Below are 57,671 nucleotides of genomic sequence, written 5' to 3'. Positions count from 1 at the left end.
CCGCCGTGCGATCGCGAGCGTCACCGCGCCGGTGCCGCAGCCGACGTCGAGCACGCTGCGCGCGGATGCCGCGGCCGCCGCGTCCGCGAGCAGCGTCTCGAACGGCTCGAACATCCGGTCGAGCGAGCACTGCGCGTCGACCCATGCCAGCCCCGACGGACCATTCCACAGCGCAGACTGCGCTTCGTTTGCCCGGCTGTCTTTCATCGTCGATTCTCCTGTTTTGTCCGTATCGTTGACCGTGATCCGGACTATGCTGCTTCAAGCCGGCTTGAGGTCAAGGCCGCGACCGCGGCACGACTCGCGCGCCGGCCGGCCGTCGGACTCCGCCCTTCACATTTCTTACACTCGCGCTGCGTATCGTTGACGACTTTCCTACGGTGCCTCTCATGCGACGACTCTTCCCGCGCGCACTGCTCGCGCGCTGCGCTCCGCTTGTTGCCCTCGCGGCGCTGTCCGCGTGCTCGAATCACATCGATACGCCCGCCGACCCGGCCAGCGCCGCGATCAACCTCCAGGCCGCGTGGGTCGAGATCGGCGACGCGAACCAGGCGATCGCACGTGTGATCACGAGCTACAGCCCCGCATCCGCGAGCGATCCGCTGTGCCCGCAACTGTCCGTCGACGGCAAGCTGTCGCGCATGACGTTGCGCGCCGGCGCCGCGACCGTCGCGCAGCGTCCGACGGCGAGCGCCGCGGCCGACTCGAAACCGTCGAGCTTCCCGGTGTCGGTCTGCGAAGCGGCGCTGCCGGCCGATGCGCAAACGGCGAGCGTCGCAGGCCGCGCACTGCCGCTGCCGAAAGCGCAGCCGCAGCGCATCGCGATCATCGCCGACACCGGCTGCCGGATGAAGAAGGCCGACAACGCATGGCAGGCGTGCAACGACGCAACGGTCTGGCCGTTCGACACGATCGCGTCGAGCGTCGCGAAGCTGTCGCCGGACCTCGTGCTGCACGTCGGTGACTATCACTACCGCGAAAACGCGTGCCCGCCCGACATCGCCGGCTGCAAGGACAGCCCGTGGGGCTATGGCTGGGATGCGTGGCAGGCCGACCTGTTCCGCCCGGCCGCACCGCTGTTCGCGAAGGCGCCGTGGGTCGTCGTGCGCGGCAACCACGAGGAATGCGCACGGGCCGGCCAGGGCTGGTACCGCTTCCTCGATCCGCGCCCGTATTCGGCGGCCCGTTCGTGCGACGATCCGGCCAACGACGACGACGCGAACTACTCGGATCCCTATGCGGTGTCGCTCGGCGGCGGCACGCAGGTGATCGTGTTCGACACCGCGAAGGTCGGCCGCAATCCGCTGAAGACGACCGACGCGCAATTCCGCATCTACCAGAAGCAGTTCCAGACGGTCGCGTCGCTCGCGTCGAAGGCCGGCATGTCGACGACGATCTTCACGAACCATCATCCGATCCTCGCGTTCGCGCCGATCGCCGGCAGCACGCCCGCGCCGGGCAACCTCGCGCTGCAGTCGGTGATGGCGAGCCTGAACGCGCAGGCGTACTACCCGCCCGGCATCCACGTCGCGCTGCACGGGCACGTGCACGACTTCCAGGCGATCAACTTCTCGTCCGGGCATCCGGCGACGATCGTGTCCGGCAACGGCGGCGACAACCTCGACGTCGCGCTGCCCGACCCGTTCCCCGCCGGCCTGACGCCGGCGCCGGGCGCCGTGATCGAACGGCTGTCGCACAACAACAGCTTCGGTTTCCTGATCATGGAGCGACGCGCGGCGCCGGCGACGGGCTGGGTGTTCCATGCGTATTCGGCGGCGGGCAAGCTGCTCGCGTCGTGCGACCAGGCGGGTAACACGCTCGCATGCGACAAGACGGGGTTCATCGCGCCGTGAGTGACGAAGTTCGATTGCACGGCGGTTTGATGGATTCGGCGTGTTCGGCGGATTCGGTGGATTCTGCGTATTCGGCGTGTTCGACGTGTTCGACGTGTTCGACGTGTTCGACGTGTTCGACGTGTTCGACGTGTTCGACGTGTTCGACGTGTTCGACGTGTTCGACGTGTTCGACGTGTTCGACGTGTTCGGCGTGTTCGGCGTGTTCGGCGGATGCGGCCGGCTGCCGGGAAGGACTGGCTGGATCGCGAAGGCAGCCGATTCCTTCGGTCGCCCTCGCCGGGCGTTCGGCGTTCGCCGCGGTTCCGGCCGCCGGCGGACGGGCGGTACGCGCCCTTGCCGCCGCCGCGCTCGCCGGAGCGGCGCTCGCGGCCCACGGCGCACCTGCCGAAACGACCCTGCTCCCCGGCGCGCCGCCGGCGCGTGTCGTCGGCACGATCGGCACCGGCACGCCGCAGGTGACCGGCAAGGTCGACGCGGCCACCGCCCGTTTCGCACCCGACCCGACGCTCGTTGCGCTGGGCCGCCGGATCTTCTTCGATCCGCGGCTGTCCGAGCCGCGCGGCATGTCGTGCGCGGGCTGCCACGATCCGGGGCGCGCGTTCGCGCCGACCTTGTCGGCCGCTTCGCTCGCGGGGCCGGGCGTGCCGGAAGGCAGCCGCCGCGGGCGCTTCAGCCAGCGCAACGCGCCATCGCTGCTCTACGTGCGCTACGTGCCGCGCCGCCACTTCTACCAGGACGACGACGCGCCTGCGCCGTCGCCGTTCGGCGGCCTGTTCAGCGACGGCCGCGCGGACACGCTCGCCGAACAGATCCGCGGGCCGTTGTTCAACCCGAACGAGATGAACAACCGGTCGCCGGCCGCGCTGCTGCGCAAGGTCGACGGCACCGAACTGGCGGACGATCTCGCCGCGCGCTTCGGCACGTCGGTGCGGCGCGATCCCGAGCGACTGGTGCGGGCGCTTGGCTCGGCCGTCGAGGCCTATCTGCAGAGCGACGAGATGGCGCCGTTCACGTCGCGCTTCGACGCGTTCCTGCGCACGCGCAAGCCGCTCGCGCCGGCCGAGATGCACGGCCTGGCGCTGTTCCGCAATCCCGACAAGGGCAATTGCATGAGCTGCCATACGCTGTCGGAAACGTCGAGCCGGCCGGAGCGCTCGCTCTTCACCGATTTCGGCTACGACGCGATCGCGGTGCCGCGCAACCCCGCGCTGCCCGCGAACCGCGATCCGCGCCATTTCGACAACGGTCTGTGCGATACGGCTGCGCGGCTGCGCTGGCCCGAGCCGACGCAATGGTGCGGCTACCTGCGCACGCCGGGACTGCGCAACGTCGCGGTCAAGCAGACGTTCATGCACAACGGCGTGTTCACGACGCTGCGCGACGCGGTCGCGTTCTACAACACGCGCTCGACCGACCCAGGCCGCTGGTATCACGGCGCCCGGACGTTCGACGACGTCCCGGCCGCCTATCGCGGCAACATCAACGTCAATTCGACGCCGATGAACCGCCGGCCCGGCACGCCGCCCGCGCTGACCGATGCGGAAATCGACGACATCGTCGCGTTCCTCGGCACGCTGACCGACGCACGCTACGCGAATCCCGTCCCGCCCGCCGCCCGGATCGCCCGGATCGCCCGCACCGCCGCGCCGGCGCGTTGACCCTGGCCGAACGGCCAGACGCGTGCGCATCCGCTTGCGGCCGCCGCAAACACTGGTTATATTTACAGTACTGTATTTATGAACAGTGAGGTGCGCGATGGAACATCTGGTCCGTATCGTCAACGACACCGATCGCCAAGTGCTGGCATGGCTGCGTGCGCAGGTGGGCGACGCCCGCGTCGAGCGTGCGGCGCGCCAGCTCGGGCATACGCGAAAGCCCTTTCCGTCGGCGGTATGCCGGTACCTGGGCATGAGCGCGCCGGCCACGCTGCGCCAGACGGAGCGGCCGCGTGCCGCACGCGACTTCTCGGTCGGGGATCGCTATCTGTCGCTGATCCGTCAGCACCTCGCCGCGCATGCGGTCAGCCGATGAAATCGCCGAAATCGTATCGTCGGCGCGTCGCCGCACGGCGGCCGGCTGGGGAGAACACGGCGAGCCGGATCGGCCGGCCCGTGCCCTCGTCACGACCGCCGAGCCCGGTAGCCAACGCGCCGGCCCGATCGACACCCGCCCTGCTCACGCAGCGGCCGCCGCGTCGCGTATCAACTGGCCGAGCGTTTCGATTGCCGCTTCATGTGCCGTGTCGAACACCCGCGTGCAGGCAAGCCGGATATACGCGTCGAAGCGGTCGGAATTCGAGAAGATCGCGCCTGGCGCGATCCTTACCCCGCGTGCGAGCGCTGCATCGAACAAGGCTTCGGAACGCACGCCGTCCGGCAGCGCGATCCACAGCAGCATGCCGCCGGGCGGCCGGTTCATCCGCGTGCCGGCGGGAAAATGGCGCGCGATCGCATCGATCGTCACATCGCGCTGCACGCGAAGCTGTTCGCGAAACCGGTGCAGGTGGCGGTCGAACGCACCCGAGCCGACGAATTCGGCCGCGACGGCCTGCAGCAACGCGGCGTTGTGCCGGCTTTGCGCGAACTTGAGCATCTTCACGCGCGCGTGCCAGCGGCCCGCGCTCATCCAGCCGAGCCGCATTCCGGGCGCCAGCACCTTGTTGAGCGACGGGCAATAGATCACCGTGCCGTCACGGTCCCATGCCTTCACGGGTTTCACCGCGTGCGGCGCTTCCACGAGTTCGCGATACGGCTCGTCCTCGATCACGGCCACGCCGTGACGCGAGCACAGCGCGACCAGCGCGGCCTTGCGTTCGTCGGGCATCACGCTGCCGAGCGGGTTCTGCAGATTCGGCACGACGACCACGGCCCGAATATCCGGGTACGCGGACAGCGCCACGTCGAGCGCTTCGATCGACAACCCGGTCGTCGGGCTGGCCGGAATCTCGAGCGCGCGCAGGCCGAGGCTTTCGAGCAGCTGGATCAAGCCGAAAAAGGCCGGCGATTCGATCGCGATCGTGTCGCCGGGGCGCGCCACCGCGCGCAACGCGAGATTCACGGCATCGACGCCGCCGCTCGTCGACATCACGTCGTCCGGCGACACGGTCACGCCGTACGACAGCGCGCGTTTGGCCATCGTCTGCCGGAATTCGGCCGAGCCGCCAACCGGCCCCGCGTCGGTCAGCAGCGTAGGCTTGCGCCGCAGCAGCCGGATCGCCAGCGCCTGCAAGCGCTCGGCCGGGTACACCGTCGCCAGCGCGGATGCGCCACCGAGATTCAGCGCGTCGGGCATCGCGTTCGCACGATCGATCACGCGCGACACGCGTTCGTGCAGCCCCGCGAACGGCGGCTCGACGCTCAGCGGCTGCCCGTCGCCTTCCGGCAGCGTGTCGAGTGCGGCCGCCGCGCGCCGGCGCACGAAGTAGCCCGAGCGCGGCCTGGCTTCGCACCAGCCCGTATCCTCGAGCCGCCGGAAGGCCTGGGTCGCGGTCGACAGGCTCACGCCGTGCTGCGCCATGAACGCACGCACGGACGGCATCCGGTCGCCGGGCGACAGCGTGCCGGCCGCAATGATGCGGCGGTAATGCTCGGCGAGCCGTTCGTAAAGCGGCTCGCCGGCCATCGGCAAAGTCATGCGGGATGGATCGGTGATGGGCGTCATGCGGGCCATCCTGCCCGCGCGCCCGGGCGCACGCCAGATACAGATTCCGGGGAAACCCACCGATACAGCAGCATGAAATCGCCGTCTGCACCGTAACAGATACCCGTCCCCTGAATCTGTCCTGCCCGCACGCGTTTCCTTAACCTGATTGCACGCTGTCGCCCTGCCATCGCCGGGCCGCGCAACCGGGAAAAGGACACGCCATGCGGACGCACGACATCCGGCTCGACGCCGGGCAAAGCCACTTTGCGTGGTTCGACAAGGGCAGCCGCGTCATCGTGCTCGACGGCGCGCTCGCGGTGACGTTACGTCACGGCGGGCTCGACTGGCTGCCCGATGCGCCGCAATACGTTCGCCGCGTGCTCGACGAGGGCGAATGCCTGACGATCGAGACGGCCGGTCACGTGGCATTGTCCGCCGGCGATGCCGGGCCGGTTGCCGCGACCGTCGCGGCGCCCGTGGCCAGGCCCGACGTGTTCGCGGTGTGGCGTGCGTGGCTGCATCGGGCATCCGCGCGGCTGCTCGGCGAGCGGCATGTGCGCGAGCAGTCCTGACGCAGCGGCTACACGCCGTCGCCGGTGTCGCCACGCGATCACCGTGTCGCTCCACCCGGCGACGAACTCGTGCCCGGCCGCGCGACGGCTACACACCGTCGCCGTTGTCGCCGCACGATCACCGTGTCGCTCCCCCGGCGACGCGTTCGAACCCGGCCGGCGCCCTCGCTGAGCCGGGCCGATTCGGCCACGCCGACAACCTCGGCCGCAGCAGCCGCGCGTTGCTACCGCACCTTCCGCGCGCGCTCGATCCATTCGAACAATGCCATCCCGGCCAGCATCGCGCCGACGAACGCGATGCCCTTCACCGACCCGAGCCCGATCGACACGATCGCCGGCCCCGGGCAGAACCCGGCAAGCCCCCAGCCGATGCCGAACACGGCGCTGCCGGCGACGAGGCGCACGGTAATCGTCCGCACGGCCGGCCACTGGATCGGCAGGCCGAGCAACGACCGCGTCCGGTGCTTCGCCCATGCGAACGCGAACACGGTGACGCCGATCGCGCCGGCCATCACGAATGCGAGCGACGGATCCCAGCGGCCAGCCAGGTCGAGAAAGCCGAGCACCTTCTGCGGGTTGGCCAGCCCCGACACGATGAGGCCGACGCCGAACACCAGCCCCGCCAGAAACGCGAATCCTGCCTGCATGTCAGCCCCCGAGCACGTGCCGTTGCACGAATACGGTCGCGAAGCCCGCGACCATGAACACCGCCGTCGCGACGATCGAGCGCGTCGCGCCGCGCGACAGCCCACAGACGCCGTGACCGCTCGTGCATCCGCCCGCATAGCGCGTGCCGATGCCGACCAGCAGGCCGGCCGCCAGCAACTCGCCCCAGCCTGCATCGACCTGCGGCGTCACGGCGGCACCGGCGACACGCATCAGCAGCGGCGCGGCGATCAGCCCGGCGACGAACGCGGCACGCCAGCCGCGCTCCGCCGCACCGGCCGTGAACAGGCTGCCGACGATGCCGCTGATTCCGGCGATCCGCCCGTTGAACGCCATGAGCCACGCGGCTGCAAGCCCGATCAGCACGCCGCCGGCAAGCGACAGCCACGGCGTGAAATGAAGCGCATCAAGCTGCATCGCGCGCCCCCTTCGCGGCCGGGCCGCAGAACTGTTCGTACAGCACGCCCATCACCGCGATCGCAGCCGGGCTGTCGAGCGAGTAGTGGATGTTCTTGCCTTCGCGGCGCGTGCGGACGAGCGCGTTGTCCCGCAACACGCCGAGCTGCTGCGACAGTGTCGGCTGGCGAATATCGAGCCGCGCCTCGAGATCGCTCACGCACCGTTCGCCCTGCGACAGTTCGCACAGCAGCAGCAACCGGTCGGGATTGGACAGCACCTTGAGCAGCGCGCACGCCGATTCAGCGGCGGCGCGCATCTGATCGGGCTCGGGCAGCCCAGTGGAAGGGTCGGCGTTCATGAGGGCGATCGCATTCGATTAACGAATCGATATTATATACATTTATATATCGTTGGTTCGTACTTTCGGTCGGCAACATCATAAAAAGGGAAGGCGCCGTCTGCGACGCCAGCCCCTGCCTCCGCTACGCCTGCTCGCCGGCAAGCGCATCGGCTGCCGCCGCGCGCTTCTCGCCGGCCCGTACCGCGCCCAGCACCAGCACCGCGATCCCGGCGATCACGCACGGCACCGCGACGAATGCGAAGGCGATCGGCAACGGCAGCCCCGTCGCGAGCATCGCCCCGCCCGCCATCGAGCCGACGACCGACCCGCCGCGGCCGATCCCGTTCGCCCAGCTCACGCCCGTGGTCCGGCACTCGGTCGGGTAGAACGCGGCCGACAGCGCGTTCGCGCCGACCTGCGAGCCCGACACGCAGAAGCCCGCGGCGAACACGACCAGCGCGGCGCCCGCCGGCGACGCGGCCAGCACGCCGATCGCCGCGACGAACACGCCGGCCGCCGCATAGCTGCATGCGAGCACGCGATGCGGATCGAAGCGGTCCATCAGCCCGCCGAGCACGATCGCGCCGAGCGTGCCGCCGACCTGGAACATCGCGGTCACGCGCGCGGCCGTCTGCAACGTCGCGCCGGTCGTGCGCAACAGCGTCGGCAGCCAGCTCGACAACAGGTAGATGACGAGCAGGCTCATGAAGAACGTGAGCCACAGCAGCAGCGTGCCGCGCAGCAGGTCGGCGCCGAACAGGCGGCCGAGCGGCGAACCGGCCGGCTTGCCGCGTGGTGCGATGAACGACGCGTGCGCGAGATGCGGGTCCGGTGCGATGCGTGCGAGCATCGCCGCGATCCGTTCGCGCGCCGCGCCGGTGTTGACGAGGTAGCGCACCGATTCGGGCAAGCGCCATGCGAGCACCGGCAGAAGCAGCAGCGGCGCGGCACCGCCGACGACGAGCACGGCGCGCCAGCCGTCGCGTTCGATCAGCGACGCGGCCGCGAGTCCGCCGAGCGCGGAGCCGATCGTGAAGCCGCAGAACATCGTCGTCACGAGCAGCGAGCGCCGCCGCGCGGGGCAATACTCGGACGTCAGCGTGATCGCGTTCGGCATCGCGCCGCCGAGCCCGAGGCCCGTCACGAAGCGCCACGCGATCAGTTCGGTCAGACCGGCCGCGCTCGCCGACGCCGCACTCGCGATGCCGAAACACGCGACACAGGCAAGCAGCAGGCGCTTGCGGCCGAACCGGTCGCCGAACGGCCCGAACACGAGCGCACCGGCCATCAGCCCGGCGAGCCCGGCGCCGAACACCGGCGCGAGCTGCGCGGGCGACAGGCCCCATTCCGCGCGAATGACGGGGGCGATGAACCCGATCGATGCCGTGTCGAAACCGTCGATCGCGACGATCAGGAAGCACAACACGACGATCGCGGCCTGAAACGGCGCAACGCGATGCCGGTCGATCCATTCGCTGACGTCGATGGACAGCGTATCGGCCATGATGATGTCTCCTCCATGAAGGCGGTCGCGCGCGATGTCGTTGAAATGCGCGCCGCCGGATGCAAACCGAAATGCGTCAGGCAACGGATTTCAGGCAATCCTGCGCGCGCCAGCCGTGCAGCCAGTCGAGCGAATCGTAGAACTGCGCCTGCGTGCGTCCGACCCACAGCGCGTTGCGCACCTGCCGCTCGACGCCCTTCGCGTGATAGATCCGCCCCATCTCGCGCGCCGAATACAGCACGCGCGCGGTTCGCGGAATCCGCACGCGCTCGTACAGCGCGAACGCGGCCGCGAAGTCGCCATCGGTCTGCGCGACGGCCGCGCCGAGCGTCACCGCATCCTCGAGCGCCTGGCACGCGCCCTGCGCGAGGTATTGCGTCATCGGATGGGCAGCGTCGCCGAGCACCGTCGCGCGGCCCGCGCTCCAGCGCTCGACCGGGTCGCGGTCGGCGGTCGCCCAGCGCTTCCACGACGTCGGCCGGTCGAGCATCTGCTTCGGCAGCGGATGGATGCCGTCGAAGTACGACAGCACTTCCTCCTTGCTGCCGTCGCGCACGCCCCAGGTTTCCTGCTCGCGGCTGTGGAACGTGACGACGAGGTTGTACTGCCGGCCGCCGCGCAGCGGATAGTGGACGAGATGGCAATGCGGGCCGGCCCAGACGACCGGCGCATTGATCTGCAGATCCTTCGGCATGTTGTCGACGTCGACGACTGCGCGATACACGACGTGCCCCGTCACGCGATGCGCGTCGCCGATCAGCGCGTGACGGATCGCGGACTTCACGCCGTCGCAGCCGATCACCGCATCGGCGCGATAGCGCTCGCCGTGCTGATCGGTCACGGTCACGCCGTGGCCGTCCTGCTCGAACCCGCACACCTGCGTGCTGGTGCGGAACTCGATCAGCGGATGATCCTTGACCGCCTCGTAGATCGACAGGTGGATGTCCGCGCGATGGATCACCGCGTACGGGTTACCGAAGCGCTCGCGATACGCGGCGCCCGTATCGATGCACGCGACTTCCCGCGCATCGACCGCATCCATCAGTTGCAGCCGGTCGGTAAACACCGCCCGGCCGCGCGCGGCCTCGCCGACGCCCAGCGCGTCGAGCGCGTTGAACGCGTTCGCGGCGAGCTGGATGCCCGCGCCGATCTCGCCGATTTGCGCGGCCTGCTCGAGCAGCTTCACGCGAATGCCCTGGCGCGCGAGCGCCAGCGCCGTCGCGAGCCCGCCGATGCCGCCGCCGATCACGAGTACGCGTCGGCCTGTGTTGTGTGTCTCGCCCATGTCTGTCTCCTGCTTCGTGTTACGCGATGTAGTCCGGTTGCCGCTGCGGCTGCGCTGCGTCGAATGCCGGCTCGCGCCGCGCGTGTTCGTGAATCGCCAGGCTGCGTGGATACGCGCTCAGGTCGCAATCCATCCGCAGCGCGTTCGCGACCTGCGGCACGAGGCATACGTCGGCGAGCGTCGGCGCCTCGCCGAAACACCACGGGCCCGTGTCCGCGCGCGCGAGCAGACGCTCGACGCCGGCCATCCCTTCCGCGACCCAGTGCCGGTACCACGCACTCTTCTGCTGCGGCGTGACCTGCAGTTCGCTGTCGAGGTAGCGCAGCACCCGCAGGTTGTTGACCGGGTGGATATCGCATGCGATCAGCGTCGCGAGTTCCAGCACGCGTGCGCGCTGCCGCGGTTCAAGCGGAATCAGCCGCGGCGCCGGATGAATCCGGTCGAGGTAGTCGATGATCGCGAGCGACTGGCCGAGACGAAAATCGCCGTCGACCAGCGCCGGCACCGACGCCGACGGATTCACCTGCGCGACGTAGCCGGCGTCGCGGTGCTCGCCCGTGCGGATGTTCACGGGCAGCGTGTCGTACGGCAGTCCTTTCAGCGCGAGCGCGATGCGCACCCGATAGGACGTCGAACTGTTGAAGAAGCTATGCAGTTGCACGATGTGACCTTTCGAGGAAAGCGATGAACGCGCGTCAGACGACGCGCACGGCCAGTTCGCCGAGCCGCTCGACGCCGACCTTCATCACGTCGCCCGGCACCACCGCCCCGACGCCTTCCGGCGTGCCGGTGAAGATCACGTCGCCCGGTTCGAGGCGGAAGAACTTCGACAAGTCGGCGACCGTTTCCGCGACCGACCAGATCAGGTGCGACACGTCGCTCTTCTGCTTCGTCGCGCCGTTGACCGTCAGCCACAGGCCGGCCTGCTCGACATGCCCGACTTCGCTCGCCGGATGCACGGGGCCGATCGGCGCGGAACGGTCGAACGCCTTGCCGATTTCCCACGGCCGGCCCATCTCGCGCATCTTCATCTGCAGGTCGCGGCGCGTCATGTCGAGACCGACCGCATAACCCCACACGTGCTCGAGCGCACGCTCGAGCGGAATGTCGGCGCCGCCCTTGCCGATCACCGCGACGAGCTCGGCTTCGTAGTGATAGTTCTGCGTCTGCGACGGATACGCGAGATCGAGCGTTTCGCCGTAGGCGACCGGCACGATCGAATCGGCCGGCTTGCAGAAGAAGAACGGCGGTTCGCGATCGGGATCGAAGCCCATTTCGCGCGCATGCGCCGCGTAGTTGCGGCCGACGCAGTACACGCGGCGCACCGCGAAGCGGGCGTCGCTGCCGGCGACGGGAAGCGCCACCGGCGCTTCGGGCGGGAAAACGTAAGTCATGAACGGCTCCAGCGTAGGCATGAAGGAAGGAACGCGCGCCGCGTCGGCGACGCACGCAACGAAGCGGGGAAAACCGGCGTCAGTCGCGCGCTTCGCGCAGCAGGTTCAGCGCGGACAGCACCGGCCGGTCGGAATAGCTGAACAGCACGCTGTCGGACGACGCCGACAGCCGCACCGGCGCCCACGACGGCGCGACGAAGATGTCGTGCGGCTCGAACGCGAACGCGTCGCCGCCGATGTGCGCGGTGCCGCTGCCTTCGACGACGCAGTAGATCGTCGCGTCGGTGCTGCGATACGTGCGGCCGTCGAAGCCGGCCGGCAGGAACTGCATGAAGGTCGCGATCGTCGGCATCGGCCAGCCGCCCGTCGCGGGGTTCACGTAGCGCAGCTTCACGCCGTCCCACGCGTCGAGCTCGCCGTTGCGGTACAGCGCGTCGAGCGCGTCGCGGGTACGCGCATACGGATAGCTGAACACCGGCGATGTCGGATCGCTCGCGCGATGCCGCACCGGCGCCATGTTGTGGCCGAAGCGCGCGAAGCTGTCGCCTTCCGCGCGGCTCACCGGCTGCTGGGCCGTCGGATGGTTTTCGGCGAAACCCGCGTCGAGGTTCGCGACGAGCGGAATGTCGAGCCCGTCGAGCCACACGACCGGCTCGCCGCCGTCTTCCACCGCCGGGTTGCCGTGGTCGTGCCACGCCCACGACGGCGTGATGATGAAGTCGCCCGGATGCATCGTCGTGCGCTCGCCGTTCACCGCGGTCCATGCGCCCTTGCCTTCGACGATGAAGCGCAGCGCCGACTGCGTATGCCGGTGACTCGGCGCGATCTCGCCGGGCAGGATCAGCTGCAGGCCCGCGTACAGGGTCGGCGTCATGCTCGACTTGCCGGGCAGGCCCGGGTTCTCCAGCACCAGCACGCGGCGCACGGCTTCTTCCGCGCTGATCACGCTGCCGGCCTGCATCACCAGGTCGCGCACCCGCGCGTACTTCCAGATCGCGGCCTGCGCGGCCGGCTGCGGCGTCTTCGGCACGAGGTTGTGCAGCGATTCCCACAACGGCGCGAGGCGCTGCTCGGCGATCCGGGCGTAGTAATCGGCGTGCGACGTGTCCGGGTGTCGGCTGGTCATGATGTCTCCTTGGGGCGGCCGATCGCGGTCGGCGCTGTGTTGGGTCGGGGACCGCGTGCCGCAGTCCGTTAGCGCATTTATATTCGACGCAGACATACCCGGTAAAATGGTGAAATCATCTAATCCATATTGATTCGGATATACCTTCCGATACGGAGCGTGCGATGGACTGGACCCACCGGCTGCGATTACGGCACCTGCAGGTCCTGCTGAGCCTGGCCAGCACGGGCAACCTGAGCCAGTCGGCGGCTGCGCTCGCGACCACCCAGCCGGCGCTGTCGAAATGGCTGAAGGAACTCGAGGAGGATGTCGGCCTGCCGCTGTTCGAGCGGCATGCGCGCGGCTTGCGGCCGACGGCCTACGGCGACGCGCTGATCGAGCATGCGCGCCGCGTGGAGGCGCAGCTCGACGTCGCGCGCGACGACATGGCCGCGCTGCGCGAAGGCGGCAGCGGCCTGGTCACGATCGGCACGTCGGGCGTCGCGGCCGCCGATACGGTGCCGCTCGCGGTATCGCAGTTGCTGAAGCGGATGCCGCGCGCGCAGGTGCGGCTCGCGGAGAGCACGATGAACCAGCTGATGCCGCAGCTCGCGCGCGGCGAGCTGGACATCGTCGTCGGCCGTTCCGGGTCCGCGTCCGTCGATCCGCATCTGCACGCCGAAGCGCTGTATGTCGATCCCGTGGTGTTCGTCGCGCGGCCCGATCACCCGCTCGTCGGCGCGCCATCCGTCGGCTGGGACGAGGTGCTGGCCTGCGCGTGGATCGTCTGGCCGCCCGGCACCCCCGTGCACAACGCGCTACAGGTCGCGCTGACGGCCGCCGGGCGCGTGCAGCCGCCGCATTGCGTCGAATCGAATTCGTCGATCCTGAACCTCACGCTGCTGAACAACACCGACCTGCTCGGCGTCGCATCGCATCGTGCCGCGCGGCGCTTCGAGCAATTGAACGCGATCCGCATCCTGCCGATGCGGCTCGAGGGCCAGGGCGCGGTGTCGATCTACTGGCATCCGGACAGCGCGAAGCGCGCGGCCGTGGCCGCCGCGATCGAGTGCCTGCGTGCCTGTGCGGCGCCGCAGGTGGGCGGATGGGAGAAAGTGAAAGCGGAGTGAGCGACGCAGCGACCCGGCGCGAACCGGGCGCTGCGCCGTGGCGCATCAGGCGCCGTCGCAGGACGCGATGGCGTCCAGCATCAGCGTGCCGACCCGCGCGGGCACGAGCGGCGTGCGCGGCACCGGTGGCGTCCAGCCGAACAGCGCCTGCGCGGCCGCGCCGCACACGCGGCCCTGGCATGCGCCCATCCCGCAGCGCGTCTGCAGCTTCGCGGCCGTCCAGCCCGGCGCAGGCGCGACCACGTCTGCGACCGCGTCGAAGCGCACGTCCTCGCAACGGCACAGCAGCGTGTCGGGCCGCGCGAGCTTGCGGATCGGCTCGCGAATCGCGAAGCGCTCGCGCACCGCATCCGCGAACGCCTGCCAGTGCGCGCGTTGCGCAATCCGCTCGGCCAGCGGCGCCGTCTGCCCGGTGGCCGCGTAGCCGGCGATTTCGCCTTCGACCATCGCCAGTTCGCTGCCGCCGACACCCGTGCATTCGCCCGCCGCGAAACAGCCGTCGCGGCTCGTGCGCTGATGCGCGTCAACCACGACCGCGCCGTTTTCTATCCGGCAGCCGAGGTGGCTCGGCAGCACGGTGTTCGGCACGAGGCCGAAGCCGCACGCGAGCCTGTCGCAGTCGACCTCGAACTCTCGCTCGCCCTGCCGGATCCGCACGCGTTCGAGCCGCTTGTCGCCGAACGCCTCGACGACGCAGGCATTGGGCCGGTAGGCGGCCGTGACGAGCTTCGCGGCCTGCGCGAGTTTCGACGGCCAGCGCCACAGCCCCGCGCCGAAACCGGCCACGTCGCTCCACGCCGCCTGTTCGAGCACGTGCGACACCTGCGCGCCGGCCTGACGGGCCGTCGCCGCGCTCGCGAGCAGCAGCGGGCCGCTGCCGGCGATCACCGTGCGCTGCCCGCGCACGTCGAGGCCATACTTGATCAGGGCCTGCAGGCCGCCCGCGCCGGTCACGCCCGGCAGCGTCCAGCCCGGGAACGGCAGCAGCAGCTCGCGCGCACCGCAACACACGATCAGCGTGTGGAATTCGAGCAGGAAGCCGCGCTCGTCGTCCTCGAGCAGCAGCGTGCCCGGCTGCGTTTCGGCCACGATGCGCGTGGCCGCGAGATGCGTGATGTTCGGCTGACGCAGCACGGCCAGACGTTCCGCCGCGGCCGGCACCGGCGTCGCGGCAGCCGCCTGGCGCCAGATCTGCCCGCCCGCGCGCGGATTGTCGTCGACGATCGCGACCGTCGCGCCGCTTCGTGCGGCGGCCCGCGCCGCCGACAGCCCGGCCGGGCCCGCGCCGACGATCGCGACGTCGACGCTCAGTCGTTCCTGTTTCGCCGTGCTCATCGCGTGCGCTCCACCCGCATCCCGTCGCGGCACAGCGTCTGGCAAGCCAGACGGCGGCGGCCGTCGATCGTCATCCTGCACTCCTGGCAGATGCCCATACCGCAAAACGGCGCGCGCGCCGCACCCGTGCACGACACGCGCGTCGTGTCGTCGCCGCTCGCCGCGACGGCGGCCGCGACGGTCGCACCGTCGGCCACCGTCAGCGCGCGGCCGTCCAGATGAATGATCATGTGAGCCTCCGGCCGGCCGCCCCCGCGGGGGGCGCCTTGCATGGGACCGGGGTAAGCGCTGAAGCGCCAACTCCGGTCGACGGCGAACGAAGTGTGCGTGGGGGTCGTTTCATGTCAGCGCTCCAGCTACGGGGGACGTCGTCAGGAAACGTCCCGGCAAATACGGTTCGATGTCGATGGGCGGCCGCTCGCCGGTCATCAATGCGGCGACGAGCCGCGCACTGCCTGGCGCGGTCGTCACGCCCAGCCCTTCGTGCCCGACCGCGAGCCATACGCCCGGCCGCGCCGGATGTTCGCCGAGCAGCGGCAGGCCGTCGGGGCTCGCGGAACGGAAACCCGTCCATGCGCGAATCCCGTTCAGATCGGCCAGATCGGGCAAATAGCCGGCCGCGCGGCGCAGCATCCGCGCGAGCACCGGCGGCTCGATGCGCGCGTCCTCGGTATCGAACTGGCGCGACGAGCCGATCAGCAGCTGGCCGGTCGGCCGCGGCTGCACGTTGAACGCGACCGACGTGCCGTCGCTCGCATGCGCGCTCGCCGCATAGCCGAGTTCGACGAGCTGGTGCGACACCTGGCCCGGGTAACGATCGGTGATCAGCAGATGCCCCTTCTTCGGGCGCAGCGGCAGCTCGGGCAACAGCGTGCGCGCGGCGACGCCGTTCGCGACGACCACGCGTTCCGCGCGCAGCGTGTCGCCGCTCGCGAGCGTCACGCTCGGACCATCGACCGCCACCGCGCGCTCGCGCCGCAACGTGATGCCCGGCGCGCGCTGCAGCAGCCAGCTCGCGGCGACGGGCGCATAGAGAATCGCGTCGCCGGGGATCTTCAGCGCGCCGCCGAGGCCCGCGCGCAGCATCGGCTCGAGTTGCGCGAGCGTCGCTGCGTCGATCAGTTCGCCCGCGACGCCATGTGCGGCGAGCGTCGCCTGCTTGGTGCGCGCGAGGTCCATCTCGCTGGAATCGGCCGCGAGCCACAGCGTGCCGCAGTTGCGGTACGCGCAGCCTTCCGGCATCTCGCCGGCGAGCGCGCGCCACAGCTCGATCGAGTAATGGCTCAGCGCGAGCTCCGCCGCGTTGTCGTCCATCGCGACGAGGTGCCCCATGCCGGCGCCGGTTGCGCCGCCGCTCGCGTCATCGACGACGAGCACGCGCAGCCCGCGCTGCGCGAGTTCGTGCGCGCACGCCGCGCCGACGATGCCGGCGCCGATCACGACGACGTCGGTCCTGATTTCGCTCACGACACGATGCCCCAGCCGAACGGATCGTCTTCCTCGATCAGCAGCGTCGCTTCCGCGCTCAGGTGCGCGCTGCCGCGGATCGTCGGCACGATGCCGCCGTCGGCCTGCGCATAGCTCGCCTGGAACACGCTGCCGATCACGCTCGCCTGCCGCCACACGACACCCGGCTCGAGCTTGCCGTCGGCCGCGAGGCACGCGAGCTTCGCGCTCGTGCCGGTGCCGCACGGCGAACGGTCGTACGCGTGGCCCGGGCACAGCACGAAGCTGCGGCTGTCGTGCTCGGGATCGTCAGCGAACAGTTCGATATGGTCGATCTCGCCGCCGTTCGCGCCGGTGATGCCCGCGCGCTCGAGCCCCGCGCGCACCGCGGACGAATAGGCGGTAAGCGCCGCAACGTTGTCGCCGGCCACGCGCTGGCCGTGATCGCTGATCAGGAAGAACCAGTTGCCGCCCCACGCGATGTCGCCCTTCACGGGGCCGTAGCCCGGCACGTCGACATCGACGGCCTTCGCGTGGCGATACGCGAGCACGTTGCGCACGCTGACCGACAGGTCGTCGTGCAGCGTCGCCTCCACGGTGCCGACCGGCGTTTCGATCCGGTGCACGCCCGGCTCGATGCGGCCCATGTGATGCAGCGTGCGCACGACGCCGATCGTGCCGTGCCCGCACATCCCGAGATAGCCGCTGTTGTTGAAGAAGATCACGCCGGCCGCCGCTTCCGGCGACACGGGCTCGCACAGCAGCGCGCCGACCAGCACGTCGCTGCCGCGCGGCTCGAGAATGCACGCGGTGCGATAGCGATCATGCTCGCGCGCGAGCACGTCGCGGCGCTCGGCCATCGTGCCGTTGCCGAGCGAGGGGAAACCGGACACGACGAGCCGCGTGGGTTCGCCGCCCGTGTGCGAATCGATGATCTGGATGCGCTTCATCATGAGCCGTCCGATGTGGGGAAAAGAGCATAGCTTCCTCCGTCGCGCGTCCGTCCGCTTGTGGCTTTTCGATAAGGACGGCGACGAAATCGGCACAGTGCGAAGCGCCCTTCGCGGCCCTTCCGGCCACTGTGCCGATTTCGTCATTTTGCTCCGCGATCCGGCTCAAGCGTGATGGGTGTTTGCACGGCGATACTGGTTGCACGTCGACACGCCTGTCGTCGACCGATACGAAGCAGGAGATTGCAGTGAGCCGAAACGCCATCCAGCGGACCGGAGTTTTCCCCGCCCTCAGCAACCGGTTCGCACCGGGCGCTTCCACCGCTTTCGACGCCGCGCACCGCGCCGAACGGAACCGGGCGAACCGCTGACCGCGCTACCGATTTCCCCCCCGGCGGTGCGACGACATCCCCCGTCGCATCGCCGCTTCCGGTCCGGCTTGGCTCGCGCGGGCCGTTCGCTGCAGCGCCAACCCGCGCCGCGCAGGAACGGTCCCCGGCCCGCGCCGGTCGCTCGAACCGGTCGCACGCCGGCCGGCAGGTGTTGCGCCGCTGCTCCGTCGGAGCGCGGCGCAAGCCACACCTGCACCGATATTTCCCAGGAGACAAACCCATGCCAGGCCAAGGCAACACACACCCGTCCGTCCCGCTTTCCCGTTCCGTGCCCGCCGACGGCGGTCACGGCAAATTCAAGAAGCAGCTGTCGCTGACCGACCTGACGTTCATCGGCCTCGGTGCGATTTTCGGTTCGGGGTGGCTGTTCGCCGCGAGTCACGTGTCGACGATCGCCGGCCCGGCCGGCATCTTCTCGTGGCTGCTCGGCGGCTTCGCGGTGCTGCTGCTCGGCATCGTCTACTGCGAGCTCGGCGCCGCGCTGCCGCGCGCGGGCGGCGTGGTCCGCTACCCGGTGTTCTCGCACGGCCCGCTGCTCGGCTACCTGATGGGCTTCATCACGCTGATCGCGTTCTCGAGCCTGATCGCGATCGAAGTGGTCGCCGCGCGCCAATATGCGGCCGCGTGGTTTCCCGGTCTCACCAAGGCCGGATCGAGCGACCCGACGACGCTCGGCTGGCTCGTGCAGGCCGCGCTGCTGTGCTTGTTCTTTTACCTGAACTATTCGAGCGTGAAGACGTTCGCGAAGGCGAACAACATCATCAGCATCTTCAAGTTCATCGTGCCGCTGTCGGTGATCGCGGTGCTGTTCACGTTCTTCAAGCCCGCCAACCTGACCATGCACGGCTTCGCGCCGTTCGGCATGCCGGGCATCGAGATGGCCGTATCGGCCGGCGGCATCATCTTCGCGTACCTCGGCCTCACGCCGATCGTGTCGGTCGCGAGCGAAGTGCGCAATCCGCAGCGCACGATCCCGATCGCGCTGATCCTGTCGATCCTGCTGTCCACGCTGATCTACGTGCTGCTGCAGCTCGCCTTCATCGGCAGCATCCCAACCGACATGCTCGCCGCCGGCTGGCACGACGTGAGCAAGGCGTTCTCGCTGCCGTACCGCGACATCGCGCTCGCACTCGGCGTAGGCTGGCTCGCGGTGATGGTGGTGGCCGACGCGATGATCTCGCCGAGCGGCTGCGGCAACATCTACATGAACGCGACGCCGCGCGTCGTCTACGGCTGGGCGAAGACGGGCACGTTCTTCAAGGTGTTCACGCGTGTCGACGAGGCATCGGGCATCCCGCGCGCAGGCCTGTGGCTCACGTTCGGCCTCGCGATCTTCTGGACCATGCCGTTCCCGTCGTGGGAAGCGCTGATCAATATCGTGTCGGCCGCGCTCGTGCTGAGCTATGCGGTCGCGCCCGTGTCGGTCGCCGCGCTGCGCCGCACCGCGCCCGGCCTGCCGCGGCCGTTCCGCGCGGTGGCGTTCGGCATCACCGGCCCCGCGTCGTTCGTGATCGCCGCGCTGATCGTCTACTGGTCGGGCTGGAGCACGGTGTCCTGGCTGCTCGGCCTGCAGATCGTGATGTTCGTGATCTATCTCGCGTGCCGCCGCTGGGTGCCGACCGCGCATCTGAGCCTCGCCGAACAGGTGCGCTCGTCCGCGTGGCTGATCGCGTTCTACGCGGCGATGATCGTGCTGTCGTACTTCGGCGGCTTCGGCGGCACGGGCCAGCTCGCTCATCCGTACGACACGGTCGTCGTCGCGGCCGTCGCGCTCGTGATCTTCTACTGGGGCGCCAACACCGGCATCCGTTCCGACAAGCTGCAGCTCGAAGACGACGAAGACTGACGCACCCGCTTTCCCCTTTCCACTCCGGCCGGGCGCATCACGTCCGGCCCCGCATTTTCCGAGGAAGAACCATGCAACTCACAGGTCAGCTCCTGATCGGCCAGTCGGCCGTCGCCGGACAGAACGGCACCCTTCACGCGATCGCCGCCGCGACCGGCGAACCGCTCGAACCTGCGTTCGGCGGCACGAGCCTGCACGACCTGGAGACGGCCTGCGCGCTCGCCGACGAAGCCTTCGACACGTATCGCGAAACGGGACCCGAGCAACGCGCCGCGTTTCTCGACGCGATCGGCCGCAACATCATGGCGCTCGGCGACGACCTGATCGAGCGCTGCGTCACCGAAACGGGGCTGCCGCGTGCACGCATCGAAGGCGAACGCGGCCGCACGGTCGGCCAGCTCGCGCTGTTCGCGTCGCTCGTGCGCGACGGCGGCTACGTCGATGCGCGCATCGACCCGGCCCGCCCCGACCGCAAGCCGCTGCCGCGCGTCGACCTGCGGCTGCGCAACGTCGCGATCGGGCCGGTCGCCGTGTTCGGCGCGTCGAACTTCCCGCTCGCGTTCTCGGTCGCGGGCGGCGATACGGCATCGGCACTCGCGGCCGGCTGCCCGGTGATCGTCAAGGCGCACTCCGCGCACCCTGGCACGTCCGAGCTCGTCGGCCGTGCGATCCAGCAGGCCGTGCGCGAATGCGGGCTGCCGGCCGGCGTGTTCTCGCTGCTGTTCGACGCGTCGCGTGAAATCGGCCAGGCGCTCGTCGCCGATCCGCGCATCAAGGCCGTCGGCTTCACCGGCTCGCGCCGCGGCGGCGTCGCGCTGATGAACATCGCGGCCGCGCGCCACGAGCCGATTCCGGTCTATGCGGAAATGAGCTCGATCAACCCGGTGCTGCTGTTCCCGGCCGCGCTCGACGCGCGCCACGACACGATCGCGCCGCAGTTCGTCGCGTCGCTCGCCCTCGGCGCCGGCCAGTTCTGCACGAACCCGGGCCTCGTGCTCGCGGTCGACGGCCCCGCGCTGCGCGCGTTCGAAGCCGCGGCGGCCACCGCCGTGCAGGCAACCGCCGCGCAGACGATGCTGACGCCGCACATCCACGCGAGCTATGCACAAGGCGTGGCCACCCTGCGCGCGCACGACGCGGTCGAGTTGCTCGCGGAAGGCGTGGAAGGCGGCCGCTACCAGGCGCGCGCGGCGCTGTTCGCGACGTCGGCGGACGCGTTCATCGCCCACCCCGAACTGCGCGACGAAGTGTTCGGCCCCGCGTCGCTGATCGTGCGCTGCCCGGATGCCGACACGCTGCACCGCGTGCTGAAGTCGCTCGAAGGCCAGCTGACCATCGCCGCGCATCTCGCCGACGGCGACGCCGCGCTGTTCGCCGCGCTGCGCCCGACGCTCGAGCGCAAGGCCGGCCGCATTCTCGTCAACGGCTTCGGCACGGGCGTCGAGGTCGGTCATGCGATGGTGCACGGCGGCCCGTTCCCGGCCACGTCCGACACGCGCACGACGTCGGTCGGCGCACGCGCGATCGAGCGCTTCCTGCGCCCTGTGTCGTACCAGGACGTGCCGGACGCGCTGCTGCCCGACGCCATCCGCAACGGCAACCCGTTGAACGTGCCGCAACGCATCGACGGCGTGCCCGCGCCGCGGGAAGCGCGCGATGTCTGAGCCGCTCGCCGACGTCGTCCTGTCGCTCGACGAGGTGCACGCACTCGCGCTGCGGGTGCTGACGCACCACGGGATGTCCGATGCGCACGCGCAGGCGATCGCCAGCGTGATCACGCAGGGCCAGCGCGACGAGTGCCACTCGCACGGCGTGTACCGGCTGCTCGTGTGCGTGCGCTCGCTGAAGAAGGGCAAGGTCGATCCACAGGCCGTGCCGACGCTGCGCCGGCTGTCGTCGTCGATCGTCTCGGTCGACGCGCATCGCGGCTTCTCGCTGCTGAGCTTCGAGACCGGCCTGCCGGTGCTCGTCGAGATGGCGAAGCAGCACGGAATCGCCGCGATGACGATCAACCGCTGCTACCACTTCTCGGCGCTGTGGCCCGAGGTCGAGGCGATCGCCGCCGAGGGGCTGGCCGGCATCGCGATGAACCCGAGCCACAGCTGGGTCGCGCCGGAAGGCGGCCGCGAACCGGTGTTCGGCACGAACCCGATCGCATTCGCGTGGCCGCGCCCGGACGGCGTGCCGTTCGTGTTCGATTTCGCGACCAGCGCGATCGCGCGCGGCGACATCGAGCTGCATGCGAAACAGGGCAAGGCGATCCCGCCGCACTGGGCGATCGACGCCGATGGCCAGCCGACCACCGACCCGAAGGCCGCGCTGCAGGGTGCGATGCGCACCTTCGGCGGGCACAAGGGTTCGGCGCTCGCGGCGATGGTCGAACTGCTCGGCGGCGCGCTGATCGGCGACATGACGAGCCAGGAGTCGATGGAATTCGACGAAGGCGTCGGCGCGACGCCGTGCCACGGCGAACTCGTGATCGCGTTCGACCCGAAGGTGTTCCTCGGCGACGAGCTCGACGCGGGCCTCGCGCGCGGCGAGCGGATGTTCGCGTCGATCACCGGGCAAGGCGCGCGGCTGCCGTCGCAACGGCGCTTCGATGCCCGCGCGCGCAGCATCGCGCACGGCGTGCGGATTCCGAAGGCGCTGTACGACGAAATCCTGGCGCTGCTCGACTGACGCGCGATCGACGGGTACGGCGCACGGCTTCATCGTCGGCAGAACGGGCGATGAAGCCGCCGCCCGGCTCCGCCGGCGATGGCCGGCGTCCGCCTTCGTGCCCGGTGCGCCCGGTTCGCCTTCACGCTCGGCGCACCGAGGCGCAGTCCGGCGCACCACGCCACCCGCGCCCGCGCCCGCGCCCTCGCCCTCGCCCTCGCCCGCGCCCGCGCCCGCGGGCGCCGCACGTCCGGCGGCTGTGGGATAATCGTCCGGTTTGCCCAGGGCGCAGCTCAAGAGGTTGTTCGCACGGGCGCGCGAGAGGCCTTTATTCCCGTGCCTCCACCCTTTTCCGCGATATTTCTTCAGCCATCACCATGCCCACATACCGTTCCAAAACCTCCACCGCCGGCCGCAACATGGCAGGTGCGCGCTCGCTGTGGCGCGCCACCGGCATGAAAGACGACGATTTCTCGAAGCCGATCATCGCGGTCGTCAACTCGTTCACGCAGTTCGTGCCCGGGCACGTGCACCTGAAGGATCTCGGCCAGCTCGTCGCGCGCGAGATCGAGGCCGCCGGCGGCGTCGCGAAGGAATTCAACACGATCGCGGTCGACGACGGCATCGCGATGGGCCATGACGGCATGCTCTACTCGCTGCCGAGCCGCGACATCATCGCCGACTCGGTCGAGTACATGGTGAACGCGCACTGCGCGGACGCGATGGTGTGCATCTCGAACTGCGACAAGATCACGCCGGGGATGCTGATGGCCGCGATGCGCCTGAACATCCCGGTGATCTTCGTGTCGGGCGGCCCGATGGAAGCCGGCAAGACGCGCCTCGCGAACCCGGTCACCAAGACCGTCGAGCTGAAGAAGCTCGACCTCGTCGACGCGATGGTGATCGCGGCCGACCAGTCGTATTCGGATGCCGACGTCGCCGAAGTCGAACGCTCGGCGTGCCCGACCTGCGGTTCGTGCTCGGGCATGTTCACCGCGAACTCGATGAACTGCCTGACCGAAGCGCTCGGCCTGTCGCTGCCCGGCAACGGCACGGTCGTCGCGACGCACGCCGATCGCGAGCAGCTGTTCAAGCGCGCCGGCCGCCGCATCGTCGAACTCACGCGCCAGCACTACGAGCAGGACGACCTGAGCGCGCTGCCGCGCTCGGTCGGCTTCAAGGCGTTCGAGAACGCGATGACGCTCGACATCGCGATGGGCGGTTCGACCAACACGATCCTGCACCTGCTGGCGATCGCGCAGGAAGCCGGCATCGACTTCACGATGAAGGACATCGATCGCCTGTCGCGCAGCGTGCCGCAGCTGTGCAAGGTCGCGCCGAACACGAACAAATACCACATCGAGGACGTGCACCGCGCCGGCGGCATCATGGCGATCCTCGGCGAGCTCGACCGCGCCGGCAAGCTGCACACCGACGTGCCGACCGTGCACGCGCCGACGCTGAAGGACGCGCTCGACCAGTGGGACATCGTCCGCACCGAAGACGAAGCGGTCCGCACGTTCTATCTGGCCGGCCCGGCCGGGATCCCGACGCAGGTCGCGTTCAGCCAGGACTCGCGCTGGCCGAGCCTCGATCTCGACCGCGCCGAAGGCTGCATCCGCTCGTACGAGCATGCGTTCTCGAAGGAAGGCGGCCTCGCCGTGCTGACCGGCAACATCGCGCTCGACGGCTGCGTGGTGAAGACGGCCGGCGTCGATGAAAGCATCCTCGTGTTCGAGGGCTCGGCCCACGTGACCGAATCGCAGGACGAAGCGGTCGAGAACATCCTGAACGACAAGGTCAAGGCCGGCGACGTCGTGATCGTCCGCTACGAAGGCCCGAAGGGCGGCCCCGGCATGCAGGAAATGCTGTACCCGACGAGCTACATCAAATCGAAGGGCCTCGGCAAGGCATGCGCGCTGCTGACCGACGGCCGCTTCTCGGGCGGCACGTCGGGTCTGTCGATCGGTCACTGCTCGCCGGAAGCGGCGGCGGGCGGCGCGATCGGCCTCGTGCGCGACGGCGACAAGATCCGCATCGACATCCCGAACCGCACGATCGACGTGCTCGTTTCGGACGAGGAACTCGCACGGCGCCGCGAGGAGCAGAACGCGAAGGGCTGGAAACCGGCGCAACCGCGCCCGCGCAAGGTGTCCGCCGCGCTGAAGGCCTATGCGAAGCTGGTGATGTCGGCCGACAAGGGCGCCGTGCGCGACCTGTCGCTGCTCGACGACTGACGCGCGGCGGCGGGCCGTACGACGGGGCCGCCCGCGTCGATCGCGAGCCGCTCGCCGGAGCGGCATCGGACTGCTGACGAACCCCACGTTTTTCGGAGCGTGGGGTTTCGTTTTTTTCAGGAACAGGCTTGCAGGGGCGCGATGAGCGAGCCGACCGAATTGCTTTTCATCCGGCCCCGGCCATGGGCCGCGACACCGGTGCCGTCAGGCGATCAATGCCGGAACTCGTCGGTGCCGCGCCCGCCGCCGCCGTGATCTCCGCCGCCGTTTCCGCCGCCTTGCGGCCGTGCGCCGTAACCGCCGCCACCCTGATGCGTCTGCGGCACCATCATCCTGACCGCGCCACCGCTGGGTGCGGGTGGCGGCGGCGCCGGCTGACGGGCGCCGGCCGCGCCCGGCATCGGCGCAGGCGCGGGTGCGGCCTGTTGCGCCGGCGCCGGCGCGCGGTTCGGGCCGTTCCAGCCGCCGCGCGTGGCCGACGGCCGTGCATCATGCCGCTCGGGCGGCTCGCCGCCCGGCGCGCGCTGAACCGGCCCGCCCGGCTGCGGGCGCCCGTAGGCCGGCGGCATCCCGCCGGGGCCGATGCGCGGCTCGGCACGACGCTCCCAGCGATCGCGATCGTGAAACCACGGCCGGTGGCGGTAGTAGCGGTCCCAGTACGCGCCGATCGCGAACCCGGTCACCGGCACGCCGACGATCGCGCCGTATTCGAGCAACGGCACGTAATTGCCCTGGTACGGATAGTCGAGCTGCTCCGCGTCGATCCAGCCGCGCACGCCCGGCAGCGCGACGTCGCACCATGAGTAGTCGCTGAGGCAGCCGAACACGTCCAGCGCGGTGCCGGGGGGGACCTGCGCGACGACCGGATAATCGGGTGCCGGCCCCGCATAGATTTCGGCCCCGGAGTTCGTGTAGGCGCTGCTTTGCGCGTCGGCGAGGCCCGGTATCGCGGCGACACCGAACAGGACGACGCACAGACTTCGGATGATCGTGTTGCTCATGTTGCTCTCCCGCGCGGTGCCGCCGCGCGTCGGTCAGTGTCGATGGCCCCCGCCCCAATGCCCGCCTCCCCAGTGGCCGCCGCCCCAGGGACGGCGCCAGTACCCGCCGCGGTAACCGCCGCCCCAATGCCCCCAGAAGCCGAGGCCGATCGTGACGGGCGGCCCGTACCAGCCCGGGTAATACGCGGGATAGTAGGCTGGGTAAGGCACATAGACCGGCGCGGCATATACCGGAGCCGGCGCGTCGGCGTAGTCGTCCGCCGGCGGCGGCACGGCCGGCACCGCGGGGGGCGACGGGACGACCGGCCCGGCATTTGCCGGCGCTGCCGGGAGTTCGCGCTGCGACACCGTGGCAGGCACGGGTGCGTAATACGGCGCATAGCCGTACGGGCTCGTGTAATAACAACCGCTCAGCGCGAGCATGGCCAGCGCCATGACGGCAGGCCTCGCGGCGGAAATCGGGTTCATTTCATGCTCCGCAGGAATCCGCGCGTCGCCGCGTGGCGCGCGCCTGACTCTAGCTTACGTCCCCCGCATATTTCTGCGGGTTTGATCCGTTACTTTTTGTTTCCACGGATCGAATGCGGGTCGCAACCGGGCGGGCATGCCGCATGCTCGCGCGTCAGCCGCGCCGACGTTGAAGTTGACGCAAATGCCCTCAACTTGAACATCGAGTCAGGCTGGCCGGCGCGGACGGGCGTTCGCGGCCTCCGGGAGCCTGAAACCCGCGGACTTCGGCCCGCCCAGACAGGAACGCGGCTCACGCCGCCATCGACATGACTACGCCACGCCCCACGCTTCGGGCGGACACGCCCCTCGATCCGATCATCCAGCTGCTGGCGCTTGCCGGCGAACAGGGTTATCTGACGCACGCCGACCTCGTCGACGCGCTGCCGCCGGAAAGCGACAGCCCCGACGCGCTGGACGTCGTGCGCGCCGCGCTCGCGGACATCGGCATCGCCGTGCTCGACGAGCCGGTCGCGCCGGTGCCGTTCGCGGGCGCGGCGCCGGTCGACGTCGATCGCGACGCGCTCGACGAGGGCCGCGCGCTGCTCGGCGATCTGGCCCGCGGCACGAGCGCATCGACCGATCCGCTCGCGCTCTACATGCGGCGCATCCATGCGGTGCCCCTGCTCAAGCGCGAGGACGAAATCGTGCTGGCCCGCGAGATCGAAACGGGCCGCCATCAGATACTGCACGCGCTCGCCGGCTGTCCGGCGGCCGTCGAGGCGCTGCTCGCGCGCCACGGCGCGACGAGCGCAACCGGCGCGGCCGCCAACGAAGGCGATGACATCGGCGACGGCGAAGGCAACGCACCGGTGCCTGCACGCTACGACACGCTGCAGGACGCGGTGACGGCCGTGCGCCGCGCATTGCACGCGCAGGGCTGCCGCTCGGCCGAATACCGCGACGCGCGCAACCGTCTGGCCGCGCTGCTCGGTTCGCTCGCGTGGGTTGCACCGGCCGTCGACGACGCTAGCCGCGTCGTGCGCGCACTGGCCGCCGCGCCGGTCGACGCCGCGACGGACGCCACCGCGGGCACCGACGCCGCGTGCTTCGACACGGTCGCGCGGCGCGCACTCGGCGCAGCGCTCAGCGACGGCCAGCAAAAAGTGCGCGACGGTACGCGCGCGATGCTCGAGGCGAACCTGCGGCTCGTGCTGTCGATCGCGCGCAAGTACATGAACCGCGGCGTCGACCTGCCCGACCTCGTGCAGGACGGCTGCCTCGGCCTGATGCGCGCGATCGAGAAGTTCGAATACCGGCGCGGCTTCAAGTTCTCGACCTACGCGACCTGGTGGATCCGGCAGGCGGTCGCGCGCGCGGTGGCCGATCGCGCGCGCACGATCCGCGTGCCGGTGCACGTCGGCGACCAGTACCAGCGCGTGCATCGGCACGCACTGCGCTTTCGCCAGCGCACCGGCCGGCGCGCGACGCCGGCCGAACTCGCGGCCGAAACCGGGCTCGCCGAGGACAAGCTGCGCGCGGTGCTCGCGCTCCCTGCCGAGCCGGTGTCGCTCGACACGCCGCTGCCCGACGCGGACGCCGGCCTCGTCGACCTGATCGAGGACCAGGCATCGGCGAGCCCGTTCGAGCAGCTGGCCGACACGCGGATGCGCGAATGCGTGACGTCGCTGCTGCGCTCGGTCACGCCGGCCGAGGCCGACGTGCTGCGCCGCCGGTTCGGCCTCGGCGGCGCCGAGCCCGACACCTACGACGCGATCGCGCAGGACGCGGGCATGTCGCGCGAACGCGTGCGGCAGATCGAGAAGCGCGCGCTCGCCGCGCTGCGCACGGCCGCGGAGGCGGAAGGCGCGCAGACGTTCCTCGAAGCGTGACGCATCGCACGTTCGTGCCGCGGCCCGGCACGAACGCGCGCGGCCCGCTTCCGCCTGTGAAACGTTTGCTATTGACGCGCATCAAGTTTTGTTCGTCGCCCCTCCCGACAATATGTTGAAATAAAAGGTGGACCGGCGCGTTACCCGCCGTGTCCATTCCGTTTGCACATCCCCGGGCTCCGCACATGCAAACGACCATCGGCCAGACACACGAGGAAAACCGGCAAATCGCGGCCTGCCTGCGCGAAGCCGCGCAGTTGCTTGCAGAACAGGGAGCGAATCCTTATCGGGTGGCCGCCTACCGCGCGTCGGCCGACACGATCGCGTCGCTCGAAGACGGCATCCGCACCCGGTTCGACGCGGGCGGCGTCGATTCGCTCGGTGCACTGCCGGAGATCGGCACGGGCGTCGCCCAGGCGATCGCCGAACTGCTGGTGACCGGACGCTGGCGCCTGCTCGACCGGCTGCGCGGCGACGCGGAGCGCGCGTCCGCATTCGAAGCCGTGCCGGGCATCGGCCATGCGCTCGCGCTGCGGATTCACGACCAGCTGCACATCGATACGCTCGAGGATCTCGAACGCGCGGCCCGCAGCGGCCAGCTCGAAGCGATCGCGGGCGTCGGCCCGCGTCGCGCGGCCGGCATCCGCGCGGCGCTCGACGACGTGCTGACCCGGCGCCGGCGCTGGCAAGGCCACACGCGCAACGCCGATCTCGGCACGGAACCGCCGGTCGAGCTGCTGCTGTATATCGACCGCCTGTACCGCAACAAGGCCGCCGCCGGCATCCTGCCCACGCTCGTGTCACGCCGGCTGAACGCGGACCTGAGCGTTCAGCCGCCCGTGATGCACATGACCAAAGGCGGCTGGCATTTCACCGCGCTGTGCCCGTATCCCGTTCGCCCGCAGGAGTCCACCCGCACCGCCGACTGGGTCGCGCTCTACTTCTACGATGCATTGCAATGCGAATACCAGAGGACGGTCGTCACCGAAACGCTCGGCTCGCTCGTCGGCAAGCGCATCGTGCGCGGACGCGAGATGGAGTGTCGTGTGTATTACGCGGGATGATCCGCTCGGGGGCGCTGGCCGCCGCGGTACGGACGCCCCGCCGCCCGCCCGCGCGCCCCGTCCGTTCCGGCAAACCGGACCGCCTGACCGCTTACGTGCCGTCCGTCTTCGTGCGGCGCACCGGATGACGATGCGCGGCGATGCGCAGCAGCTTGCGGAACGACGGACACTCGAGATGACTCGGCGCCGAGCACACGGCCGCATGGCGCAACGCATCGCGCACCGCGCCGAGACGGCGGATCGTACGGTCGAGTTCGTCGGCCTTGTCGTCGAGTTTCGCGCGGTCGATCGCGGGACGGCCGTCCGCGCCGAACATCGCAAGAATGTCGTCGAGCGAAAAGCCGGCCTCGCGGCCGAGCGCGATCAGCGCCAGGCGCTCGAGCACCGATTCGTCGTACTGGCGCCGCAGCCCGTGACGGCCGGTCGGCACGATCAATCCCTTTTCCTCGTAGTAGCGCAGCGTCGACGCGGGCAATCCCGAGCGGCGCGCGACATCGGCGATGTCCAGACGGCTCATGCTTGATCTCAAGTGAACTTGAGGTTGCAAGATAGCGGCCCGACTCCTCCGACACAAGCCCGGACCGCCCCGCCGTTGCCGCAGCCGCCCCGCTGCTGCCGGCCGATTGAGCGGCGCCGCGCCCGCGTCATTCGCCGCCGCTGTCGATCAGGTTGTGGCGCACGCGCCCGAGCAGGCGCACGAGCGTGTCGCGCTCGTCGCGCGTGAAGCCGCGCAGCCCGTCGTCGGTGACGGTGTCGCCCACTTCCAGCATCTGCGGAAAGATCTCGCGCGACTTGTCGGTCAGCCGGATCACGAACGCGCGGCGATCGTCGTCGTTCGCGATGCGTTCGATCCACCCGCAGCCTTCCATCCGGTCGAGCAGCCGCGTCAGCGAGATCGGCGTGATCTCGAGCCACTCCGCGAGCCGCGCCTGATTCATCTCGCCCTTCCACGTCAGGTACGCGAGCACGCGGCTTTGCGCGCGCGTCAGTCCGAGGCGCTTCGCGCGCCGGTCGAACAGGCGTCCTTGCAGGCGGGCCACGTCGGTGATCAGGTAGCCGATCCGGTTCTCGTAAGTCTTGTCCATGCGGCGATTATAGGGGCAGGCCGCGAATGACCCGCGGCTCGGATCAAGCGATGAGCACAAACATAATAAGCATGCTTATAATTCGAGCCGTACCGGATCGCCGCCCACGGCGACCGCCACACGGAGACACCCGCTTGAATCCCGCCGCCGACGCCCCCGCCTCGCCGCCCGCCCTCAATCGGCCGATGCTGACCCTGTCGATCATGCTCGCGACGCTGATCCAGACGCTCGACAGCACGATCGCGAACGTCGCGCTGCCGCACATGCAGGGCACGCTGTCCGCGTCGCAGGACGAGATCACCTGGGTGCTGACTTCCTACATCGTCGCCGCCGCGATCGCGACGCCGCTGACCGGCTGGCTGTCCGACCGGCTCAGCATGAAACGGCTGCTGACGATCTCGATCGCGGGCTTCACGATCGCGTCCGCGCTGTGCGGGCTGTCCGAGTCGCTCGTGCAGATCGTCGGCGCGCGGCTGCTGCAGGGCGTGTTCGGCGCCGCGCTGGTGCCGCTGTCGCAGTCGATCCTGCTCGACATCAACCCGCGCGAGAAACAGGGCCAGGCGATGGCGATCTGGGGGATGGGCGTGATGGTCGGCCCGATCCTCGGCCCGACGCTCGGCGGCTGGCTCACCGACAGCTACAACTGGCGCTGGGTGTTCTTCATCAACGTGCCGATCGGCGCGTTCGCACTGGCCGGCGTGCTGACCTTCCTGCCCGCGCGCGCACCGCGCCCGCACGTAAAGTTCGACGCGTTCGGCTTCGCGACGCTCGCGCTCGCGATCGGCGCGTTCCAGGCGATGCTCGACCGCGGCGAACAGCTCGACTGGTTCGGTTCATACGAAATCCGCATCGAGGCGCTCGTCGCGGCGCTGAGCTTCGCGTTCTTCCTCGTGCATACGGCAACCGCCGGTCACGCGTCGTTCTTCAAGTCCGAGCTGCTGCGCGACCCGAACTTCGCGACCGGCACGCTGTTCATCTTCGTCGTCGGCGCGGTGCTGTACGCAACGCGCGCGCTGCTGCCGCCGATGCTGCAGAACCTGATGGGCTATCCGGTCGCGACGACCGGCCTCGTCACCGCGCCGAGCGGCGCGGGCACGATGATCGCGATGCTGTTCGTCGGACGATTGCTGAAATACGTGGACGCGCGGGTGCTGCTGCTCGCCGGGCTGGCGATTTCCGCGCTCGCGCTGTGGCAGATGATGCAGTACACGATCGTGCTGTCCGAAGCGGACATCGTGTGGCCCGGGGTGGTCCAGGGCTTCGGCCTGGGGCTCGTGTTCGTTCCGCTGAGCGCGCTGTCGTTCTCGACGCTGCAGCCCGAGCTGCGCGCGGACGGCACGGCCACCTACAGCCTGATGCGCAACATCGGCAGCAGTATCGGCATCTCGATCGTCCAGACGCTGATGACGCGCAACACGCAGGTCGCGCATGCCGACCTCGCGACCCACATCACGCCGTTCGACCCGGCCGTGCAGGCGATGGCCGGCAGCCACGTCGACATCGCGCTGCTCGACCGCACGATCAACCAGCAGGCCGCGATGATCGCCTACCTGAACGACTTCAAGCTGATGTTCGTCGCGACGCTGCTGATGATCCCGCTGTTGCTGCTGATCCGCCCGCCGCAGAAAACGGCGAGCGTCGACGTCGCGCACGCGGCGATGGATTGACTCAGTGCGGCGGGCACCTACTTGCCCGCCGCGGGTCGCGACGTCAGGCCTTCATCGTCCCGGTGCGCACGTAGCGCTCGTGCCACGACAGCGCCTCGGCGAGCAGGTGCGGCGTGTGCTTGCCGAAGCTCTCGCGCGACGCGCGCTCGAAGTAGTCCTCGAGCATCGGCCGGTAGTCGGGATGCGCGCAGGTCGCGATGATCTTGCGCGCGCGCTGCTTCGGCGACAGGCCGCGCAGGTCGGCGAGCCCCTGCTCGGTGACGACCACCGCGACGTCGTGCTCGGTATGGTCGACGTGGCTCGCCATCGGCACGATCCGCGAGATCGCGCCGCCCTTCGCGGTACTCGCCGACATGAAGCACGACAGGTAGCCGTTGCGCGCGAAGTCGCCCGAGCCGCCGATGCCGTTCTGGATCTTCGTGCCCATCACGTGCGTCGAGTTCACGTTGCCGTAGATGTCGGCCTCGATCATCCCGTTCATCGCGATGCAGCCGAGGCGGCGCACGAGTTCCGGATGGTTGCTGATCTCCTGCGGGCGCAGCAGGATCTTTTCGCGGAACGTCGCGATCTCGTCCGCGAAGCGCTGCACCGCGGCCGGGCTCAGCGACAACGCCGTGGCCGACGCGAAGCTCAGCGTGCCGTCGTCGAGCAGGTCGAGCATGCCGTCCTGGATCACTTCCGTGTACGCGGTCAGGTTCGAGAAGCCGGCCGAGCTGAGTTCCGCGAGCACCGCGTTCGTGATGTTGCCGACGCCCGACTGCAGCGGCAGCAGGTTTTCAGGCAGGCGGCCGCGCTTCACCTCGTGGCGCAGGAAGTCGATCAGTTGCAGCGCGATCTGTTTCGACGTGGCGTCCGGCGCGGAGAATGCGTTGCTGCGGTCCGGCGCGTCGGTCTCGACGATCGCGACGATCTTCTCGGCCGGGCAGCGCAGGTACGGCTCGCCGATCCGGTCGTCGCTTTTCGTCAGCGGAATCGGCTTGCGGTGCGGCGGCAGCGCGGTGCCGTAATAGACGTCGTGCATCCCGTCGAGGCCGAGCGGCTGGCGCGCGTTGACTTCGAGGATCACGTGCTTCGCCTGCTCGAGCCACGTCTTGTTGTTGCCGATCGACGCGGACGGAATCAGCAGCCCGTCCTCGCGGATACCCGCGACTTCGACGATCGCGACGTCGAGGTCGCCGTACAGCCCGAACCATGCGTATTGCGCGACGTGGCTCAGGTGGACGTCCTGGTAGTCGACTTCGCCGTTGTTGATCTTGTCGCGCAGCGTCGGGTCGGACTGGTACGGCAGGCGCATCGAGATGCCGTTGGTGCGGGCGAGCGCGCCGTCGAGTTCCGGCGCGGTCGATGCGCCGGTCAGCACGTTGATCCGGAAGTCCTCGCCGCGCGCATGGGCCGCGTCGATGTGGGCGGCGAGCGCGGCGGGCACGGCCTTCGGATAGCCGGAACCGGTGAAGCCGCTCATGGCGACGGTCATGCCGGGACGGATCAGCGCGGCGGCTTCGTCGGCGGTGCGGACGAGCGAACGCAGGGCGGGAGCGAGGATGCGTGAAGAAGACATGGCTGTATATCTGACGCTTTTGGTCTGTCGTTGACGTCGCGGGGGGTGTCTCCTGGGCGACGCGAAGCCCTTGGGGCCGCGAGGGGCGGCCCGGCACCACGGGCACGGTCGGAGTATCGCAGAGGCCATCGCCGCGAAATGTCCGTTGAATGCAAAAGATACTTGCCGAATGCGTCGGGTATCGAACGGCCGTTCTGTGACAGCGCGCGGCCGCGCATCGAATGCAATCGAAAGGTGCGCGAAAGCAGACCGCCAGTTTGCCGCGCACGGATTGCAAGCTGCTGAACGCCAATCGATCGATATCTTTCCGGATTGACCGCGTAAACGCGGGGAATCCGCATGCGACGGCCGATCGGCGATCGCCGCGGCCGATTGTCGCCCGACGCGGCTTTTGCGGGCCTGATGCACATCAACGCAGCGACGCGCGCGGAGCGCTGCCGGGCCCGCGCGCAAGGCCCGTCCGCCCTTGACAGCCGCGCGATGCGAACCACACTGAAGCTGGTAAGTCCCGCCTGTGCGAACGCCGTTTCGCGCATCCGGTTCGCAACCGGGCGATGTCCGGAATACGCGGTAACACTCCCGCATGTCAGGACATTGATCGAATAAAAAGCAACAAATTACAATTCCGTATATATTTCGCCGATGGACCAAAGAAAAACCGCCACACGTTCCGAACCGCCCCTGCCACGCACCTGGGATGCGCGGCTCGCGCGCTCGCTCGTACGCCCGCTGATCGATACGCCCGTCACCCCGAATCACCTCACTACCCTTCGTCTGCTGATCGGCCTCGCCGGTGCCTGGTGCCTCGCGCAAGGCGGCTTCGGCTGGATCAACGCGGGGGCATTCCTGATCGTGCTGTCGAACTTCGTCGACCACACCGACGGCGAACTCGCGCGCATCAGCGGCAAGTCCAGCAAGATCGGTCACTTTTACGACCTCGCGGCCGACGCGCTCGTGACGGTCGCGCTGTTCGTCAGCATGGGCCTCGGCATCGTCGCCCAGGGCGGCCAGATGGCCGCGTCGCCGGTGCTGCTCGGCGCGGTGGCCGGCGCGGCCGTCGCGCTGATCTTCTTCCTGCGCATGCGGATCGAATCGATCGCCGGCAAGGCCGGCACCAAGCAGGCGTTCGCCGGCGGCTTCGAGACGGAAGACGTGCTCTACCTGCTGCCGCTCGTGACGCTCGTCGACGGCGTCCAGCCGTTCCTGCTCGCGGCATCGATCGGCGCCCCGCTGTTCGCCGCGTGGGTCGTGATCGACTGGTGGCGCATCGTCCGCCGCGGCAATCTCCCGCAGAACCCTACCGAAATCCAGGTTTCCAAATGACTCCTAGCACGCGCGACGACTCCGTGCTGAGCCCGGCACGCCCCGCGCCTGCGCGCGCGGCAGCGGCCGATCCCGATCGCACCGTGGCCGACTGCGTCGGCCGTCTCGACCTCGACCGCCTGCGCGGCGACTACACGCGCCAGGGCTCGTTCCTGTACCTCGACGCATTCCTGCCGGCCGACGCGCACGCGAAGCTCGCGGCCGCCGCCCGCGCGATGCAGGCTAGCCTGAACCGCAATTACCTGCCCGGCCACAAGCAGGGCGGCAGCGTGAGCCGGCACACGATCGACGAGCAGGCGCCGTACATCGCGGAGCTGTACCGCTCGAAGGCGCTGATCGGCTTCCTCGAGAAGGTCACCGGCGACAAGCTGATGCTGTCGCCGGACGACGATCCGCATGCGTACGCGCTGTACTACTACACGAAGCCGGGCGACCACATCGGCTGGCACTACGACACGTCGTACTACGACGGCCGCCGCTACACGCTGCTGATCGGCGTGATCGACGAGTCGTCGTGCCGGCTCGACTACGAACTGCACACGCGCAATCCCGACGTGCCCGACGAACCGGGTTCCGTGCAGATCGCCGACGGCGGCATCGTGCTGTTCGACGGCGACAAGCTGCGCCATCGCATCACGCCGCTCGGCCAGAACGAGACGCGCGTGTCGCTCACTTTCGAATACGTGACCAACCCCGGCATGCGGCCGTGGAAGCGCTTCATCTCGAACATGAAGGACGCGATCGCGTATTTCGGTTTCCGCCAGGTGTTCAAGCAGCTGGCTACGCGACGGTCGAGCGGGTCATGACACGCGCCGGCCTGATCCTGCTGTCCCTCGGAACGGCACTGTTCGTCGCCCTGCTCGCGTGGCAGGGCGTCGGCGCGGTCGCGTCGACGTTCCTCGCGGCCGGCTGGGGCCTCGCGCTCGTCGCGGCATTCCACGTCGTCCCGCTCGTGATCGACGCGCTGGCGATCTCGGTGATGTTCCGCCGCGGCCAGCCGGGCGCCGAACTCGGCAACGCGCTGCGCGCGCGCTGGGTCGGCGAATCGGTGAACAGCCTGCTGCCCGCCGGGCAGATCGGCGGCCCGGTGCTGATGGTGCGCCACCTCGCGCAGCGCGGCACGCGGATGGCCGACGCGGCCGCCGCGGTCACCGTCAGCACGACGATGCAGGCGCTCGCGCAGATGGCGTTCGCGCTGATCGGCATCGCCACGTTCAGCGTGTATGCGACGCACGAGTCGGTCGCGCACCTGCGCACGCCGGCGCTGATCGCCACCGGCGTGCTCGGCGCGCTGGCCGTCGCGTTCTACGCGGCGCAGCGGCGCGGGCTGTTCGGCCGCGGGCTGCGTCTCGCGTCGAAGCTGCTCGGCCCGCGCGACTGGTCGTCGCTCGCGACCCGCGCGGACGCGATCGACGACGCGGTCGGCGCGCTGTACCGCGATCGCGCGAAGGTCGCGAAGACCTTCGGATTGAGCCTCGTCGGCTGGATCGTCGGCACCGCCGAAGTGTGGCTCGCGCTGCACTTCCTCGGGCACCCGGTCAGCTGGCTCGACGCGCTGCTGCTCGAGAGCGTCGGCCAGGCGATTCGCGGTGCGGCGTTCGCGATCCCCGGCTCGCTCGGCGCACAGGAAGGCGGTTACCTGCTGCTCGCCCCGCTGGTCGGCCTGCCGCCCGACGCGGCGCTCGCGCTGTCGCTCGCGAAGCGCGCGCGCGAACTCGCGCTCGGCCTGCCCGGCCTGCTCTATCTGCATTTCAGTGAAAGAAACTGGCAGCGGCGCCGTGCGCCGCAGCCCATCGCCGACTGATCGTTCAGATCCGCCGGCTTTTTGGTTGGAGAACCCATGCGAGCCATCATTCTTGCGGCAGGCCTCGGCTTGCGCCTGCAACAACCGCCCGAGGCGCAATACCCGAAGTGCCTGCTGCGCTTCGACGACGTGTCGCTGCTCGAGCGCCATCTGCGTGTGCTCGACGCCGCGGGCGTCGATGAAATCGTGCTCGGGCTCGGCTTTCAGCACGAGAAGGTCGAGCAGGAACTGAAGCGCCTCGGCCGCACCGCCGAGATCGTGATCAACGAGCGCTACGACCTCGGCAGCGTGCTGACCGTGCATACCGTCGCCGATGCGATGACGCGCGGCGGCGACGTGCTGCTGATGGACGCCGACGTGCTGTACGACGAGAACATCCTGCACGCGCTGGTCGCCGACGCCGACAAGTCGGTCGACCGCCTGCTGATCGATCGCGACTTCGAGGCCGGCGACGAACCCGTCAAGCTGTGCCTGAAGAACGGCGTGCCGGTCGAGCTGCGCAAGCAGCTCGCGGTCGACCTCGACTACGACACGATCGGCGAGTCGGTCGGCTTCTTCCGCTTCACCGAAGGCACCGCGCGCCGCCTCGCGAAAATCGTCGCGGGCTACGTCGACAGCGGCCGCGCGAACATGCCGCACGAGGAAGCCGTGCGCGACCTGCTGCTCGAAGGCGGCCACGCGTTCGACGTCGCCGACGTCACGGGTTCGCCGTGGATCGAGATCGACTTCCCGAACGACGTCGCACGTGCGACGCAAGAAATTCTCCCCCTGATTCAACGCACGACCGCCGGAGCCGCACGATGAACGCACGCGAACCCAACTTCTCCGAATCGCGCAGCGCACGCCTGCGCCGCATGCTCGTCAGCAGCGAACTCGAATTCCTGATGGAAGCGCACAACGGCCTGTCCGCGCGCATCGTCCGCGAAGCGGGCTTCAAGGGGATCTGGGCATCGGGCCTCGCGATCTCCGCGCAGTTCGGCGTGCGCGACAACAACGAGGCAAGCTGGACGCAGGTCGTCGACGTGCTCGAGTTCATGGCCGACGCGAGCGACCTGCCGATCCTGCTCGACGGCGACACCGGCTACGGCAACTTCAACAACGTGCGCCGCCTCGTGAAGAAGCTCGAGCAGCGCGGCATCGCCGGCGTCTGTATCGAGGACAAGCAGTTCCCGAAGACCAACAGCTTCATCGGCGGCGAGCGCCAGCCGCTCGCGGAAATCGACGAGTTCTGCGGCAAGATCAAGGCCGGCAAGGATTCGCAGACCGATCCCGACTTCTCGATCGTCGCGCGTGTCGAAGCGCTGATCGCAGGCTGGGGGATGGACGAGGCGCTGCGTCGAGCGAACGCGTACGCGGAAGCCGGCGCCGATGCAATCCTGATCCACAGCAAGCTGTCGCGCCCGGACGAGATCCTGCAGTTCGCGCGCGAATGGAGCGGCAAGGCGCCGCTCGTGATCGTGCCGACCAAGTACTACAGCACGCCGACCGACGTGTTCCGCCAGGCCGGCATCAGCACCGTGATCTGGGCGAACCACCTGATCCGCGCGTCGGCATCCGCGATGCAGGCGACCGCGCGCGAGATCCACGAGAGCGAAACGCTGATCAACGTCGAGGACCGCGTTGCATCGGTCAACGAGATCTTCCGCCTGCAGGACGCCGACGAGTACTCCGCCGCCGAGCGTATCTACCTGTCGTCGTCGTCGCGCGCGTCGAACGCCGCGATCGTGCTCGCCGCGAGCCGCGGCAAGGGCCTCGAAGCCGTCACCGAAGACAAGCCGAAGGTCATGCTGCCGGTCGCCGGCAAGCCGCTGCTGCGCTGGCTCGTCGACGGCTTCAAGACGCACGGCGTGAACGACATCACCGTGGTCGGCGGCTATCGCGCCGACGCGATCGACACGTCGGGCATCAAGCTCGTGGTCAACGAACGCCATGCACAGACGGGCGAACTCGCGTCGCTCGCATGTGCGGCCGAACGCCTGACCGGCGACACCGTGATCTCGTACGGCGACCTGCTGTTCCGCAGCTACATCGTGCGCGACCTCGCGGAGAGCGAGGCCGAGTTCAGCGTGGTGGTCGATTCGTCGCTCACGGAAACCAACCAGAGCGTGCGCGACTTCGCGCTGTGCTCGGCGGCGGACGACCGCGGCCTGTTCGGCCAGAAGACGTATCTGCAGCGTGTGTCGAGCGACGTCGCCGCCGGCACGCCGCACGGCCGCTGGATCGGTCTCCTGAACGTGCGCGGCGCGGGCGTCGACCGCCTGAAGGCGATGCTCGCGACGCTGCAGGCGCGCGACGATTTCGACACGCTCGACATCCCGTCGCTGCTCAACGAGCTGATCGCCGCCGGCGAGAAGATCGAGGTCCAGTACGTGCACGGCCACTGGCGCGGCGTCAACGATCTGGAAGACTTCCGCCGCGCGGGCGACTTCGCGCACGGCCAGACGCCGCTGTCCGCGCCGGGCGCCGGCAACGGGGGCGCGCAATGATCGAAGCGGCCCAGTTCGTCGAGGCCGCGCGCGAACGCGGTTTCGACTGGTACGCGGGCGTGCCCTGCTCGTACCTGACGCCGTTCATCAACTACGTGCTGCAGGACCCGACGCTGAACTACGTGTCGGCCGCGAACGAAGGCGACGCGGTCGCGCTGATCGCCGGCGCCACGCTCGGCGGCAAGCGCGGGATCGCGATGATGCAGAACTCGGGGCTCGGCAACGCGGTGAGCCCGCTCACGTCGCTGACCTGGACGTTCCGGCTGCCGCAGCTGCTGATCGTCACGTGGCGCGGCCAGCCGGGCGTCGCCGACGAGCCGCAGCACGCGCTGATGGGCCCGATCACGCCGGCGATGCTCGACACGATGGAGATCCCGTGGGAGACGTTCCCGACCGACCCCGAACAGGTCGGCCCGGCGCTCGACCGCGCGATCGCGCACATGGACGCGACGGGCCGCCCGTACGCGCTCGTGATGCAGAAAGGCAGCGTCGCGCCGTATGAGCTGAAGGCGAATCCGGCAGCAGCGCCGCGCGCGCATGTCGCCGCGCAAGCGTCGTCGCGTGCCGCGTCGACCGACGCGTGGCCGAGCCGCCACGACGCGCTGCAGCGCGTGATCGCGCACACGCCGGTCGATTCGACCGTCGTGCTCGCGTCGACCGGCTTCTGCGGCCGCGAGCTCTATGCGATCGACGACCGCCCGAACCAGCTGTACATGGTCGGCTCGATGGGCTGCGTGACGCCGCTCGCGCTCGGTCTCGCGCTCGCGCGCCCCGACCTGCGCGTGGTGGCCGTCGACGGCGACGGCGCCGCGCTGATGCGCATGGGCGTGTTCGCGACGCTCGGCACCTACGGCCCGGCCAACCTCACGCACGTGCTGCTCGATAACGGCGCGCACGAATCGACGGGCGGCCAGGCGACCGTGTCGCAGCATGTGTCGTTCGCGGGTGTCGCGGCCGCATGCGGCTATGCGTCGGCCGTCGAAGGCGACACGCTCGACGTGCTCGATGCGACGCTCGCCGCGCGGGCCGACGGTGCGCAGTTCGTGCGCGTGGCGATCCGCACGGGCGTGCCCGACGGCCTGCCCCGCCCGACCGTCACGCCGGTCGAGGTCAAGACCCGCCTGATGCGGCATATCGGCGCCGCACAGGCTGAAGCCCACGCCGAAGGAGCTCATTGATGCTGCTGCTGAATCCCGGCCCGGTCACGCTCACCGAACGCGTGCGCCGCAGCCTGCTGCAACCCGACCTGTGCCACCGCGAAAGCGAATTCTTCGATTTGCAGGATGAAGCGCGTGCGCGCCTCGTCGCCGCATACGAGCTCGATCCGGCCGAATGGGCCGCCGTGCTGATGACCGGCTCGGGCACCGCCGCCGTCGAAAGCATGATCGCGGCGCTCGTGCCGCAGGACGGCAAGCTGCTCGTGGTCGAGAACGGCGTGTACGGCGAGCGCATCACGCAGATCGCGACGCAGTACGGGATCGCGCACGACGTGCTGAAGCACGAATGGATGCAGGCGCCCGATCTCGCGCAGATCGCCGCGCGTCTCGACGCGGGCGGTTATTCGCACGTCGCGGTGATTCATCACGAAACGACGACCGGCCGGCTGAACGACCTCGGCGCGATCGCGGACGTGTGCCGCGCACGCGGCGTGAAGATGCTCGTCGACGGCGTCAGCAGCTTCGGCGCCGAAGCGATCGACTTCGCCGGCGGCGTGATCGACGCGGTCGCCGCGACCGCGAACAAGTGCCTGCACGGCGTGCCGGGTGCCGCGTTCGTGATCGTGCGCCGCAGCGCGCTCGCGAAGGCCGCGAGCCGCACGTATTACCTTGATCTCGGCCGGCTCGCGAAGCTGCAGGATCAGCGCAATACGCCGTTCACGCCGTCCGTGCACGCGTACTACGCGCTCGTCGAGGCGCTGCGCGAGTTCGATGAGGCCGGCGGCTGGCGTGCGCGGCATGCGCACTACAAGGCGCTCGCCGATCAGGCGCAGGCCGGGCTCGCGGCGCGCGGGATGTCGCTCGTGCTGCCGGAAGGCGCGTCGTCGGTCGTGCTGCGTGCGTACCGGCTGCCGCAAGGCGTCACGTACGAGACGCTGCACGACGGGCTGAAGGCCCGTGGCTTCGTGATTTATGCGGGGCAAGGCGGGTTGTCGAAGGAACTGTTCCGGATCTCGACGATGGGCGCGATTCAAGCGGCCGATGTCGAGCGGTTGCTGGAGGGGTTTGCCGCGTTGACGCAATGAACGTTGCTCACACCTTCATCCGTCAGAGGCCCGCAAGGGCCTTTTTTGTTGTTCGGGAAGTCGCGTGAGTATCGACGTGTCACCACTGCCCGCAGCCGTTCGACTTGCGGCCACGCAGCCCGGATGTCGTCATGGCACTCAACTCTTGTCCGAACCTGTCGTTAACGCAGGATGGCCGCTCTCGAGAGGGCGATGTTCCGGCGTTTGGGTGCGCTGGACATGGGATCGTCGAATGTGGTGCCGGGGGTCACGGTACCGCGCTCGCCGCCACGATGCCTCGAGCGACGGGGCAATACCCCGCTTGCGAATCCGACGAGTACGCAACCATTCGAGGCGAGCGGAATCAGATCTTGCCGGCTCGCCGCAGACGAGCCCGCAGATTGCCGGATCGCAATGCGCCGGCAAGGTTTTTTCGTGTTGGTTAGAAAATGTATCCGAACAGTTACGATGTGCCAATCGCGCGCCTGATCGCGCGTCAGCTTCTATCTTGCGCACCCGCCACGCCGGTGCGGGAGGTCGCGCGACGCATGTTCGCCGAGCACTGCAGCTCGATCGTCGTGATGCAGGATGACCAGGTCGTCGGGATCTGGACCGAGCATGATGCACTGTCGGCCAGCGACGATCCGCGCGGGCTCGATCGGCCGGTCAGCGAGGTGATGAGCCATCCGGTGCTGACGCTCGAGGCCAATACGCCGCTGGGTGAAGCTGCGATGAAGTTCACGCAGTCGGGCGTGCGGCACTTCGTCGTGGTCCGGGATGGTGTCGCGATCGGTGTGCTGACGCAGACCGACGTCGTCGTGAATCAGGGGCCGGAATTTTTCCTCCACCTGAAGCCGATCGAATCGATCTCCGTCCATCCGCCCGTCGTGGTGCCCGAGCATGCCGCGCTGCACGCAGTCATCGCGCAGATGCGCACGCAACGGCTCGATGCGATCCTCGTCGGCTACGACGACGGCGAGCGCGGCATCCTGACCGAACGGGATGTCGTCCGGCTCCTGGCGGACGGGGGAGCCCAAGGCGCGGTCGGGGCCTTCGCCAGCAAGCCGCTGCAGATGCTGTCCGCCCGGCAGAGTCTGTATGCCGCGCAGCGCTTCATGACCGAGCACAATATGCGGCACGTCGGCATCCAGGACGAGGGCGGCAGGCTCACCGGGCTGCTCTGTTTCGCGGACGTGCTGCAGAGCATCGAGCACGAATACGCGAACGAGCTGCGCAGCGCCTTGCGCGAGCGCGACGAAGCACTGGGTCTCGCCCGCTTCAACCTGCGCATGGCGGATCGGGTGTTCGAATCGGCGCTCGAAGGCATCATGGTGACCGACCGGCACGCGAAGATCGAGCGCGTCAACCAGGCCTTCACGCGCCTGACCGGGTACACCGAGGACGAAGTGATCGGGCGCAACCCGGGCATGCTGAGTTCAGGGCGCCAGACGCCCGAATTCTACAAGCAGCTGTGGCATTCGCTGACGACCGATGGCCACTGGCAAGGCGAAATCTGGAATCGCCGCAAGACCGGCGAGCTGTTTCTCGAATATCTGACGATCACCAGCATTCGCGACAACGCAGGCGAGATCTCCCACTATGCGGCGATCTTTTCCGACATCACGCAGCGGCGCCAGGCGGAAGAGCGGCTGGGCTATCTCGCCACGCACGACGTGCTCACCAATCTCGCGAACCGGGCACTGTTCGAGGAGCGGCTCGCGCACGCGATCGTCCAGGCGAAGCGGCTCGGCCGCAAGGTCGCGGTGATGTACCTCGATCTCGACCGCTTCAAGCTGGTCAACGATACGCTCGGTCACAACGCCGGCGACGAGGTGTTGAAGATCGTCGCGGGACGCATCGTCGCGGAAGTGCTCGCGAACGACACCGTGGCACGCATGGGCGGCGATGAATTCGCGCTCGTGCTGGAGGAGTTCGACGACGTCCGCGACGTCGGGCGCATTGCACGCACGCTGCTCGACGAAGTGGCGAGGCCCATCGATATCGGTGGCCGTGAGATCTTCGTGACACCGAGCATCGGCATCAGCATCTATCCGGACGACGGGATCGAGGCGGAGCACTTGATCCTGCTTGCGGACCAGGCGATGTACGGCGCGAAGAGTCGCGGCAGGAACGTGTTCCAGTTCTTCGAGAGCAAGATGACGTCGTCGGCGATCGAGCAGCTGGATATGCTCGGCGAGTTGCACCGCGCGCTCGAGCAGAATGAATTCCGCCTGTTCTACCAGCCGCAATACGATCTGACCAGCGGCCGGATCGTCGGCGTGGAGGCGTTGCTGCGCTGGTTGCATCCACGCAGGGGGCTGGTGCCGCCGGGCGACTTCATCGGGCTCGCGGAGCGGTCCGCGCTGATCGTCCCGATCGGCCGGTGGGTGCTCCATGAAGCCTGCCGCCAGGCGTGCCGCTGGCTCGACGAGGGCTTCGAGTTCGGGCGTGTGGCGGTGAACGTGTCGGCACGGCAATGCCTTACCGACCATTTCCTCGGCGACCTGACGACCATCCTCAGCGAAACCGCGTTGCCGACCGAACGCTTGCAGCTCGAGTTGCTCGAAAGCATGGCGATGAACACCCGCGAGGAAATCGGCATCCTGCTGCGCGAACTGGCGATCCGGGGAATCAGCCTGGCGATCGACGATTTCGGTACGGGATACTCGTCGCTGGTGTATCTGAAGGATCTGCCCGTCGATACGCTGAAGATCGATCAGTCGTTTCTCACGGACTGCGGTTCTGGCAGCACGGACGATGCGATCGTGCGCGCGATCGTTGCAATGGGCCGCGCGCTCGGGCTCGATGTCGTGATGGAGGGCGTAGAGACGGAAAAACAACTGGCCTTCCTGCAGGAGATCGGTTGCCATCAGGGGCAAGGTTTCCTGTTCGCGCGGCCGCAGCCCGCCGACCAGTTCGTCGGGATCTTGTCGCGCCACAGCGCGAAATTGCTGGTGGAGTGAGCCTTTCCGGCAGCGGGCACATGCGACTGCAAGCAATGCAAAGGCCCCATGATCGGGATTGGATAGCGGCGTTGGCCGACGCTCGCCTGACGTCAACAGCGGGTCAATACCGGCGGCATCAAGCCAGCGCAGTCTCCACGGGACGGCGGGGCGAGAATGGCAGGGTCGGTCCATAGCCGAAGCGCATGACGATATCAGGCCGTCGCCGGCCGGTATCGCCGACGATGCCTGCCAGATGCGGACGAAGGCGAGCGACCTCGACGGGCTGATTGACGAAGGCGACCTTGATCCCGAGGTTTGTCGCTGTCAGCGCGAAGCGCTGACAGGCGTGGCCGACCCTGATCCAATGCATCTTGTCTTCCCGATCGCCAACAAACACGGCAATGCCTGCTGACGAATCGATTTGGCGGGCATATTTGTCGTTCTCGGTTCGGGCGTCAAAGAACTGTTCGAACGCGAAGCGTCCAACGGAGCTCGGCAGCACCGGATTCCCGCTTGCAGCGGAGAACAGGCCATCGCCCGACGACATGGCGCTGCGTGGGTTGAAGCGGATCCATCGCTTCAGTTCGCTCATGAAAGCCGAATCCGCCATTTGAATGTCGTTGCCGGCTACAACCAGATCTCTGACCTTGTCGATCCCCATTCGGTCGGTGATGAGGGTCAAGTGAACGCCGGGCGTGGCAGCCGCGCGCTCGAGGAACGCGAGATCGGCGGCAGGAACGGCACGTCTGTCATATTCCGCGCGCGTCGATTGTCGTTTGGCAATCGCAGCAAAAAGCGGACTCGCCCTCATCGATCCGCGTACGAATGCATAACGTGCGCCGTCTCCGCCGGAAGCCATCTGAACCTCGCCTGGCCAGCCCGTTGCTGCAGCCGAGATGGCGAGGTTTTCCGCCGCGCATCCAAGGCTCACGAACAGATGATGGTCGTCCGGGTCGACAGCGGGTGTGCGGCGCGAGAGGTCCGGCAGAATGTCGATGAACCCGTCGCCGACATGAAACCGCCAAGGCTGCGTATTGTGGCTGTTGGCGGCAAGCGTCGCATAGCGGATGAGGCCGCCAAGGCTCGGCGGCGTTGGCAGAGCTGCACGCAGGCGCTTTGCATAGGCCTGATAGTCGGCCATCGATCCCACGGACGACATCCAGGCAGTCGTGCCGCATGCCAGCATCAAGGCGCCGCCGGCGCCGACGAAAAAAGTTCGCCTGTCCATGCCAAATTCCCGCAAGTTGTCGCGGCTGCCGTGCCAGAGTGCGGCGCGCATGCAGTGACGCGCAATATTGCTCACGTGCAGCGGGCAACGGAAAATTCCCAACGCCCCTTTGGACTGCGATTCCGAGCCCCCGGCGCGTCCCATATCCTGCACAGCGAGATTTGCTGAAAACCGCCACGGTGACACGCGACTCGGCACGCATCAAGACGCAAAGGCAAATCCCTTCGTCGCTTGAATTCTCAACATCTGTATCTCCGCACCGGGCCGTTTGCGGCGCGCGTTGTCGACTATCGAGCCAGTCACGACAACCTATGTCAGGCAAGTGCCGGCTCCGTTGATCTGAGTCAATTGCGGTCGGCTTGAGTCGCGGCCTGCGCGGCAGGTCGTGCAGGCCGCGACTCGCCAGCCTACTCCGCCACCTTCGGCCCGATCGGATCGGCCGGCGCCGGCATCCGCCGCGCATCGTCGCGCAGGCGTCGTGCTTCGCGCGCGGTGAAACGATCCTTCAGCCGCAGGAACGGCTTCTCGACGAGGAAGTAGCTGCTTGTCGCGGCCAGCAGCGCCCACACGATGCCGAGCGGAAACGCATGCGCAACCGGCAGGCCCGGATTCGCGAACGGCTGCTGCCACAGATACAGGCTGAACGAGATCGTGCCGACGAACACGACCGGCGCGGCCCGCAGCCAGCGCGCGCACCAGAACTCGCTGCGGAAATTCAGCACGACGATCACGATCGCGATCAGCGCGGCCTCGAGCGTCACGCCGTAGGTCGCATTCCAGAAGCCGCCGAGCCGATGTTCGGCAAGCGGCATCCCGAACAGCACGACGAAGACGAGCGCCGTCACGATGCGCGTCTCGCCGCGCCACGAGCCGATCCATGCTTCGAGCCGTTCGCGCTCGAGCGCCGCGTAGCAGCCGATCAGGATCGGATCGACGCCCGTATGCAGCATCATCCCGAGCTGCCCGCGCAGCGCCGGCGCGACGAAATACGTGAGCGCGCGCGCGAGCGGCACGGCCAGGATCAGCGCGGCCAGCCAGCGCGTGCCGCGACGGCGGGCGCCAAACACGAACAGCAGCGGCCAGAACCAGTAGAACTGTTCCTCGAGCGCGAGCGACCAGAAATGGCCGAGATACCACGCGCCGTCCGGATGCAGCGCGTTGTCGCCGCTCAGCCCGAACCATGCCGAGTAATTCCACAGATGCAGCGCCGCATACAGCCACTGGCGGCGCTCGACGTCGAGCCAGCCGACGGCGGCGAGCACGCCGACGGTCGCGAGATACACGTAGCACGCCGGCCAGATCCGCAGCGCGCGGCGCACGTAGAACGACGTCAGCGCGATCCCGCCGGTGCGCGCGAACTCCGCGCGCAGCACGTTGGTGATCAGGAAGCCGCTGAGGACGAAGAAGATCAGCACGCCGAGCCGGCCGTCGGCGATCAGCCGCAGCGGCGCGAGCCAGCCGGTATAGCCGCCCGGCAGCACGTGTTCCGCATGGCCGATAACGACCATTGTCACCGCGACGGCGCGCAACCCGGTCAACTGCGTGACGCGATGGTTCATCGGCTGGTTCCCGTTGGCACGTGGAGGGGCGATGCGACGGCCGGCGCCCGCGCGCGGCACGTCGATATGCCGCCGGGATTTTGTATGAAAAATATCCGAATGAAATTGCTCAAAAAATTCCGCCGAGCATGCCGGCCGCCATGCCGCGCCGTGCAACCGGCATCGCTATCGCACGCAGCGGCCGGAATCAATGGGCATAATGACAAGCCTTGCCCGGCGGCAGCCGGGCCGATGCCGACACAACGAATCTGCGGCGCCGCAATATCCGCGAGACCGGCGCTGCCGTATTCCGATCACCCACCGGCCCGTGCGTCGTCCGCCGCCCTGCCGACCCTCACCCCGGAGCCTGCCTGTGTACCCACCGATCGAACCCTACGCCCACGGCCACCTCGACACCGGCGACGGCCACCGCATCTACTGGGAACGCTGCGGCAACCCGTCCGGCAAGCCCGCGGTGTTCCTGCACGGCGGCCCGGGCGCGGGCTGCAGCCCCGACCATCGCCGCCTGTTCGATCCCGAGCGCTACGACATCCTGCTGTTCGACCAGCGCGGCTGCGGGCGCTCCACACCGCATGCGAGCCTCGACAACAACACGACCTGGGACCTGGTGGCCGATATCGAGCGGTTGCGCGAGATGGTCGGCGCGCAACAGTGGCTCGTGTTCGGCGGCTCATGGGGCAGCGCGCTCGCCCTCGCCTACGCGCAGACGCATCCGCAACGCGTCAGCGCACTCGTCGTGCGCGGCATCTTCACGATGCGCCGCGCGGAGTTGCTGTGGTACTACCAGGAAGGCGCGTCGTGGCTGTTCCCGGACCTGTGGGAAGAATTCCTCGCGCCGATTCCGCAAGCCGAGCGCGATGACCTGATGGCCGCATACCATCGCCGGCTGACGGGCGACGACGAAGCCGCGAAGCTCGAAGCCGCGCGCGCATGGAGCCTCTGGGAAGGCCGCACGATCACGCTGCTGCCCGACCCGGCGCTGGCCGCGCACTTCGCGGATGGCCACTACGCGCTCGCGTTTGCGCGGATCGAAAACCACTACTTCGTGAATCGCGGGTTCGTCGAGGAAGGCCAGTTGCTGCGCGACGCGCATCGCCTCGCCGGGATTCCGGGCGTGATCGTGCAAGGCCGCTACGATATCGCGACGCCCGCACGCACCGCGTGGGATCTCGCGAAGGCATGGCCCGACGCGAGATTCGAGATCGTACCGGATGCCGGACACGCATACAACGAACCGGGCATCCTGAAGGCGCTGCTCGCGGCGACGGACCGGTTCGCGGTGTAAGCGCAAGCAACGCAGCACATACCGCGCAACACCACGCGGCGCGCGGCAGCCGGCCATGCCGGCCATGCCGGCCGGCACGCGCCGCCCCGCTCAGAGCGCCGCTTCGACGATCGAGCGGCCGCTGATCGCCCGCTCGACGAGTCGTTCATCGCCAACCTTGCGGATCGCATCGTCGAGCAACCCTTCCGGCTCCTCGGTCGCGACCTTCAGCAGGCCCGACAGGCCGCGCGCGTCGAGCACCACGAGCGTTTCCATCGAATCCGCACGGCTCACGAGCACGCGGCGGAACGCCGGGCCCGCGCCGAAGCTCGCGCAAAGCTCGATCGTCTCGTTGCCGAGCGTGTAGTCGAAGTTCTTGATCATGTCTGCCGCCGTTGCAAGGGAATGGCGCCGCGCGACGGCGCGCCGCCGTGACGTCGACGCACCCGTGCGTGCCGCCGGCGCCGGATCGCGTCCGATCCGTTCGCCGGCAACACCATGCTAGGCGGGCAGTATTAACGACGACTTAAACGTCCGGCGACCGGCGCATCAGGCCTTAGAGCGCCTCATCGAGCGGCTCGACCGTCACGCCGACCTTCAGCTCCTGATCCGCGCCACCGCCGCGAATCACGCCGCGCAGCGGCGTCACGTCCGCGTAGTCGCGGCCGATCGACAGCATCACGTAGTCGTCGCCCGGCGCGCGGTCGTTGGTCGGGTCGAGCTGCAGCCAGCCGCCGTCTTCGGGCCACGCCGGGTCGTACACGTCGACCCATGCATGCGAGGCGTCCGCACCGATCAGCCGCGGCTGCCCGGGCGGCGGCTGCGTCAGCAGATACCCGCTCACGTAGCGCGCGGCGAGCCCGAGCGAGCGCAGCGCGCCGATCATCACGTGCGCGAAATCCTGGCAGACGCCCTTGCGCAATCGCAATGCATCGAGCGCCGTCGTCGTGATGTCGGTGCTGTTCGGCGTATACGCGAAGTCGGCGTGAATCCGCCGCATCAGGTCCCACGCGGCCTGCACGAGCGGCCGCTGCGGCGTGAAGCTGGCAGCCGCATACGCAGCCAGTTCGGGATCGCACGCCACGTGCGGCGACGCGAACACGAACTCGCTCGCCGCGTCGTACGGCTGCCCCGCGCGAAACCGCAGGCGGTCGCGCACGGCTTCCCATGCGGTTGCGTGCTCGGCGTCGGGATGCGCGATCGCGGGCGGCGGCGCGCCGCGTGCGCCCTGCGACCAGACGGGCGGGCTCACGCGCACCGTGCTGCGGCTGCGCACGAGCAGCGCATCGTGCGGCTGGTTCAGCGCGAACGATGCGCGCGCGTTGCCGAACGCGTCGATCTCGGTGCCGACCGTTTCCGGTCCGGGTTCGATGTCGAGCGCGAACGACAGCACCTGCTGGCGCGGCGTCGCGAGCGGCTGCAGCCGCGCCTGGTGCTGGGCCGATTCGACGCGCGCCGCGTAGCGATACTCGGTATCGTGCGTGACGCGCAGGACACGACCGGCCGCCGTTGTCGACGCGGCCGACGTGGCCGATGCATTCGAGGCCGCAGGCACGACTGCCGCCGCTGTCTGCTTCGCACTGCCGGGGGCGGCCGCGGGCGGCGTCTTCGCCGCGTGTTTCGGCGTCACCATAGCGTCCTGCCCGCCTCGCGAACGTGGCTGAAATACCGCTCACCGATCCGGTTCGACAGATCCCACACGGCCTTCACGGTCGTGTCGAGCGCATCGAGCAGCGCGTCGTGCCGACCATCGTCGCCGGTTTCACACAGTTCGTGCAGCGACCACGCGGGCACGTCCGGAATCGTCTCGGCCAGTTCGGACAGCGCATAGCCCTCGCTGCGCTCGACCTTCGTCAGCCGGCCGCGCAACGCCTGCACGACCCAGCCGAGCGAGCGCGGATTGTCGGTGTCGAGCACGACGAGCGACAGCAGCGGCGCGACGTCGAAGCCGCGCTGGAAGCGCGAGCGGAACGTGATCGTGCTGTCGAACAGCTCCAGCACGAGTTCGAAGCCATCCTGCCGGTGCACCGCGCCTTCGTCGAACGCGAACTTCAGCACGCTGCACAGGAAGTCCAGCCGGTCGATCTGCCGCCCGATCGACAACAGCCGCCAGCCGTCGTCGCGCGTCATGTTGTCGGTCTGCGCGCCGGTGATCGCGCCGAGCAGCAGCCCGAGGCGCTCCAGCAACTGCAGCGCCTCGTTGCCGATCTGCTCCTCGGCTTCCGGATGATCGGCGCTGTCGGCGAACAGTTGCGTCGCGTCGTCGATCAGCCGCCACTGATCGCTCGACAGCCGTTCGCGGATCGCGGCAGCCGCGCCGCGCATCCCGAACAGGCAGGATGCGATGCCCGACGTGCGGTCCGCGCCGCGCGTCAGCGACGTCGCGAGCGCGTACTGGAACGCACGCGGCGCATCGACGGCGTTCGGCGCGTCGGGCGCGATCAGGCCGGTGTCGCGGCACAACGTGTCGATCAACTCGAGATGCGCGGGACTGTCGACGTCGTCCTCGCCGCGCAGCCGTTCGAGCGCGGCGCGCGCGAGACGCATCAGGTTGGTCGCGCGCTCGGTATAGCGGCCGAGCCAGAACAGGTTCTCCGCCGCGCGGCTCGCGATCGCGCGCGGGCGCTCAACCAGATCGTCGGGGCCGAGACGGGTCTGCAGCAGCGTCGTCGAATCGACGATGCCTTCGGTCATCACCCACGTATCGACCGTGCTGCCGCCGCGCGGCATCGGCGCGTTGAACAGCGTATCGCGCGTGCCGACCCGCGACAGTCCGCCCGGCAGCAGCCGCCAGCGCTGCGCGCCGTCGGCGAGCGCGAACACGCGCAGCAGCAGCGGCTTCGGCACGATGCGCGCGCCGCCGCTGCCGTCGGACGCGTCGTGCCCCGGCCAGGTCGGCGCCTGCGACAACGGCAGGTCGGCCTGCACCGTGTAATGCTCGGGCCGGGCCAGGATCCGCGCACGCCATTCGGCCAGTTGCGCCGGCGTGAGCCGCGCGCCGATCACCGGGTCGAACGCGCCGCCGGCCTGCACCTCGGGCGGATACGACGGCTTCACGATGCTGCGCGCAAGCTGCGGCAGCGCGTCGCCGCACGCGGCCGCCTCGCCGCACCACCACGAATGCACGGCCGGCAGCGTCAGCGTTTCGCCGAGCAGCGCTTCCGCGAGGCGCGGCATGAAGCCGAGCATGCCCGGCGACTCGAGGAAGCCCGAACCCGGCGCATTCGCGAGCAGCACGTTGCCGGCCCGCACGGCCTGCAGCAGGCCCGGCACGCCGAGCATCGAATCGGGGCGCAGTTCGAGCGGATCGAGCCACGCGTCGTCGACGCGCCGCAGGATCCCGTGCACGGGTTCGAGCCCGCGCAGCGTCTTCAGGAAGACGCGGTTGTCGCGCGCGGTCAGGTCGCCGCCCTCGACGAGGGTGAGGCCGAGGTAGCGCGCGAGATACGCATGCTCGAAGTAGGTCGCGCTGTGCGGCCCGGGCGTCAGCAGCACGATCCGCGAATTCTTTCTGGCGGGACTGAGCGCCTGCATGCTCTGCAGCAGCGACCGGTACGCGGACGCGAGCCGCTGCACGCGCAGCCCGCGGAAACCGCGCGGAAAGAGCCGCGACACGATCAGCCGGTTCTCGAGCAGATAGCCGAGGCCGGACGGGCCCTGCGTGTGCTGCGCGACGATCCGCCATTGGCCGTCGGGGCCGCGCGCGAGATCGAACGCGACGACGTGCAGCCACGTGTCGCCCGGCACGCGTGCGCCGCGCATCGCGCGCAGGTAGCCCGGGTGGCCGGTCACGAGCGCGGGCGGCAGCAGCCCGCGCTGCAGGATCGTCTGCGGTCCGTACAAATCGGCCATCGTCGCGTTCAGCAGCCGCACGCGCTGCAGCACGCCGCGCTCGATCGCGACCCAGTCCTCGGGCGTGACGATCAGCGGCAGCAGGTCGAGCGACCACGGGCCGGCCGCACCGTCGCCCGCGCGTTGTTCGTGGAGCTGGTAGAACAGGCCGTTCTCGCGCATGCGGCGCTGCAGCGCGTCGGCGCGGCGGTCGAGGTCGGCCACGCCGTCGCTGCCGATCGACGTGAAGAAGCTGCGCCATGCGGGGGCGAGCAGCGGCGCGGTGAGGCCGGCGGAACTGCCGCGCAGTTCGTCGTAGCGGCCGGCCGCGGCCGGCGCCGCGAGCGCGGCGGCCAGTTCCGCGGCGTCCGGCTGCGCGCCGGTATCGAAAAGCGTGGGCATCGCGTCGGCGTCGGCGAGATCGTCGGGGTGAATGGGCGGCACGGTCGGTATCGTTCCGTCGTCAGGGGGCAGCGGTGCCCGCGCGCCGCCGCACCGTCGTCCGGGCGCGGCAGACGCGGCGGGCGGCCGCAGTCTGCCCGCATCCTAGCACTCCTCCCGGCGCGCCGGGAGGTCGGAAACCGCGCATCGTCGTGCGTCCTTTCATCCGACGATCAGGGCCGTCGCAGGTCGAGCGTGAACGGGAATTCACGGCTCGGCGCGGCGGCCGCCACGTCCATCCGCCCCGGCGTGTGCCCCATCGCGACGAAACGCGCGAGCCGGCGGCTCTCGGCCTCGTACGCGTTGACCGGGAACGTCGCATAGTTGCGCCCGCCCGGGTGCGCGACGTGATACCGGCAGCCGCCCAGCGAGCGCTGCAGCCACGTATCGACGATGTCGAACGTGAGCGGCGCATGCACGCCGATGGTCGGATGCAGCGCCGACGGCGGCGCCCACGCCTTGTAGCGCACGCCCGCGACGTATTCGCCGACGGTACCGGTCGGCTGTAGCGGCAACGCTCGGCCGTTGACGGTCACGACGTGGCGGTTGTCGTTCAGCCCGGTCACGCGCACTTCGAGCCGTTCGACCGACGAATCGACGTAGCGCACCGTGCCGCCGGGCGCGCCCTCCTCGCCCATCACGTGCCACGGCTCGAGCGCGCCGCGCAGCGACAGCTGCATCCCGTTCACCGCGATCTGGCCGAACAGCGGGAAGCGGAATTCGAAATGCGGCGCGAACCACGCGGAATCGAACGCGAAACCGGCGTCGCGCAGCTCGGCCAGCACGTCGTCGAAATCCATCTTCAGGAACGCGGGCAGCATGAAGCGATCGTGCAGCGCGGTGCCCCAGCGGGTGAGCGGCGTCGTATACGGCGCGGCCCAGAAGCGTGCGACCAGCGCGCGCAGCAGCAGTTGCTGCACGATGCTCATTCGCGCATGCGGCGGCATCTCGAACGCGCGCAGTTCGAGCAGGCCGAGCCGCCCGGTCGACGAATCCGGCGAATACAGCTTGTCGATGCAGAATTCGCTGCGGTGCGTGTTGCCGGTCACGTCGATCAGCAGGTTGCGCAGCACGCGGTCGACGAGCCACGGCGGCATGTCCTGCCCGTACAGCAGCTTGTTGCGCTGGATTTCCGCGAATGCGATGTCGAGCTCGTAGACCTGGTCGTTGCGCGCCTCGTCGACGCGCGGCGCCTGGCTCGTCGGACCGATGAACAGCCCCGAGAACAGGTACGACAGCGACGGATGGTTGTGCCAGTAGGCGATCAGGCTCGCGAGCAGGTCGGGGCGGCGCAGGAACGGGCTGTCGGCCGGCGTCGCGCCGCCGAGCACGAAGTGGTTGCCGCCGCCCGTGCCGACGTGCCGGCCGTCGACCATGAACTTCTCGCTGGACAGCCGCGACTGCCACGCGGCGTCGTACAGGAATTCGGTCTGGCCGACGAGTTCGTCGAAGCTCTTCGCCGGATGGATGTTCACCTCGATCACGCCGGGATCGGGCGTGACCTGCAGCAGCTTGAGCCGCGCGTCGCGCGGCGGCGGATAGCCCTCGAGCACGAGCTTCACGTCGAGCGCGTGCGCGGTCAGCTCGATCGCCGCGAGCAGGTCGAGATAATCCTCGAGCGCGGCGAGCGGCGGCATGAACAGGTACAGGATGCCGTTGCGCACTTCTGCGCACATCGCGGTACGCGTGATCCACGCGGCCGATTCGAAGCGCTCGGGGTGGCGCTGCGGGTCCTGCGCGGCATGCGCGTGCCGGTCGCCGGCAGCGCTGCCGTCGCTGCGCAACTGCATGACCGTTTGCGCGGACGCTTCGCGATGCACGCCGGCCAGGTAACGCGGCGCGTCGGCCGCACCCGCATGACGCGCACGGAACGCGGCCGCGTCCGGCAGCGCGTCGCGCGGCGCGAACGGATCGCGTTCGACCAGGTACGGATAGTCGGCGCCGGCGACCCACGGCAGCGAATCGAGCGGCAGCCGATAGCCCATCGGCGAATCGCCGGGCACGAGGTACATCCGTTCGTCGCGGAAGAACCACGGGCCGGTCTGCCAGCGCGGACCGTCGAGGCCTGGCCGATCGCGGCCCGGCACGTCATCCGCGCGCTTGATCGGCAGCACGTAGCCGACCACGCTGTCGAGATGCTGGTCGAACACCTTGCGCAACCGCGCGCGCTCGAGCTCGTCGTCGAGGCGCGAATCGAACGGATCGACGTTGACCGGCAGCCGGCGCTCGCGCCACAGGTAGTACCAGACATCCTCGTAGCCGGGCCGCACGAATTCGTCGGTCAGGCCGAGACGCGCGGCCAGCGCGTCGATGAAGCGCTTCGCGTCCTCGGTCGTGCACGCGGACGGCTCGCGCTCGTCGGCGAACAGCGACGGGTCGTGCCACACGGGCTGGCCGTCGGCGCGCCAGAAGATCGACAGCGCCCAGCGCGGCAGCTGCTCGCCCGGATACCACTTGCCCTGCCCGAAATGCAGGAAGCCGCCTTCGCCGTATTCGGCGCGCAGCCGCTGCACGAGTTCGGTCGCATAGCCGCGCTTGGTCGGGCCGAGCGCATCGGTGTTCCATTCGGCGCCGTCGCGATCGTCGATCGACACGAAGGTCGGCTCGCCGCCCTGCGTCAGCCGCACGTCGCCGGCCGTCAGCGCGCCGTCGACCTGCGCGCCGAGCGTGCGCACGGCGTCCCATTGCTGCTCGGTATACGGCTTCGTCACGCGCGGCGATTCGTATACGCGCGTCACCACCATCTCGTGCTCGAACGACACTTCGCATTCGTCGATCAGCCCCTCCACCGGCGCGGCGCTGGTCGGCTGCGGCGTGCATGCGAGCGGGATGTGCCCTTCGCCGGCGAGCAGGCCCGAGGTCGGATCGAAGCCGATCCAGCCCGCGCCCGGCAGGTAGACCTCGCACCACGCGTGCAGGTCGGTGAAGTCGACCGACGTGCCGCTCGGGCCGTCGAGCGCCTTCACGTCGGGCGTGAGCTGGATCAGGTAGCCGGACACGAAACGCGCGGCGATGCCGAGATGCCGGCACAGCTGCACGAGCAGCCACGCGCTGTCGCGGCACGACCCGGACGCGAGCTCGAGCGTCTGCTCGGGCGTCTGCACGCCCGGCTCCATCCGCACCAGATAACCGATGTCGTGCTGCAGCTGCTGGTTCAGCGCGACGAGGAAGTTCACGGTGCCGGCCGGCGTGCGGTCGACGCCGTCGAGATACGCGCGGAACAGCGGCGCCGCGCTCGTCTGCGGATCGCACGCGAGGTACGGCGCGAGTTCGGTCTTCAGCGCATCGTCATAGCTGAACGGGTATTGCTCCGCGCTGGCTTCCAGGAAGAAGTCGAACGGGTTGTACACCGACATCTCGGCAACCAGGTCGATCGTGATCTCGAAGTGCTCGGTGCGCTCCGGAAACACGAGCCGCGCGAGATAGTTCGAGAACGGGTCCTGCTGCCAGTTGATGAAGTGCTGCGCGGGCTCGACGGTCATCGAGTACGCGACGATCGGCGTCCGGCAGTGCGGCGCGGGCCGCAGCCGCACGATCTGCGGCCCGAGGTTGACGGGCCGGTCGTAGCGGTAGCGGGTGGTGTGATGCAGCGCGACGTGAATGGGCATGGGAGAGCCGCTCGGTTCGGGTTGGACCGGCCGCGCGCGCCGCGTCGCCGTCGCTGCGGCGGCACGGCACGGCGGGTTCGGAGAAGGTGTGCGTCAGACCAGTTCGGGCGACTGCACGACGCTGATCTCGATGCCGACGGCGCTCGCGCCAATCCCCGTCACCGGTTGCGCGTCGCGATAGTCGAGGCCGACGGCGATGCGCACGTAGCGCTCGTCCGGGCAGCGGTTCATGAACGGATCGAAGCCGACCCAGCCGAGCCCTTCGACGTAGGCCTCGGCCCACGCATGGCCGGCCGGCTGCTGCATCAGCGCGACGGCCTGCGGCTGCGCGCCGAGTGCCGCCTGCGGCAAGCCCTGCGACTGTGCGGCATGCGATGCGCCGAGCACCTGCTGCATGCCGTCGCCCGTCTGCAGCGCGAGCGCTTCCTCGGCATCCTCGTCGCTCGCGCTCTGCTTCGCGTCGGCGATGCGCTGCATCGCGCTGTCGGCGAGCACGTAGCCCGAGATGTAGCGCGCGGGCACCTTCAGCGCGCGCGCGGCCGCAATGAACGCGTGCGCATGGTCGCGGCTGGTGCCCTCGCCGCTTTGCAGCGCGGTTTCGGCATCGACCGGCGCGTCGGCCAGGTTCGGCGCGTATGCGATGCGGTCGTGCACTTCCGTCATCAGCCAGTGCAGCGCATCGAGGCTGTGCGGCTCGATCGGCAGCGCCTGCGTGAGCTCGCGCACGGTGTCGCCGGCTTTCGTGAGCGCGGTCTCGCGCTCGAAGATCCACGGCGGCGCATAGCCCTCGGGGTTGCCGAGAATGCCCGCGCGGTCCTGCGTCTCGACGACGCCGGCCGCGACCACGACGACCTCGTTCTTCGCGCCGCGGTCGTGGCGCACGAGGTCGATCCGGTTGCCGAATCCGTCCGCATAGGAAAGCGTCGGCTCGACGCCGTCGATCGTGACCTGCCACGCGCGCACCGTCTGCCCGGGCCCCGATTGCGGGCGCAGCCGCAGCCGTTGCAGCGCGTGGGTGGCTTGATCGTCGAACTGATAACGCGAGATGTGTCGGATGGCGAGTCGCATGGCAAGTCTCAGTCGAAGTTGTAGGCCTGGGCGATATCGATCCCGAGGCTGTTGTTGCGGCCGATGAAGTCGGTCAGGAACTCGTGCAGGCCGCTCTTGAAGATCCGCTCGACCGAGGTGTCGGACAGCATCTGCAGAATCTTCGTGGCCGTGTCGTGACACGGGTGTGTCACGCCGTAATCCTTCGCGAGCAGGTTCAGGCTCGACACCACGCGCCCGTAGCAATAGCGCAGCGAGCGCGGCATGCGGCCGTTCAGGATCAGGTAGTCCGCGATGTTCATCGGCTTGTACTGCACGTCGTACACCCAGCGATACGACCGGTGCGCGGCCACGCAGCGCAGGATCGTCTCCCACTGGTAGTTGTCGAGGATCGTGCCGACGTGCGACACCGACGGCAGCAGCAGGTGGTATTTCACGTCGAT

At 69.0% G+C, this 57,671-nt stretch carries 49 protein-coding genes (1 of these 49 running past the window's edge); 21 read left to right on the top strand and 28 right to left on the bottom strand.

Annotated features, from left to right (window positions below):
• Positions 1–207 carry the beginning of a class I SAM-dependent methyltransferase gene (locus tag NQV17_RS11900; protein ID WP_257772421.1) on the bottom strand. It extends 642 nt beyond the left edge of the window, so 207 of the gene's 849 nt are visible here — the first part of the coding sequence; it begins with the start codon at positions 205–207; its stop codon lies off the left edge, out of view.
• Positions 208–389: 182 nt separating this feature from the next.
• On the opposite strand from NQV17_RS11900, the gene NQV17_RS11895 reads away from it, so the two are divergent.
• Entirely contained in the window at positions 390–1,853 is a 1,464-nt protein-coding gene (locus NQV17_RS11895; protein ID WP_257772420.1) for a metallophosphoesterase, read from the top strand.
• On the opposite strand, the gene NQV17_RS11890 is transcribed toward NQV17_RS11895, so the two are convergent.
• On the bottom strand, positions 1,840–2,337 hold the full coding sequence (locus NQV17_RS11890; RefSeq protein ID WP_257772632.1) for a hypothetical protein: 498 nt from the start codon (positions 2,335–2,337) through the stop codon (positions 1,840–1,842). The genes NQV17_RS11895 and NQV17_RS11890 overlap by 14 nt on opposite strands.
• On the opposite strand from NQV17_RS11890, the gene NQV17_RS11885 reads away from it, so the two are divergent.
• A complete protein-coding gene (locus NQV17_RS11885; RefSeq protein ID WP_257772621.1) occupies positions 2,252–3,514 on the top strand; it encodes a cytochrome-c peroxidase in 1,263 nt (420 codons plus the stop codon). The two genes, NQV17_RS11890 and NQV17_RS11885, sit on opposite strands and share 86 nt — an antisense overlap.
• Positions 3,515–3,611: 97 nt before the next feature.
• Positions 3,612–3,887 carry a hypothetical protein gene (locus tag NQV17_RS11880; RefSeq protein ID WP_257772419.1) on the top strand — a complete coding sequence of 92 codons (276 nt, stop codon included), beginning with the start codon at positions 3,612–3,614 and terminating at the stop codon, positions 3,885–3,887.
• A gap of 144 nt (positions 3,888–4,031) precedes the next feature.
• On the opposite strand, the gene NQV17_RS11875 is transcribed toward NQV17_RS11880, so the two are convergent.
• Complete coding sequence (locus NQV17_RS11875; RefSeq protein ID WP_257772418.1) at positions 4,032–5,516, bottom strand: PLP-dependent aminotransferase family protein; 1,485 nt, start codon at positions 5,514–5,516, stop codon at positions 4,032–4,034.
• Between the two features lie 203 nt (positions 5,517–5,719).
• Between NQV17_RS11875 and NQV17_RS11870 the strand changes: the two genes are divergently transcribed.
• The gene (locus NQV17_RS11870) at positions 5,720–6,070 is read left to right on the top strand and encodes a hypothetical protein (RefSeq protein ID WP_257772417.1); all 351 of its coding nucleotides are present in this window, start codon (positions 5,720–5,722) and stop codon (positions 6,068–6,070) included.
• Positions 6,071–6,294: 224 nt separating this feature from the next.
• Here the strand turns inward: NQV17_RS11870 and NQV17_RS11865 are convergent, their stop codons facing one another.
• The 8 genes from NQV17_RS11865 to gtdA all read right to left on the bottom strand — a co-directional run bounded on the left by NQV17_RS11865 (position 6,295) and on the right by gtdA (position 12,784).
• Positions 6,295–6,717 carry a DUF6691 family protein gene (locus tag NQV17_RS11865; protein WP_257772416.1) on the bottom strand — a complete coding sequence of 141 codons (423 nt, stop codon included), beginning with the start codon at positions 6,715–6,717 and terminating at the stop codon, positions 6,295–6,297.
• A 1-nt stretch (position 6,718) separates the two neighbouring features.
• Entirely contained in the window at positions 6,719–7,153 is a 435-nt protein-coding gene (locus NQV17_RS11860) for a YeeE/YedE family protein (RefSeq protein ID WP_044842894.1), read from the bottom strand.
• On the bottom strand, positions 7,143–7,493 hold the full coding sequence (locus NQV17_RS11855; RefSeq protein WP_257772415.1) for a helix-turn-helix transcriptional regulator: 351 nt from the start codon (positions 7,491–7,493) through the stop codon (positions 7,143–7,145). Before NQV17_RS11855 ends, NQV17_RS11860 begins: the two co-directional genes overlap by 11 nt.
• Before the next feature lie 124 nt (positions 7,494–7,617).
• Positions 7,618–8,979: an aromatic acid/H+ symport family MFS transporter gene (locus NQV17_RS11850; RefSeq protein WP_257772414.1), complete on the bottom strand. Its 1,362-nt coding sequence runs from the start codon at positions 8,977–8,979 to the stop codon at positions 7,618–7,620.
• A gap of 76 nt (positions 8,980–9,055) precedes the next feature.
• Positions 9,056–10,264: a 3-hydroxybenzoate 6-monooxygenase gene (locus tag NQV17_RS11845; protein ID WP_257772413.1), complete on the bottom strand. Its 1,209-nt coding sequence runs from the start codon at positions 10,262–10,264 to the stop codon at positions 9,056–9,058.
• 19 nt (positions 10,265–10,283) lie between these two features.
• On the bottom strand, positions 10,284–10,925 hold the full coding sequence (gene maiA / locus NQV17_RS11840; RefSeq protein ID WP_257772412.1) for a maleylacetoacetate isomerase: 642 nt from the start codon (positions 10,923–10,925) through the stop codon (positions 10,284–10,286).
• A gap of 34 nt (positions 10,926–10,959) precedes the next feature.
• On the bottom strand, positions 10,960–11,658 hold the full coding sequence (locus tag NQV17_RS11835) for a fumarylacetoacetate hydrolase family protein (RefSeq protein ID WP_257772411.1): 699 nt from the start codon (positions 11,656–11,658) through the stop codon (positions 10,960–10,962).
• Positions 11,659–11,737: 79 nt separating this feature from the next.
• Positions 11,738–12,784 (bottom strand): gentisate 1,2-dioxygenase, encoded by a 1,047-nt coding sequence (gene gtdA / locus NQV17_RS11830; protein ID WP_257772410.1) that lies wholly within the window; start codon positions 12,782–12,784, stop codon positions 11,738–11,740.
• 164 nt (positions 12,785–12,948) lie between these two features.
• Between gtdA and NQV17_RS11825 the strand changes: the two genes are divergently transcribed.
• Positions 12,949–13,893 carry a LysR family transcriptional regulator gene (locus NQV17_RS11825; RefSeq protein WP_257772409.1) on the top strand — a complete coding sequence of 315 codons (945 nt, stop codon included), beginning with the start codon at positions 12,949–12,951 and terminating at the stop codon, positions 13,891–13,893.
• Positions 13,894–13,938: 45 nt separating this feature from the next.
• Here the strand turns inward: NQV17_RS11825 and NQV17_RS11820 are convergent, their stop codons facing one another.
• The 4 genes from NQV17_RS11820 to NQV17_RS11805 form a co-directional block, all read right to left on the bottom strand.
• On the bottom strand, positions 13,939–15,228 hold the full coding sequence (locus tag NQV17_RS11820) for an FAD/NAD(P)-binding oxidoreductase (protein ID WP_257772408.1): 1,290 nt from the start codon (positions 15,226–15,228) through the stop codon (positions 13,939–13,941).
• A complete protein-coding gene (locus NQV17_RS11815; RefSeq protein ID WP_011658575.1) occupies positions 15,225–15,458 on the bottom strand; it encodes a 2Fe-2S iron-sulfur cluster-binding protein in 234 nt (77 codons plus the stop codon). Before NQV17_RS11815 ends, NQV17_RS11820 begins: the two co-directional genes overlap by 4 nt.
• A gap of 109 nt (positions 15,459–15,567) precedes the next feature.
• The gene (locus NQV17_RS11810; protein WP_257772407.1) at positions 15,568–16,695 is read right to left on the bottom strand and encodes an FAD-binding oxidoreductase; all 1,128 of its coding nucleotides are present in this window, start codon (positions 16,693–16,695) and stop codon (positions 15,568–15,570) included.
• Complete coding sequence (locus NQV17_RS11805) at positions 16,692–17,624, bottom strand: 4-hydroxyproline epimerase (RefSeq protein WP_124485087.1); 933 nt, start codon at positions 17,622–17,624, stop codon at positions 16,692–16,694. The genes NQV17_RS11810 and NQV17_RS11805 overlap by 4 nt, the downstream gene beginning before the upstream one ends.
• Positions 17,625–18,236: 612 nt before the next feature.
• Between NQV17_RS11805 and NQV17_RS11800 the strand changes: the two genes are divergently transcribed.
• From NQV17_RS11800 to ilvD, 4 genes are all read left to right on the top strand, one after another.
• A complete protein-coding gene (locus NQV17_RS11800) occupies positions 18,237–19,862 on the top strand; it encodes an APC family permease (RefSeq protein WP_257772406.1) in 1,626 nt (541 codons plus the stop codon).
• Between the two features lie 71 nt (positions 19,863–19,933).
• Positions 19,934–21,526 carry an aldehyde dehydrogenase (NADP(+)) gene (locus NQV17_RS11795; RefSeq protein ID WP_257772405.1) on the top strand — a complete coding sequence of 531 codons (1,593 nt, stop codon included), beginning with the start codon at positions 19,934–19,936 and terminating at the stop codon, positions 21,524–21,526.
• Positions 21,519–22,541, top strand: coding sequence for an Ldh family oxidoreductase (locus NQV17_RS11790; RefSeq protein ID WP_257772404.1), 1,023 nt, complete (start codon positions 21,519–21,521; stop codon positions 22,539–22,541). The genes NQV17_RS11795 and NQV17_RS11790 overlap by 8 nt, the downstream gene beginning before the upstream one ends.
• A 356-nt stretch (positions 22,542–22,897) precedes the next feature.
• Positions 22,898–24,757: a dihydroxy-acid dehydratase gene (gene ilvD / locus NQV17_RS11785; protein WP_257772403.1), complete on the top strand. Its 1,860-nt coding sequence runs from the start codon at positions 22,898–22,900 to the stop codon at positions 24,755–24,757.
• 212 nt (positions 24,758–24,969) lie between these two features.
• Here ilvD and NQV17_RS11780 read toward each other — a convergent pair whose 3' ends face one another.
• The gene (locus tag NQV17_RS11780; RefSeq protein ID WP_257772402.1) at positions 24,970–25,758 is read right to left on the bottom strand and encodes an SH3 domain-containing protein; all 789 of its coding nucleotides are present in this window, start codon (positions 25,756–25,758) and stop codon (positions 24,970–24,972) included.
• A 33-nt stretch (positions 25,759–25,791) separates the two neighbouring features.
• A complete protein-coding gene (locus NQV17_RS11775) occupies positions 25,792–26,226 on the bottom strand; it encodes a hypothetical protein (protein WP_257772401.1) in 435 nt (144 codons plus the stop codon).
• A 308-nt stretch (positions 26,227–26,534) separates the two neighbouring features.
• Here NQV17_RS11775 and NQV17_RS11770 point away from each other — a divergent pair, with 308 nt between their 5' ends.
• Both NQV17_RS11770 and NQV17_RS11765 read left to right on the top strand, forming a co-directional pair.
• Positions 26,535–28,097, top strand: a complete 1,563-nt coding sequence (locus NQV17_RS11770; protein ID WP_257772400.1) for a sigma-70 family RNA polymerase sigma factor — start codon at positions 26,535–26,537, stop codon at positions 28,095–28,097.
• A 185-nt stretch (positions 28,098–28,282) separates the two neighbouring features.
• Positions 28,283–29,161, top strand: coding sequence for a helix-hairpin-helix domain-containing protein (locus NQV17_RS11765; RefSeq protein WP_044843993.1), 879 nt, complete (start codon positions 28,283–28,285; stop codon positions 29,159–29,161).
• A gap of 91 nt (positions 29,162–29,252) precedes the next feature.
• On the opposite strand, the gene NQV17_RS11760 is transcribed toward NQV17_RS11765, so the two are convergent.
• The gene (locus NQV17_RS11760) at positions 29,253–29,678 is read right to left on the bottom strand and encodes a helix-turn-helix domain-containing protein (RefSeq protein WP_124920480.1); all 426 of its coding nucleotides are present in this window, start codon (positions 29,676–29,678) and stop codon (positions 29,253–29,255) included.
• A 127-nt stretch (positions 29,679–29,805) separates the two neighbouring features.
• Positions 29,806–30,246 (bottom strand): MarR family winged helix-turn-helix transcriptional regulator, encoded by a 441-nt coding sequence (locus NQV17_RS11755; RefSeq protein WP_124665766.1) that lies wholly within the window; start codon positions 30,244–30,246, stop codon positions 29,806–29,808.
• Between the two features lie 134 nt (positions 30,247–30,380).
• On the opposite strand from NQV17_RS11755, the gene NQV17_RS11750 reads away from it, so the two are divergent.
• A complete protein-coding gene (locus tag NQV17_RS11750) occupies positions 30,381–31,913 on the top strand; it encodes a DHA2 family efflux MFS transporter permease subunit (protein ID WP_257772399.1) in 1,533 nt (510 codons plus the stop codon).
• A 43-nt stretch (positions 31,914–31,956) separates the two neighbouring features.
• On the opposite strand, the gene NQV17_RS11745 is transcribed toward NQV17_RS11750, so the two are convergent.
• On the bottom strand, positions 31,957–33,471 hold the full coding sequence (locus NQV17_RS11745; protein WP_044843989.1) for an acetyl-CoA hydrolase/transferase family protein: 1,515 nt from the start codon (positions 33,469–33,471) through the stop codon (positions 31,957–31,959).
• A 642-nt stretch (positions 33,472–34,113) separates the two neighbouring features.
• Here NQV17_RS11745 and NQV17_RS11740 point away from each other — a divergent pair.
• The 8 genes from NQV17_RS11740 to NQV17_RS11705 all read left to right on the top strand — a co-directional run bounded on the left by NQV17_RS11740 (position 34,114) and on the right by NQV17_RS11705 (position 44,268).
• Positions 34,114–34,794 (top strand): CDP-alcohol phosphatidyltransferase family protein, encoded by a 681-nt coding sequence (locus NQV17_RS11740; protein ID WP_257772398.1) that lies wholly within the window; start codon positions 34,114–34,116, stop codon positions 34,792–34,794.
• Positions 34,791–35,600 carry a 2OG-Fe(II) oxygenase gene (locus tag NQV17_RS11735; protein WP_257772397.1) on the top strand — a complete coding sequence of 270 codons (810 nt, stop codon included), beginning with the start codon at positions 34,791–34,793 and terminating at the stop codon, positions 35,598–35,600. The genes NQV17_RS11740 and NQV17_RS11735 overlap by 4 nt, the downstream gene beginning before the upstream one ends.
• Positions 35,597–36,598 (top strand): HpnL family protein, encoded by a 1,002-nt coding sequence (locus tag NQV17_RS11730; protein ID WP_257772396.1) that lies wholly within the window; start codon positions 35,597–35,599, stop codon positions 36,596–36,598. The genes NQV17_RS11735 and NQV17_RS11730 overlap by 4 nt, the downstream gene beginning before the upstream one ends.
• A gap of 36 nt (positions 36,599–36,634) precedes the next feature.
• Complete coding sequence (locus NQV17_RS11725; protein WP_257772395.1) at positions 36,635–37,402, top strand: phosphocholine cytidylyltransferase family protein; 768 nt, start codon at positions 36,635–36,637, stop codon at positions 37,400–37,402.
• A complete protein-coding gene (gene aepX, locus NQV17_RS11720) occupies positions 37,399–39,084 on the top strand; it encodes a phosphoenolpyruvate mutase (protein WP_257772394.1) in 1,686 nt (561 codons plus the stop codon). Before NQV17_RS11725 ends, aepX begins: the two co-directional genes overlap by 4 nt.
• On the top strand, positions 39,081–40,262 hold the full coding sequence (gene aepY / locus NQV17_RS11715) for a phosphonopyruvate decarboxylase (protein WP_257772393.1): 1,182 nt from the start codon (positions 39,081–39,083) through the stop codon (positions 40,260–40,262). Before aepX ends, aepY begins: the two co-directional genes overlap by 4 nt.
• Positions 40,262–41,326, top strand: a complete 1,065-nt coding sequence (locus NQV17_RS11710) for a 2-aminoethylphosphonate aminotransferase (protein ID WP_257772392.1) — start codon at positions 40,262–40,264, stop codon at positions 41,324–41,326. The genes aepY and NQV17_RS11710 overlap by 1 nt, the downstream gene beginning before the upstream one ends.
• Positions 41,327–41,754: 428 nt before the next feature.
• Positions 41,755–44,268, top strand: a complete 2,514-nt coding sequence (locus NQV17_RS11705) for an EAL domain-containing protein (protein WP_257772391.1) — start codon at positions 41,755–41,757, stop codon at positions 44,266–44,268.
• Positions 44,269–44,386: 118 nt separating this feature from the next.
• On the opposite strand, the gene NQV17_RS11700 is transcribed toward NQV17_RS11705, so the two are convergent.
• The gene (locus NQV17_RS11700) at positions 44,387–45,622 is read right to left on the bottom strand and encodes a nitroreductase family protein (protein WP_257772620.1); all 1,236 of its coding nucleotides are present in this window, start codon (positions 45,620–45,622) and stop codon (positions 44,387–44,389) included.
• A 263-nt stretch (positions 45,623–45,885) separates the two neighbouring features.
• Positions 45,886–47,037, bottom strand: a complete 1,152-nt coding sequence (locus NQV17_RS11695) for an acyltransferase (RefSeq protein WP_257772390.1) — start codon at positions 47,035–47,037, stop codon at positions 45,886–45,888.
• A 352-nt stretch (positions 47,038–47,389) separates the two neighbouring features.
• Between NQV17_RS11695 and pip the strand changes: the two genes are divergently transcribed.
• Positions 47,390–48,322, top strand: coding sequence for a prolyl aminopeptidase (gene pip, locus NQV17_RS11690; protein ID WP_257772389.1), 933 nt, complete (start codon positions 47,390–47,392; stop codon positions 48,320–48,322).
• Positions 48,323–48,412: 90 nt separating this feature from the next.
• Here pip and NQV17_RS11685 read toward each other — a convergent pair whose 3' ends face one another.
• The 6 genes from NQV17_RS11685 to NQV17_RS11660 all read right to left on the bottom strand — a co-directional run.
• Positions 48,413–48,685, bottom strand: a complete 273-nt coding sequence (locus tag NQV17_RS11685; protein WP_257772388.1) for a hypothetical protein — start codon at positions 48,683–48,685, stop codon at positions 48,413–48,415.
• A 172-nt stretch (positions 48,686–48,857) separates the two neighbouring features.
• Positions 48,858–49,934, bottom strand: a complete 1,077-nt coding sequence (locus NQV17_RS11680; protein ID WP_257772387.1) for a transglutaminase family protein — start codon at positions 49,932–49,934, stop codon at positions 48,858–48,860.
• Complete coding sequence (locus NQV17_RS11675) at positions 49,928–52,534, bottom strand: circularly permuted type 2 ATP-grasp protein (protein ID WP_257772619.1); 2,607 nt, start codon at positions 52,532–52,534, stop codon at positions 49,928–49,930. Before NQV17_RS11675 ends, NQV17_RS11680 begins: the two co-directional genes overlap by 7 nt.
• A 212-nt stretch (positions 52,535–52,746) precedes the next feature.
• Complete coding sequence (locus NQV17_RS11670) at positions 52,747–56,181, bottom strand: DUF2126 domain-containing protein (RefSeq protein ID WP_257772386.1); 3,435 nt, start codon at positions 56,179–56,181, stop codon at positions 52,747–52,749.
• A gap of 93 nt (positions 56,182–56,274) precedes the next feature.
• On the bottom strand, positions 56,275–57,249 hold the full coding sequence (locus NQV17_RS11665) for a transglutaminase family protein (protein ID WP_124894338.1): 975 nt from the start codon (positions 57,247–57,249) through the stop codon (positions 56,275–56,277).
• 8 nt (positions 57,250–57,257) lie between these two features.
• On the bottom strand, positions 57,258–57,671 hold a 414-nt coding region (locus NQV17_RS11660), incomplete at its 5' end, for an alpha-E domain-containing protein (RefSeq protein WP_257772385.1).

Source organism: Burkholderia sp. SCN-KJ, from assembly GCF_024656005.1.
Taxonomy (GTDB): domain Bacteria; phylum Pseudomonadota; class Gammaproteobacteria; order Burkholderiales; family Burkholderiaceae; genus Burkholderia.
The sequence above is the reverse complement of the archived record's forward strand: the minus strand, read 5'-3'. Positions and strand labels throughout refer to the sequence as shown.

Coding starts and splice junctions, on each gene's coding strand:
- aepY (WP_257772393.1), top strand. CDS start 39,081: ATGATCGAAGCGGCCCAGTTCGTCGAGGCCGCGCGCGAACGCGGTTTC.
- NQV17_RS11845 (WP_257772413.1), bottom strand. CDS start 10,264: ATGGGCGAGACACACAACACAGGCCGACGCGTACTCGTGATCGGCGGC.
- NQV17_RS11765 (WP_044843993.1), top strand. CDS start 28,283: ATGCAAACGACCATCGGCCAGACACACGAGGAAAACCGGCAAATCGCG.
- NQV17_RS11695 (WP_257772390.1), bottom strand. CDS start 47,037: ATGAACCATCGCGTCACGCAGTTGACCGGGTTGCGCGCCGTCGCGGTG.
- gtdA (WP_257772410.1), bottom strand. CDS start 12,784: ATGACCAGCCGACACCCGGACACGTCGCACGCCGATTACTACGCCCGG.
- NQV17_RS11855 (WP_257772415.1), bottom strand. CDS start 7,493: ATGAACGCCGACCCTTCCACTGGGCTGCCCGAGCCCGATCAGATGCGC.
- NQV17_RS11825 (WP_257772409.1), top strand. CDS start 12,949: ATGGACTGGACCCACCGGCTGCGATTACGGCACCTGCAGGTCCTGCTG.
- NQV17_RS11790 (WP_257772404.1), top strand. CDS start 21,519: ATGTCTGAGCCGCTCGCCGACGTCGTCCTGTCGCTCGACGAGGTGCAC.
- NQV17_RS11730 (WP_257772396.1), top strand. CDS start 35,597: ATGACACGCGCCGGCCTGATCCTGCTGTCCCTCGGAACGGCACTGTTC.
- NQV17_RS11665 (WP_124894338.1), bottom strand. CDS start 57,249: ATGCGACTCGCCATCCGACACATCTCGCGTTATCAGTTCGACGATCAA.
- NQV17_RS11670 (WP_257772386.1), bottom strand. CDS start 56,181: ATGCCCATTCACGTCGCGCTGCATCACACCACCCGCTACCGCTACGAC.
- NQV17_RS11710 (WP_257772392.1), top strand. CDS start 40,262: ATGCTGCTGCTGAATCCCGGCCCGGTCACGCTCACCGAACGCGTGCGC.
- NQV17_RS11745 (WP_044843989.1), bottom strand. CDS start 33,471: ATGTCTTCTTCACGCATCCTCGCTCCCGCCCTGCGTTCGCTCGTCCGC.
- NQV17_RS11835 (WP_257772411.1), bottom strand. CDS start 11,658: ATGACTTACGTTTTCCCGCCCGAAGCGCCGGTGGCGCTTCCCGTCGCC.
- NQV17_RS11770 (WP_257772400.1), top strand. CDS start 26,535: ATGACTACGCCACGCCCCACGCTTCGGGCGGACACGCCCCTCGATCCG.
- NQV17_RS11850 (WP_257772414.1), bottom strand. CDS start 8,979: ATGGCCGATACGCTGTCCATCGACGTCAGCGAATGGATCGACCGGCAT.
- NQV17_RS11815 (WP_011658575.1), bottom strand. CDS start 15,458: ATGATCATTCATCTGGACGGCCGCGCGCTGACGGTGGCCGACGGTGCG.
- NQV17_RS11880 (WP_257772419.1), top strand. CDS start 3,612: ATGGAACATCTGGTCCGTATCGTCAACGACACCGATCGCCAAGTGCTG.
- NQV17_RS11775 (WP_257772401.1), bottom strand. CDS start 26,226: ATGAACCCGATTTCCGCCGCGAGGCCTGCCGTCATGGCGCTGGCCATG.
- NQV17_RS11700 (WP_257772620.1), bottom strand. CDS start 45,622: ATGGGACGCGCCGGGGGCTCGGAATCGCAGTCCAAAGGGGCGTTGGGA.
- NQV17_RS11780 (WP_257772402.1), bottom strand. CDS start 25,758: ATGAGCAACACGATCATCCGAAGTCTGTGCGTCGTCCTGTTCGGTGTC.
- ilvD (WP_257772403.1), top strand. CDS start 22,898: ATGCCCACATACCGTTCCAAAACCTCCACCGCCGGCCGCAACATGGCA.
- NQV17_RS11795 (WP_257772405.1), top strand. CDS start 19,934: ATGCAACTCACAGGTCAGCTCCTGATCGGCCAGTCGGCCGTCGCCGGA.
- NQV17_RS11685 (WP_257772388.1), bottom strand. CDS start 48,685: ATGATCAAGAACTTCGACTACACGCTCGGCAACGAGACGATCGAGCTT.
- NQV17_RS11680 (WP_257772387.1), bottom strand. CDS start 49,934: ATGGTGACGCCGAAACACGCGGCGAAGACGCCGCCCGCGGCCGCCCCC.
- NQV17_RS11805 (WP_124485087.1), bottom strand. CDS start 17,624: ATGAAGCGCATCCAGATCATCGATTCGCACACGGGCGGCGAACCCACG.
- NQV17_RS11725 (WP_257772395.1), top strand. CDS start 36,635: ATGCGAGCCATCATTCTTGCGGCAGGCCTCGGCTTGCGCCTGCAACAA.
- NQV17_RS11675 (WP_257772619.1), bottom strand. CDS start 52,534: ATGCCCACGCTTTTCGATACCGGCGCGCAGCCGGACGCCGCGGAACTG.
- NQV17_RS11800 (WP_257772406.1), top strand. CDS start 18,237: ATGCCAGGCCAAGGCAACACACACCCGTCCGTCCCGCTTTCCCGTTCC.
- NQV17_RS11820 (WP_257772408.1), bottom strand. CDS start 15,228: ATGAGCACGGCGAAACAGGAACGACTGAGCGTCGACGTCGCGATCGTC.
- aepX (WP_257772394.1), top strand. CDS start 37,399: ATGAACGCACGCGAACCCAACTTCTCCGAATCGCGCAGCGCACGCCTG.
- NQV17_RS11895 (WP_257772420.1), top strand. CDS start 390: ATGCGACGACTCTTCCCGCGCGCACTGCTCGCGCGCTGCGCTCCGCTT.
- NQV17_RS11865 (WP_257772416.1), bottom strand. CDS start 6,717: ATGCAGGCAGGATTCGCGTTTCTGGCGGGGCTGGTGTTCGGCGTCGGC.
- NQV17_RS11760 (WP_124920480.1), bottom strand. CDS start 29,678: ATGAGCCGTCTGGACATCGCCGATGTCGCGCGCCGCTCGGGATTGCCC.
- NQV17_RS11870 (WP_257772417.1), top strand. CDS start 5,720: ATGCGGACGCACGACATCCGGCTCGACGCCGGGCAAAGCCACTTTGCG.
- NQV17_RS11755 (WP_124665766.1), bottom strand. CDS start 30,246: ATGGACAAGACTTACGAGAACCGGATCGGCTACCTGATCACCGACGTG.
- NQV17_RS11875 (WP_257772418.1), bottom strand. CDS start 5,516: ATGACGCCCATCACCGATCCATCCCGCATGACTTTGCCGATGGCCGGC.
- NQV17_RS11860 (WP_044842894.1), bottom strand. CDS start 7,153: ATGCAGCTTGATGCGCTTCATTTCACGCCGTGGCTGTCGCTTGCCGGC.
- NQV17_RS11735 (WP_257772397.1), top strand. CDS start 34,791: ATGACTCCTAGCACGCGCGACGACTCCGTGCTGAGCCCGGCACGCCCC.
- NQV17_RS11740 (WP_257772398.1), top strand. CDS start 34,114: ATGGACCAAAGAAAAACCGCCACACGTTCCGAACCGCCCCTGCCACGC.
- NQV17_RS11705 (WP_257772391.1), top strand. CDS start 41,755: ATGTATCCGAACAGTTACGATGTGCCAATCGCGCGCCTGATCGCGCGT.